Consider the following 56,646-nt stretch of genomic DNA (forward strand, 5'->3'; position numbering starts at 1 on the left):
ATATTCAGCAATGGCATTTCTACCTACTTTTCCTACGATATCTCCAATAAATAAAATTCGCATTAATGTTCATCCTCTCACAATATAGTGTAATTGAAATAACTATATAATTAAAGGTAGAGTTTCATATTTTTTAAAATTACACAGTCTTAACTTTAGCATGCATACAGCATATGTTATTATAATATTATAAAAATTTAGGAGTTGTATAATTAGATGTCAATTAATATCGATCCAGAAAAATTTGCAGAACTAGTTGTAAAAGCAAACCCATCAAAATCAGAAGATGCAGAAGATATGGCTAAAGAAAGCTTAGAATTATATATTAACGCATACCGTTTAGCAGAAAGATATTCTAATATTGCTACAAATTGTTATGATACAGCTGAAATTCTTTCTGAAATCAAAAAAACAGATTTACAACTTAAATAATGAAAAAACCTGAGACATTTTAAATATGTCTCAGGTTTTTTAGTAATCAGTGAGTCCCTATTTAATTTTAAAAATTACTTCGCATACTCTACTGCTCTAGTCTCTCTAACAACTGTCACTTTAATATGTCCTGGATATTGTAATTCTTCTTCAATTTGATTTTTTATATCTCTAGCTAATCGGTAAGATTTTAAATCATCTATTTCTTCAGGAGAAACAATAACTCTAATCTCTCTACCAGCTTGAATTGCGAACGCTTTTTCAACACCTTCATAACTTTCTGAAAGAGTTTCTAAGCGTTCTAATCTACGAATATAATTTTCAAGTGTTTCTTTACGTGCTCCTGGACGTGCGGCCGATAATGCATCTGCAGCTGCTACTAGAATTGAAATAATAGATGTTGGTTCAACATCTCCATGATGTGAATGAATCGCATTAATTACAGTTTCAACTTCACCGTATTTTTTAGCTAATTCAACACCAATTTCAACATGGCTACCTTCAACTTCATGATCAATTGCTTTACCTACATCATGTAGTAATCCAGCTCTTTTTGCTAAACTAACATCCTCGCCTAATTCAGCAGCTAACATTCCAGAAAGATGTGCGACTTCCATAGAATGTTTTAAGACATTTTGGCCGTAACTTGTTCTATAGTTTAAACGACCTAAAATTTTCACTAAATCTGGATGCATATTGTGAACATTGATTTCAAATGTTGCTTGTTCACCTGCATCCCTAATGATGTCATCTACTTCTTTTCTAGCTTTGTCTACCATTTCTTCGATACGACCTGGATGAATTCTTCCATCAGAGACTAAATTCACTAATGCAGTCCTAGCGATTTCACGTCTAATAGGATCAAATCCTGATAAAATCACTGCTTCAGGAGTATCATCAATAATCAAGTCGATACCTGTTAACGTTTCTAAAGTACGAATATTTCTACCTTCTCTACCAATAATTCGACCTTTCATCTCATCATTTGGTAAATTAACTACTGAAACAGTAGATTCCGTTGTATGATCAGCAGCTAATCTTTGTACAGTAGTAGCTAACAATTCTTTTGCTGTTTTGTTAACTTTTTCTTTTGCTTCTCTTTCCTTTTCCTTAACAAGTACTGCAATATCTTGTGACAGTTCTTCTTCCACTCTATGAAGTTGTTCATTAACTGCTTCCTCTTGAGTGAGACCGGAGATGCGTTCTAATTCTTGTTCATGCTTCATTATTAACGTCTGAACACTACTCTCTTTTGCATCTACTTGTTGTTGTCTTTCTTCAATTTTGGATTCTTTTTGATCTAAAATCTCATCTTTTTTATCCAATAATTCTGATTTACGATCTAAATTTTCCTCTTTTTGAAGATTTCGGGCTTCTTGTCTTTGAAGCTCACTACGTCTTTCACGTAGCTCTGTTTCAACTTGTTCTCTAATAATTTGATTTTCTTCTTTTGCCTCTAATAATTTCTCTTTTTTGATATTATCTGCTTCTTTTTGTCCTTGTTTGATAATATCATTAGCAGTTTGTCTAGCTTGAATTTGCTTTTGATGTAATATATTTCGGGCTAAAAAATACCCTACAACAACCCCTAGAATAATCCCCAGCAAAATGAGTAGGAGGTCTAATAAATTCACATAAACACCTCCTTTTTCTAGGTATTTGCTTGTATATTAAAATCTCTATGATTTTTTATAAATTGTATAAATAATATACATATTAATTGTACGTTTAGGTACTCAGTAGTGTCAAGATATGAAATTTCACTACACCTACTTATAAAAGAAAGAGAGTGACATTGAATTCATTTCGAACTCATTATTCACTCTCACACAAAATAATTTTAATATTTTTAAATATATATTAAAAGTATATTCTATTTAAAGCATTAAAAATTCAACATTATTCTTCATCGAATAATGTTTGTGATGATTTATCTTCATTTTCTTCAACATCACCATCGAAAATGCCTAATTTTTCACGTAATTTGCGATCGATTTCATCTTTAATTTGAGGGTTTTCTTTAAGATATGTTTTAACATTTTCCTTACCTTGACCCATTCTCTCACCATTATATGAGTACCAAGCGCCAGATTTATCGACAATATCATTTTCTACACCTAAGTCAATTAATTCTCCCTCTTTTGAAATACCTTGACCATACATGATATCTACTTCAGCAATTCTAAATGGTGGTGCTACTTTATTTTTAACAACTTTAATTTTAGTTCTGTTACCTACAATGTCTTGACCTTGTTTTAATTGTTCTGCACGACGCACTTCTAAACGTACTGAACTATAGAATTTTAAGGCTCTACCACCTGGTGTAGTTTCTGGGTTACCAAACATTACTCCAACTTTTTCACGAATTTGGTTAATAAATATAGCAGTAGTATTTGATTTTGAAATTGCACCTGAAAGTTTACGTAAAGCCTGAGACATTAAACGTGCTTGAAGACCAACATGTGTATCTCCCATTTCACCTTCAATTTCAGCTTTAGGAGTCAAAGCAGCAACTGAGTCTACAACAACAATGTCAACAGCTCCACTTCTTACGAAAGCTTCTGCTATCTCTAAACCTTGCTCACCATGGTCAGGTTGAGAAAGATATAAATTATCTATATCAACACCTAATGCTTCAGCATATACTGGATCAAGTGCATGTTCAGCATCGATAAACGCAGCAACGCCTCCATTTTTTTGCACTTCGGCAATAGCATGAAGTGCTACTGTTGTTTTACCGGAACTTTCAGGACCATATATTTCAATAATTCTTCCTTTAGGATAACCACCTACACCTAGTGCATTATCTAAAGTAACTGAACCACTTGATACACTAGATACACGACGACCTTTATTATCGCCTAATTTCATTACTGCACCTTTACCAAAGGATTTTTCCATATTTTTTATAACTGTATCTAAAGCTTTTTGACGATCATTATCCAAAGCGAAACCTCCTATATGAGATAGTTATCTATTTAATATTATATATATATTATACTCTTAACTATATTCAAACACAAGCATTTTGCGAATATTTGTTCGCATAAAAAGAGAACGCTATCCGAAAAATCGAACAAATGTGCCCTGAAATTATAACTATTTTTTAATTTAAGTACATTTTAGTGCCAATTTAATAATCTTATTAATACATAATTTTGACTTCTGTTGGGCAGTATATTTCTTGATTGCGTTATCTTAAATGTAGTCATTTTAAAATCATCTTTTGTATTAATTGCTAGATAAACATTCTCTTTCTCATGTAATATTGCTATACCCATTTCAGTTTTATATAAATCTTTTACATATGATGCAGCGTCTCTTAATTGCATTTCAATACTTGAATGATGATTTAAAAATATGTCATTATCTGGTAATATTCCTTTTAATATATTTTGTTTATCAAAGCGTTTTAAACGAGTATAAATCGCTCCATCAGTTACTCCGTCATATATACTTACTGTAGAATTCATTTGTTCCATTACAGATTGTTCTAACAATGTGTCATCTGAACCATAATAAAATTGACCAATTCGTTCTAGAATTTCTTCTTTTATAGGTTGAATCAATGTTTTACATTCGCTTTGTGTAGAAGCATTTGCTGTTAATCTAATATATACTTCATGTTTCCCTGCTAACGGAGCTATCGTAGGATTCGTTTGTTTTTCAATTAAATCCATAAGTTCTGTTTCAACTTTCGATTCTCCAATTCCTGCAAATCTAAGTTGCTCTGAAAAAATAGTATTGTCATTATCTATAAGTAATGGAAGCAACTCATTTTTAGCCATAGGTTGCATTTCACTCGGAGGACCAGGTAACAGAATTACTTTTTTATCATTCATTTCAATAAACATGCCTGGAGCCATACCATAATGATTTTTTAACACTTTCGCTCCCTCTATCACAAGTGCTTGTTGTTTATTATTAGGTGTCATTTCTTGCCCTTGTTCTTTGAAAAAACCTTCAATATAATTTAATGCTTCTTCATTAGTCACTAAGTTTTTATTTAATACTTTTGCTACTGTTTGTTTAGTTAAATCGTCTTTAGTTGGACCCAATCCACCCGTGAGCACTAGTGTGTCAAATCTTTTTAGTCCTTCTCTAATAATAAATTCTAAACGATCAGGATTATCACCAATAACTGTATGTTCAACTATATTCTTTCCAATTTGATTGAAAAGTTTTGATAAATATTGGCCATTTGTATTTGCTATTTGGCCTAATAATAATTCTGAACCTACTGCTATGATAGATGTATTCATATGCCCCTCTCCCTTATTTAGTCTTAATTCATATTTTATACTTAATCTATTATATAATCTAAAAAATAACTCAAAAAAATGAGAGTCATTTTATGCGACTCTCATTACATTTCACTTTATTTGATTATACTTTTTATTGCTTAAACACATCTCTACCTTTATAGAAATATTCAATTCCTGATAATATTGTAAAGAATACGCCAATATATAATAATACTTGTCCTAATTGAAATCCAATCCAATTTGAGAATAAATCACCAAGTAAAATCCAAATAATTGCTACCATTGTAACAGCTGTTTTAATTTTACCTAATTGGCCTGCTGCACTCACAAACCCTTGTTCAATTTGAAGTAAACGTAAACCTGTAACCGCAAACTCACGAGCAATGATAATTATTGCTACAACTGAATTAGTTAGCCCTAATTGAACCATAACAATAAGAGCACTAGAAACTAATAATTTATCCGCTAATGGATCTAAAAACTTACCCATATTTGTCACAAGTTGCCATTTTCTTGCTAAATAACCATCTAAAAAATCACTTAAAGAAGCTACAATAAAAATAATAGCAGCAATAAGTTGCTCTATTCTTATGTCATAGCCACCTAATACAGATACATTTCCAAAACCAAAGTTTACTAGAGCAAATAATATAAATACTGGAATCAAAATCACTCTAAAAACTGTAATCTGGTTAGGTATATTCATTTTAATACCTCATTTCTTAATTTATATGTAAATTATATTAATAATACTGCTAACACCCATATAATTAAAGTAATAATTATAACAATACTAATCATAATCAATAATTGAATAGGTTCTTTATTTTTAGTACGATATTCGGGCACTTCGTTGTGTCGATAATGATGTAAAAGTGTATCGAGTTGATTGTGGTGATTAGGAATTTCTTCATGATGCACTTTAATGAGTTGATTTACATCCATATTAACTACACTTGCATAACGTCTAATAAATCCTTCAGCGTAATCCACTTTGGCAAGTTGATCAAATTTATTCTCTTCAATATATTTTAACGTTTCTCGCTTTAATTGTGTACGTTGTTCTAATTCTGTTAATGTCATTCCTAATCTTTCTCTTCTACCTTTTAAGGTTTCACCAATTGTTTTCACGTTTGACGCCTCCACCCTTATTACTCAAAAAAACCGAAGCCACCGCCAAACACATCTTCTCCAAAATCTAATGTGTTTTTGCTTTTAATTGCTTGTTGTTTAACTTGTTGTTTCATATGATCATATTCAATTTTTTGATTCTCATGTTCACGTAGCTCGATAATATAATCAAAATCATCGATGCTATATTGATTTGTTTCTATAAATAAATCTGGATGCTCAACTACTTTTATTGATGGTAAAGTCATCACTTCTTCCACTAACTGTTGATGTTTAGGATTTGTTTCTCTAGCAGTTACTGCACCATCAATAATATAAACATGATTAGCATCATATTCACCTTTTATAAGAGAACTACGAACTGTCTGTTTAATTAATGTTGAACTTATAAATAGCCATCGTTTATGCGCACAGACACTACCTGCAACAATCGATTCTGTTTTTCCAACACGAGGCATCCCTCTAATACCTATTAATTTATGACCATCTTCTTTAAATAACTCTGCTAAAAAGTCGACAAGTAAACCTAAATCTTCACGTTCAAAACGAAATGTTTTTTTGTCACCTGCATCTTGTTCAATATAGCGACCATGACGCACTGCTAAACGATCACGTAACTCTGGAATTCTTAACTTTGTTATTTCTATTTCTTTCAATTCATGAATAATATTTTCAAAACGTGTGACTTTTTCAAGACTATCTGTCTTAATAAGTAATCCACGACGCCCTTGATCAACACCATTTATAGTAATAATACTAATTCCTAACATACCAAGTAAACTCGATACGTCTCCTAAAAGTCCAGCTCGATTAACAATTATCTCGTATTCTAAATACCATTCCTTTTTTTTAGCGACAGTCATCTAACCACCCCTTGTTTAAATACAATTTGAAATATTCCCCTTATATAATTAAATTTATTATATCATTGATTATAAAGAACGAATCGTCAAATCTGCATTTAAAATTTAGGATACTTTTTAAATATACCAACCACCATTAACCTTTTGGACTGTTCCTGTAATACTCTTAGCATTAGGATGGCATAAATAAGCGCACACGTGTGCTACTTCTTGTGGAGCTATCATTCTTTGTTGTGGTAGTTCAGATAAGATAACTGCTTTGTCTTCATCACTGAATGCTTTAGCCATACGTCCTGAAACAAAACCAGGTGCTATAGCATTCACAGTGACATTCGTCAATGCTAGCTCTTGACTGAGGGCCTTTACAAATCCAATTTGAGCACTTTTCATTGCTGAATAAATAGTTTCCATACTTGCTCCCGTCTCGCCCCAAATTGATGAGATAACAATAATTCTACCATTTGTACTTTTTCTCAATATGTCTATGAAATATCGACAGCATCGAATTAACTGTTTAACATGAATATGATAACATTCATCTATCTCTTTATCTTTCATATCTTGTAACATCCCATATAATGATGTACCACTACTATAAATTAAACAGTCTAAATGTTTTATATGACTAAATATATCATTAAAATCAATATCATGAGTCAAATCCATTTGAATAAATTCTACGGCTTCACCTTTATACTTTTTTTCTAAGGATGAGATATCAGATTGATAATATTGAAGTATTACTTCATATCCATCTTTTAATAAACGATCTACAATCGCACTACCAATACTACCTGAACCACCAAATACTAATGCTTTCATATTTAATCTATCTCCAAACGGCTATCAACAAGACGGTCAATATTTAGATATTGTTTGGCAGTTTCATTAATACTATCTAAAGTGATATTCTCTACAATATCTAACATATCAAATACACTTACGCCCTCAAAATACAATTTTGCATATTGATTTGCAATATATTCTGGGGAATTCAAACTAGAGATAAATTCACCAATAAACTGCTTCTTCAATAATTCAAACGCTTCTGAATCTTTTAAGTTTCCTCTATATTTCTTTAATTCAGTAAGTAATCTATCCTTTAATTGATCTGGTTTATGAGTAGCACTTGTAATAATTGAGAAACTATAAGTAGGTTCAAGAACAAATTGATATCCAAATGAATCATCAATTAAATCATCATTAAGAAGAGATTGATAGAAATCTGTTTCTTCACCGAATACGAGTTCAAAAAATAAAGTCATTTCTAAATCTTTTTGAACATATTTCTCAGGTGCTTCATTCAAAGGTTCATTTTTAAATCCTAACATTAAACGTGGAGACTGTAATTTCATTTTTTCAGATACAAATGATTGAACTACTTCATTTGGTTCTTTTATTGCTCCTCTTTGGATAGAAGGTTGATTTGTTTTATGACGACGATTTTCATGTTCTTCAATAACATTACAAATACGTTTAGGGTCCACATCTCCTACGACAAATAACACCATATTAGATGGATGATAAAACGTTTCATAACATAAGTATAAATCATCTTTAGTAATACTATAAATACTCTCAACACTACCTGCAATATCTACTTTAATTGGATGATGATGATACATTGCGCGTAATGTATTGAACATAATTTTATATCCTGGTTGTTCTTGATACATTTTAATTTCTTCAGCAATAATTCCTTTTTCTTTATCTACTGTTTCTTTTGAAAAATAGGGTGTTTCTACCATATCAAGTAAACGTAGAATATTACGTTCAACTTGATCAGTTGCACTAAACAAATAACTCGTACGATCAAAACTTGTAAATGCATTGACTTGAGCATTATCATTGGCAAATGCAGTAAATAAATCTTTATCATCGTCTTTTTCAAATAACTTATGCTCTAAAAAATGTGCTACTCCATCTGGTACAGTCACATATTGATCTTTATGATGAGGTTTAAATGTATTATCCAACGAACCAAATTGAGTTGTATAGGTCACATATGTTTTTTGAAATCCTTTTTTAGGAATTACAAATAAGCGTAATCCATTATTTAGTTCATGTTTATAGACGCGTTCATCAATTAATTCATAATATTGTTCTTGCACTATGATTGACCTCCTTTCGTTAATACATATATCGTATCTAAATAGGCTTGGTTTGCCATTTTAACGACATCTTCTTTAGTCACTTTATTAATTAACTCCATGTATTCTTTATCTGATTGAGGCTGATTCAAAAGTAGTTGATTTTGCATAACTTCAATAATACCTTTAGGTCTATCTGCAATTTCTTGTCGTTGTGAAATGATAATTTTTTTAGCTAATGCTAATTTTTCTTCAGAGAATTCCCCTACTTTAAACTTCTCGAATTCTTCAATAATTGTGTTTTTTGCAGTATCGTATTTTTCAACAGATACACCACTTAATACAAATAAATAGCCATTTTTTCCATCTAATTGTGAATGAATAGAATAAGCTAGACTTTGTTTTTCACGTACTTCATTAAATAGTACTGAAGAAGGATCACCGCCAAACATAGTATTTAATACGACAAGTGCATAGTAATCTTCATTCCCATAATGAGTTGGAAAACGATAACCTAAATTTAATTTAGCTTGGTCGACGGTATCTTTTTCAATGATTGTTTCAGTAGATTGGGCGTTACAGTCAGTATTTACATTATGATTAAAGTCAAACGTAGTTGAGCTAAGACTAAATGAATTTTCTATAAGTGATGTAACTTCTTTTTTATTTACATTTCCCACTACATAAACTGAACACATGTCATTATTTATCATAGATTTATATGTATCATACAAACTTTCATTTGTAATACGCGCAATATTTTCTATTTGACCTATAGCCAAATAACGATAAGCTTCACTTTTGAACATATATTTTAATAAATTAATAAATGAATATTGCGCTTTATTGTCAATCATCGCTTCTATTTTTTTATGTAATAATGATTTTTCTTGAGTAACAAATGTAGAGTTGAATGAATTGTTCTCAACAAGTGGATTCATGATGACTTCTTTTAATAAATTTAAACCTTTTTCAAATAATGGTGTAGTATCTTTAAGATAACGTTCATTTACAATTTCTAAAGAAATAGTAATGACATGTTTATCTTTAAATTTAGAAACAAAGCTATTAATATAAGCCCCATAAAGCTCTGATAATTGTTGATTAAATGATCTATCTGTTGGCCATTTTTTTGTGGCACGAACCAATACTTTACTTAGTAATGAACGAGCAGTAATTGTTTCGTAATCAAGTGGTGCCATAAATTTAAATGTGATCATCGTTGTTTTAAATTTCTCAGTCGGAAGAATATCAATATGTATTTGATGATTAGTATGTTGTTTCAAAATAATCAATCACTCCTTTACCTGTTATTAAATTTTTGTGCGTGTTAATTTAAACTTCACTAGGCTACTTTTTATATAATTTAATGAATATAAAATAGGTTTACCCATTTCATCATAATGTACAACCTTTAATAACATTAATCCCTCATGTGGTTCAGCATTCAATATGCTAGAAATATGAGGTTCATAACTGATTGCTTCAATTTCAGTTTCAGCAGAAGCTACCTTATGACCAGTATTAAGTTCAATTGCATTAAGCATCGAACCATCACTTTCTTGATATTCGGTACAAGTTAAATGATGCTCAGCAATCTTATCTAAACAATAAATAACTGGTTGATGATTCGCAGTACGTAGTCTTTCAATAATTGTTATAGGTTGTTTATCTTCAATATCTAACATTTTTGCATCCAATAAAGAAGCGGGTTGTTGCTCTAAACTTAAATATTCTGTACTTGCTTCATATCCCGCTTTTTTAATCATTTCACTAATACTAAATAATTTATTTAAAGGATAATAAAAGGGACGTAGAGCCTTTATACTTGTTCCTTCCTCAAAATTATCAGTTAAAACTTGTTCAATAATAAGTTCTCCAATCGCTTCATAGACATCATCTGTTTTAACGTTAACTTCTCTAGCAATAGATAAATTGCTAGGAAGTTTATCACCAGGTTTCAAAGAATGATTTTTTATTTTTTTAAAAATATATTCTTTTACTTTAAAAACCGAGTTTAATTCAGTCATACTCACACCTCTTCATTCTCAAAATCTATTAAAACTTGTCTTGGTTTACTGCCTTTTTGTGGACCAATAACATTATTTCTCTCTAAATCGTCCATTAATCTTGAAGCACGATTATATCCAATTCTGAATTGTCTTTGTAAAAGCGACGTACTTGCTTTTTGTTTCTCAATTACAAAAGCGTATGCGTCATCATATAGTGTATCTTCACTTTTCATTTCTGATTTTTCTACAGGGGCGTCAGGTTCCATTTCTTTTACGTAATTTGCTTTTTGTTGTTCAACTACATAATTTACAACTTCTTGTACTTCTTGATCACTTAAAAATGCACCTTGAACACGTGTCTGTGTAGATTCACCATTACCAACATAAAGCATGTCACCTTTACCTAATAATTTCTCTGCTCCTCCAGAGCCTATGATTGTTCTAGAATCTGTTTGTGAACTTACAGCAAATGCAATCCTTGAAGGAATATTATTTTTAATAATACCCGTGATAACATCTACAGAAGGACGTTGTGTTGCTACAATTAAATGTATGCCCGCTGCACGAGCCATTTGTGTAATACGCTGTATTGCATTTTCAACTTCTTTTCCTGCTACCATCATTAAATCTGCTAATTCATCAACAATGACAACGATATAAGGAAGTTCTGATTGCTTTTCATCAAGTTCTTCATTTTGACGTCTTATAAATTGATTGTATCCTTCAATGTTTCTAGTAGACGAATGTTGAAATAAATCGTAACGACGTTCCATTTCAGCAACAATTTTCTCTAATGCCTGTGATGCTTTATGAGGATTTGTTACTACAGGTATTAATAAATGTGGAACACCATTATATACATTTAATTCTACCATTTTAGGATCAATTAACATTAATTTTACCTCGTGTGGCTTAGCATTTAATAAAATGCTCGTAATAATACCGTTAATACATACTGACTTACCACTACCTGTAGAACCAGCCACTAATAAGTGAGGTGTTTCATTCAATTCAATAGTCATTGGTTCTCCGGAAATGTCTCGTCCTAAACCGACTTCTAATTTATTTTTTGCTGGAAACTTAGATTCTAAAACTTCTTTTAGCGTAACTAAAGAAATTTTATCATTTGGAACCTCAATACCTACAGCTGAACGTCCAGGTATAGGCGCTTCAATACGAATGTCTTTCGCAGCAAGTGCTAAAGCTATATCATTATGTAAATTAACGATTTTATTTACTTTAACACCTTGAGCGGGTTGAACTTCATATTGAGTGACAGCCGGTCCAATTTTAATTTGAGTCACTTTAGCATTAACTCCAAAATTTTTCATGGTTGATTCTAATATTTGACCTTTACGTTGTACTTCAGCTCTTGAAGTTGTCGTTTGTTTTGTTGGCTGTTTAAGTAATGATAAAGGAGGAATGTGATAGGCTACATTGCCAACTTCTCCCGCTTCTATGATTGAACTATTATTCGTATCGTTATCATTAGAGACGTGTTTTATTTTATCTTTTTTCATAGAATTTGATGAAGATACATGAGTAGGTTCTTTATCTTGATGGTCTATGTCAAATTGACGTTTTTTACGTTTAGGTCGTACTTTTTCTTCTTCCGTTGCTGCATGATGACTATATATAGGAATATCTTTATGTTGTTGTTTCACTTCTGGGAAATCACTCACATCTTTAATGACTTCATCTTTCCTTTGTTGTTCTTCTAATTCTCTTTGATGTGCCAATGCTTGACGCTGTTCTTCTTTTTCACGTAATCGTTCTTCTCTTCTAATTTTATTTGCTTCTCTTTTTTCTTTTAGAGTAGATGAAGCACTCTGAGTAGAACGTTTAAAATAATCAATTGTGCTTCTCGCCACATCTCTATGATGTAATTTTAGTAATAGGATAAAACTTGATATCAGTAAAATCAAAGCCACAATGATAATCCCAGCAATAGAGATTAAAGGTACAAATAATTTTAATAAATAAAAACCTATAATACCTCCACCGAAATTTGGAAAATGAGTATGTTCATAAGATTTATAGACGTAAGACAATACCGGTTCTCTTTTCGCAACTTCTCCTTTAGAAAAATAATAAATGAGTTGAGAAACAATCAGTAATACAAATTGTAATAAAATGAGACCGAACGTACGACGAGTTTTTGGAAAATGTCTTTGCATTGCAATATAAATCGTAATTAAACTTACTAAAATATATGTAAGGTAACGACTTGCGCCAAATAAATAATTGAAAAAGCTATCAATCATTCTACCAACAAGCCCTAATTGAAATATTCCTAAAATAGATATAATCACAATTATAATAGTAATAATATACCTTATAGAACTATCTGTTTTTTGTTGCTTTTTCTTTTTAGATTGGCGTGCTTTCGTTTTCGTCTTTGAATTGGTTTTTCTAGTCGTTGTTTTTTTCTTAGTTCGTGGCAAATGTTACACCTTCTTTTATTTTTAATTATAATAATGACATTTTCAAAAATATAAAAAAATGTAAGTTATGTTTTAGAGTTAAAAGTATGAAAGAGGTTGAGACAATATATATCACATAGACTCTTAAGCCCATTTTAAAATCATTAAAAATAAATGAGTCAAATCATCTTTTAAATTTATAGAGTTCACTATAAAAGTTAGGGTAAATGTCTTATCTTTTATATACTTTCAATTTAATACATCAATGAATCTATAAATAAGAATGATAAACGTTTATATTTTTAATTATTTTATAAAAGTGATATTGTCCCGACCTCTTTATTAAATGTATGTCTCTTAAATTTCAGAAATAACTGGAATAATCATTGGGCGACGTTTTGTACTTTCAAATAAAAGCTTGCTAATTTGGTCGCGCATATTTTGTTTAATTTCAGACCACTCAATGCGTTTTTCTTGTAGTCCAGCTTCCACAATTTCTCGAACTTTATCTTCCGCTTCTTTCATTAATTCTTCACTTTCACGTACGTAAACGAATCCGCGTGATTGAATTTCAGGTCCAGCAGCTATACGTCTATTTTTAGGGTCTAATGTTACTACTGCAATAAAGATACCATCTTCTGCAAGAAGATGACGATCTCTTAACACAATATTTCCAACGTCTCCTACACCTATACCATCGATAAGAATATTACCTGAATTTACTTTTTCATTTAATACCATGTGTGAGCCATCAAAATGAATCACATCACCTTTTTCGACAAGGAAAATCTTTTCAGGTGCAACACCTGCTTCATTTGCTAATTTTGCATGAGCAATTTGCATTTTAAATTCACCTTGAACAGGAATAAAGTATTCAGGTTTCATAATATTAATCATCATTTTTAATTCTTCCATACAACCATGACTAGAGGCATGAATTTTTTTATTATTTGGAATAATATGTGCACCTGCTCGAACAAGTTCATTTAACGTATTGGCTATAATAACTTCCATATTTGCTGAAGCAGTGATGGCTAAGTAAACTGAATCGCCCTCTTCAATATTTAAAATTTTATGTTTATGTTGGGCCATTTGACTTAACGCTTCAATAGGTTCGCCTTCCATACCTGTTGCTATAATAACGACTTCATTTTTAGGATAATTTTCAACTTCATTGATTGGAAGCAATAAATCTTTAGGAATATCAAAATATCCCATTTTTCGTGCAGTATTAAATGAACTTTCAAGAGATTTTCCTAAGAAAGATACTTTACGATTTAATTTACTAGCAACATTTAATACTTGTTGAATTCTAATAAAATTCGATGCATAGCATGAAACAATTAAGCGTCCTTTTACTTTAGCAAATGCATCATAAATATGCGATTCTATGACATTTTCTGGAGTATTATAACCAGGTTTTTCTGCTTCAGTTGAATCACTAATCAAAGCAAAAACACCTTCTTCTCCGATTTCAGCCATGCGTTTCATATCAGGAGCATAATGCCCTTGTAAACTTTGGTCAAATTTAAATTCACCTGTATATACAATTGAACCGTATGAAGTATGAATACAGATACCTAAACTATCTGGAATACTATGTGATGTATTAAAGAAAGTAATATTGACGTTTTTAAATCTCATCACTGAATCATGATTCACAGTATAATATCGTACTTTTTTCTTTATATTTCTTTTTTTGATACTTTCTTTAACTAAAGCTAAAGTAAGTTTTGATCCATAAATTGGTGCATCAACTTGCTCTAAAATATAACTCACTGCACCAATTGCATGTTCATGGCCATGGCTTAAAAATATCCCTTTTAATTTATCTTTGTTTTCTACTACATATTGGATGTCAGGAATAACAATATCTACTCCTAACATCTCATCTTCAGGGAACATTAATCCCGCATCTAACATAAACATCTCATCGTCTACTTCGACGATATACATATTTTTAGCGATTTCGCCTACGCCCCCAAGTGGAATAATGCGAATATCGTCATTCTTTTTCTTTACTAAACTCAAAATGTTACCTCCTATAATTAATTCCCGTCCATATAAACTCATAATTTATTATAATTTAATTTACGAAGGATGTACACTATTAAAGTGTGTTGTAACTAAGGAGTAAAAGACCTTTAATAAAAAATATATACTTTCATAAAACCATTCTTTATATATATAAAGAAGGTTAGGACTTCATTTTGTCCTAACCTTAACTTCATCCATTTATTCATCTAAAACTTTATGAGACGCATTTACACGGCCTTGTTTATCAATTTCTGTAATTTTAACTTCAATCGTATCACCGATTTTTAAAACGTCTTCAACTTTATTTATTCTATCTTTAGAAATTTGAGAAATGTGTAATAAAGCATCTTTACCTGGGAATAATTCTACAAAAGCACCATATTTTTCAATACGCTTAACTTTTGCATGATATACTTGACCCACTTCAGCTTCGCGTGTAATTTCATTAATAATTTCTCGAGCTCTATTTATCATTTCTTGATCAACAGCGCCAATAAAGATAGTACCATCTTGTTCAATATCTAACTTAACGCCAGTTTCGTCAATAATTTCATTAATTTTTTTACCACCCGGACCAATGACATCACGAATTTTTTCAGGTTTGATATGCATAATTTCTACCTTAGGTGCATATGCACTTAATTCACTACGTGGTTGATCGATTGTTTGTAACATATGATCCATAATAGCTAAACGACCTTGACGAGCTTGTTCAAGAGCTTCTTCAATCACTTCACGTGTTAAACCATCAATTTTGATATCCATTTGAATCGCAGTAATACCCTCTTTAGTTCCAGCAACTTTGAAGTCCATATCACCTAAGGCATCTTCCATACCTTGAATATCAGTTAAAATTGTATAACTGTCTTCACGAGTGACAAGACCCATAGCAATACCGGCTACTGGAGCTTTAATAGGTACACCAGCATCCATTAACGCTAATGTTGATCCACAAATTGAAGCTTGTGAAGATGAGCCATTTGACTCTAATACTTCACTCACAATACGAATTGTGTATGGAAACTCTGTAGTGTCAGGAATGATATATCTAAGCGCTCTTTCACCTAGTGCACCGTGACCAATTTCACGACGACCTGGCGCTCTTACTGGACCCGTTTCACCTACTGAGAAATTAGGAAAATTATAGTGGTGCATAAAACGTTTTTCAATTTCAGGTCCTAATCCATCAATAAGTTGATAGTCTCCTAATGCTCCTAAAGTAAGTACAGATAATGCTTGAGTTTGTCCACGGGTAAACAATCCAGAACCATGTGCACGTGGTAATAAACCAACTTCTGATTCAAGCGGACGAATTTCATCTGGTTTACGTCCATCAGGTCTAATTTTTTCATCTGCAATTAATCGACGAACTTCTTCTTTTACTAAATCATTTAAGATTGCATATACTTCATCGATAAGCAACTCATTTTCTGGGTCCGCTTCGTCTACAAATTCAGTAGCGATTTCTGCTTTAAGTGCATCTAAATTTTCATCACGTTGTTGTTTGTCAAATGTTAGTACAGTTTCTTTTAATCCTTTTTCTTCCGTTAAAGATTTTACTCGTTGTACTAATTCTTCATCACGTTCAACGGGAATAAATTCTTTTTTTACAGGTTGAATATGCTCAACAACTTCTTCTTGGAAAGCAACTAAGCGTTTTATCTCTTCATGACCAAAGAAAATCGCTTCAAGCATTTCTTGTTCTGTAATTTCACTCGCACCTGCTTCAACCATATTTACAGCATCTTTATGACCAGCAACTTCTAAATCTAAACGAGATACTTCTTTTTGTTCAAGTGTTGGATTAATCACGTATGTTCCATCAATATATCCTACATTAACACCGGCAATTGGTCCTTGGAATGGAATATCAGACACGCTCAATGCCATTGACGATCCAATCATTGCTGCCATTTCTGGGGAGCAGTCTGGGTCCGCACTTAATACAGTATTCATAATTTGAACGTCATGTCGATAACCTTTAGGGAATAATGGTCTAATTGGTCTATCAATTAAACGTGCAGTAAGTGTCGCTTCATCTCCAGGACGACCTTCGCGTTTTTTAAATCCACCTGGAATTTTACCAGCCGCATACATTTTTTCTTCATAGTTAACTGTTAAGGGGAAAAAATCACCATCACGTGGCTCTTTAGAAGCAACTGCTGTAGATAATACAACAGTATCACCATAACGTACTAAAACTGCACCATTAGCTTGTTTCGCTAATTGACCTGTCTCAATCGTTAACGATCTTCCAGCCCATTCGGTTTTGAACACTTTCTTTTCTTGAGACATTATGAATCTCCTCTCTGAAATCTAATACTTACATCATATCATTTATTTATATATTTTTATATTAGTGTTTATGATAAAAATACAAAAAAGGAAAGTACCAATCTAAATGGTGCTTTCCCTTCAATATATTTAAAATTAACGACGAATACCTAATGATTTAATTAATTCACGGTAACGTTGAATATCTTTACTACGTAAGTAGTTTAATAAATGTCTACGACGACCAACCATTTTTAATAATCCACGGCGTGAATGGTGATCTTTTTTGTGTTCACGTAAGTGTTCATTTAATGCAGTGATTTCTGCAGTTAAAACAGCGATTTGTACTTCTGGTGAACCAGTATCTGTTTCGTGTACACGATATTCTTTAATAATTTCATTTTTACGTTCTTGAGTAATAGCCATAATTAAATTCCTCCTAATTTTTGTTTACACCTTAATCTGAGCAAGGCGTCGGAGTTTCAACCTGCCAAGATAAAGGATTCAATAGTAATAAGTTTTTTAAAAACTCAACTTTAAATATTATACGATACATCATCACCAAAATCAACTGCTAAAAGATATTTTGCACGTTCTTTATCATCATTCATTTGACTGACTAAAGCATCTATACCATCAAATTTTACCTCTGGTCTTAAATAATGGTGCCAATATACGATTACACGTTCTCCATAAATATTTTCTTCAAAATCAAAAATATTCACCTCTATCACCACTTCTGCTTTAGATGGATCGTGGAATGTCGGCTTAACACCTACGTTAGCTACCCCACGATATATTTTGTGTTCGGCACCTATTTCAATACTTACCGCATATACCCCTTTTTTAGGAAGTACATAATCATCGCTAGGTTGGACATTAGCTGTTGGAAAACCGATTGTTCGACCTCTTTTTTCTCCTTGAACAACTGTACCTTTAATTCGATATAAATAACCTAATTCATCATTAGCTTTTTGTAGATTGCCTTCATGTAACGCTTGTCTAATTGATGTTGTTGAAATTTTTTCAGAATCTAAATCTAATTTACCGACTATTGTAGTATTAAATTCATCTATTTCATTTAACACGGCCATATTTCCTTTACCAAATTTACCAAATGTAAAATCAAATCCTGCAACAACTTCTTTAACATGATTATTAATAATATAGTCTTTGATAAACTCTTCAGCTGTGACGTTAGCAAAACGTGATGAGAAATTGATAACAATACAATAATCAATATCATGCTGTTCTATCATTTCTAATTTATCAGATAGTGGCGTTAAGTAATCTGTACGTTTACGTTCAGGATTTAATACTACTGATGGATGCGGATCAAATGTTGTTACTGCCTTTTTTAAATTTTTTTCTTTTGCACGTATATCTAATGCTTCAAATACTTTACTGTGACCACGATGCATACCGTCAAAAAAACCAAATGCCATTGCAACATCTTCTTTTATGAGTTGTTCATTTTGTATTGGATGTGTTATTTCTATCACTTTCATATCAATCAAAGGCTCCTTTAATTAAATACTTTTTTAGGCTTTATTTCGTTAATTTTGTCAGGATGATGTTCATAAATGGCTAATGCTTTTTCACTTATCTTATCAATAAACACAAATTGCTTTTCTAATGATAGAGTAAAATCTTTTTTTAGGAGTTTTTGACCATTTAAGATTCTATACTTTAAAGTGTCATCATCAATGACTACATGTTGTAAACTTTTCAAACCATATTCTATAGGAAATAGATAATGTTGTAATGTTTCATGCTCATGTAATTCAGAAATTTTTTCAAGTGATAAACTCTCATTTATATTAAATCCACCCGAATTTATACGAGTTAACAACGACATATGAGCAGGATAACCTAAAGCTTTGCCAATATCTGTTGCTAACGTTCTGATATAGGTACCTTTTCCACACGTTACTTTTATATCAAAATGACATGTTTGTTCTATAAATGTTAAATCAGATATTCGTTCAATTTCATCAATTTTAACTTGTCGTTTTGGCCGTTCAATAGTTTCTCCTTTTCTAGCATATTCATATAATTTTTTTCCATTTACTTTTACAGAGGAATACATTGGAGGAAGCTGCTCTATTACTCCTTTAAATTCTTCTAAAACACGATCAACTTCTATAGAAGTAATCGTATTCGCCGCTATATTTACTTTTTCTATTACTTCTCCAGTTTGATCTTCAGTTGTCGTACTTTCACCTAATGTAATGGTTGCTTGATAAGATTTCCCCATATCCATGACATAGTCGCTCACTCTTGTTGCTGTCCCTATACAGATAGGTAGTACACCTGAAACTTCAGGATCTAATGTTCCAGTATGACCTATCTTTTTAGTTTTTAAGATTTTTCTAAGTTTAAATACAACATCATGACTGGTTAAACCACGCTCTTTATACACTGGTAATATACCGTTGTACATTTTTTCACACCCTTTAGTTTATTATGTCTCACTATGTATTATTAAATCATCTAATGTCTTATCAATGTTTTACCAGTATTAATCATATAAAAAGGAGTAGGACTGAATTCATGTAAATGTTATCGTCCTACCCCCATTATATGTTACATCTAAATTTCTTTTTCTGAAGTTATTTGATTGAATGTCACTGATTAATAACAATGATAAAGTATTATTTATCTTGTTTGTGTAAATCTTGAATCATTTTTTCAATTTTATTACCGTATTCAATTGATTCATCATATTCAAAGAATAACTCTGGTACTATACGTAATCTCATTCTTGAACCTAGCTCAGATTTAATGAATCCTTTTGCTTTATCTAAAGCTTTAAACGTATCATTAACTTCCTTTTTATTGCCAAGCACTGTTAAAAAAACTTTGGCTTGTGATAAATCATTTGTTAATTCAACGTCAGTAATAGTAATAAATCCTACTCTTGGATCTTTAACTTTATTATTAATGATATCCATAACTTCTTTTTTCATTTGTTCGCCAACACGTTCAGCTCTCATATTACTCATAGATATGTCACCTCTTTATTATTTAACATATATTTAGAAAAGAAGGCTAAAGTGGCTACCTATATCATATACACTTCAGCTCTTTACAAATGAGTTATCTTTCAATTTCTACCATTTCGAATGCTTCAATAATGTCACCTTCTTTAATGTCATTAAAGTTTGCAATTGTAATACCACATTCGTAACCTTGTGATACTTCTTTAGCGTCATCTTTAAAACGTTTTAACGTATCAAGTTCACCTTCGAATTGAACGATACCATCACGAATGACACGTACGCCTGCGTTACGAGTGATTTTACCTTCAGTTACGTAACTACCGGCAATTGTTCCAACTTTTGAAACTTTGAATGTTTGACGTACTTCAGCTTGTCCGATAACTTGTTCTTCAAATTCAGGATCTAATAAACCTTTCATCGCTGATTCAATTTCTTCTATAACATTATAGATGACTCTATGAAGACGCATATCAACATTTTCAGCTTCTGCTGCACGTTTCGCACCTGCATCAGGACGTACGTTAAATCCAACAATAATACCATTTGAGGCATTAGCTAATGTAACATCTGATTCATTGATTGCCCCTACAGCTGTATGAATAATACGAACATTTACGCCTTCAACATCAATTTTCATAAGAGATGCAGCTAAAGCTTCTACAGAACCTTGTACATCGCCTTTAATAATGACATTAAGATCTTTCATTTCGCCTTGTTTCATTTGTTCGAATAAATTGTCTAATGAAACATTTTTGCTTTCTTGACGTTGTTGAATCACATTTGCTTCATGACGAGCTTCACCAATACGACGCGCTTGTTTTTCATCTTTGAAAATAACGAAGCGGTCACCTGCTTGAGGTACATCGTTAATACCAGTAATTTCAACCGGTGTAGAAGGCCCAGCTGTTTTGATTCTTTGACCCAAATCATTTACCATAGCTCTTACGCGACCATACGTATTACCAACTACAATTGAATCACCTACATGCAACGTACCATTTTGAACTAATAATGACGCAGCTGGTCCACGTGATTTATCTAATTCTGCTTCAATAACAGTACCTACTGCTTGCTTATCAGGATTAGCTTTTAATTCTTGTACTTCGGCAACTAAACCAATCATTTCTAATAAGTCATCAATACCATCACCATTTAATGCTGAAAGTGGTACAAAGATTGTGTCGCCACCCCAATCTTCTGGAATTAAACCATATTCAGTTAACTCTTGCATCACTCGGTCTGGATTTGCAGTTGGTTTATCAACTTTGTTGACCGCAACAATTGTTGGTACATCCGCTTCTTTAGCATGGTTAATTGCTTCAATTGTTTGAGGCATAACGCCATCATCTGCTGCTACTACTAAAATAGTGATATCTGTTACTTGAGCACCACGTGCACGCATTGTTGTGAAAGCTGCATGTCCAGGTGTATCTAAGAAAGTAATTTTTTTACCATTATTTTCAATTTGATATGCGCCAATGTGTTGTGTGATACCGCCTGCTTCTCCTGCTGTTACTTTAGTATTTCTAATTGAGTCTAGTAATGTTGTTTTACCATGGTCAACGTGTCCCATAATTGTTACAACTGCTGGTCGTTCAATTGCATCTGGGTCGTCTTCTTCATCATCAAAATAAGTTGTTAGGTCTTCTTCATTAACAACAACTTCTTTTTCAATTTCAACACCATAATCATCTGCGATAAGTTCTAATGTTTCTTCATCTAATGATTGGTTAATGTTAGCAACAATACCTAATAAAAATAATTTTTTAATAATGTCAGATGATTCGATATTTAATTTATCAGCAAGTTCTCCTACTGTAATACCTTCCTCGTACGTGATTTTTGAAGGCATTTCTTTGGGTTCAGCAGCAGGTTTGTTATTCTTACCTTTTTTATTATTTTTGTTGTTTTTATTGTTTTTGCTATTTTTATTGTTTTTTTTCTTTGAATTAGATTTGTTTTGATTATTATCTTTTTTATTTTGCTGTTTTTGGTGATTATTTTGAGTGTTTTGTTTTTTATTTTCTTCATTTTTTGATGATTTGAACTTTTTATTAAGCATCTTAATTTGGTCATCTTCTAATGCTTGCATGTGATTGGATACTTCAACGTCCATTTTCTTTAACTCATCTATAATCTCTTTACTTTTAACATTTACTTCTTTCGCATATTCGTAAATTCTCTTTTTACTCATATAATCACTCCTTACAATATTCATCAATCATCGACATAAGTTTTTTGGCAAAACCTGAATCTGTTACGCCAACATTTACACGTTCTTCTTTGCCTAATGATTGTCCTAATTCTACTCTCGTACCGAAAACTCTAAATGGAACATGATATGTGTCACATTTATTCTTTATATTCTTTTTAGCGTTATCTGAAGCATCAGTAGATAAAATCACAAGCTTAATATTACGTTTTTTTATTTCTGATATGAGTACTGATTCTCCAACTTTAACTTTTCTAGCTCTCATCGCTAAGCCTAAAAAATTAAATATCTGTTCTTTTGTCATTTAGGAATCTCTTCTCTATAAATTAATCGAATTACTTCTTTATATACAGGATCTAATTTTTCAGGACTTTCATTAAAATATTTCTCGAGTACACCATTTTTTTGAGCATCTTCTACGCTTTTAACATCTTTTGAAACATATGCACCTCTACCTTGTTGTTTTCCAGTACCATCAGCGAAAATTTCGCCTTCTTTATTAATTACTACTCGAATCATGTCTTTTTTAGGACGCATTTCATTCGTGATGATGCATTTGCGCATTGGAATTTTCTTCTTCTTCATTTACTACTCACCCCACATGCTTAAACGTATTAATGTTCTTCTTTATTATCTGAAGCGTCTTGTGCTTCATTTGAAGTTTCATCAACTTCCGCTGATAATTCAGCTGTTGTTAAGTTTGTTTCTTCTAAATTGATGTCATCAATTTCAATATCTTTATCTTCAGAAAATACTATTTCATCAGCTTTTTCTTCAGATTCAATTATAGGATAAATTCCTGCTTCGCGAGCATCTGTTTCAGATTTAATATCAATTTTCCATCCTGTCAGTTTGGCAGCTAAGCGCGCATTTTGTCCTCGTTTACCAATAGCTAATGATAATTGATAATCAGGTACTACCACTACAGTAGATTGGTTATCTTCATCAACAATAACTTCTAAAACTTGTGATGGGCTTAAAGCATTACGTACAAAAACGTTTGGATCTTCATCCCATTGAACAATATCGATTTTTTCCCCACCTAATTCTTCAACAACCGCTTCAACACGTGAACCTTTTGCACCTACACAAGCTCCCACTGCATCTATATCTGGATTTTCAGAGTATACACTAATTTTAGAACGATCTCCTGCTTCACGTGCAACTGATTTCACAATAACAGTTCCATCATAAATTTCTGGGACTTCTTGTTCAAATAAACGTTTTAATAAACCCGGATGACTTCTTGACACATAAATTTGTGGACCTTTTGTTGTTGGCTCTACTTTATTAACATAGACTTTAATTCTTTCATTTGGAACGTATGTCTCATTAGGACTTCTTTCAGCTTCAGATAAAACCGCTTCGATTCTACCTAAATTAACATACACATATCGATGATCAACACGATCAATCACACCTGTTAAAATATCTTCTTCTTTATCAATAAACTCAGAGTATAAAATTTCTCTTTCAGCATCTCTTAGACGTTGCATTACTGCTTGTTTAGCAGCCTGTGCACCAACACGACCAAAGTCTTTAGGTGTGACATCTTCTTCGTAAATATCACCTATTTCATAAGCAGGATTTTTAACTAAAGCAGTGCTTAAATCAACTTCTTCACGATCATCAAATACTTCTTCTACAACTTCTTTACGTGCGATGACTTTAAATGTGCCTTCATCCATATTTAATTCTACACGAACGTTTCTAGCACTATCATAATTTTTCTTATATGCAGTAATTAAAGCTGCTTCAATTGCATCAATCAAAACTTCTTTTGGAATTTTCTTTTCCTTTTCTAAGTATTCAGTTGCTAATAATAATTCATTACTTGCCACAATTATTCCTCCTCATCACGTTAAATCATTACAGCGTGACGTGCTTTTGCAATTTTATTTCTTGGTAACTCAATTGTTTTTTTCTTTGATTTTTCTTTAACTTCCATAGTTATTGTGTCATCATCGACAGACTTCAGAATACCTAACCATTCTTTATCACCTTCAATTGGCGCATAAAGAGATACAAATACAGGTTGCTCTATCGCATTTTGATAATCTTTTTCTTTTTTTAGTGGACGTTCAGCTCCAGGTGAAGCTACATCAAGATAATACATTTCAGGAATAGGATCATTTTGATCCATTGCTTCACTTATTTTTTCAGAAGCAAGCGTACAATCATTTAAATCTACGCCACCTTCTTTATCAATAGAGATTCTCAAAAAACGATCTTTGCCTTCTTTTGCATATTCAACATCAACTAATTCAAAGTTTAAATCATCTAAAATGGGAGTAATGATAGTTTCTACTTCTTCAGTAATTTTACTCATACAGGCCTCCTTTTTTGGCAAATAGAAAAGAGCGGGTATATGCCCACTCTTTCTGCCTGAGTCTAAATTTTTACACAAATTAATTATAACATACTTTATATGCTTAAACAAATGAAGCTACTATTAATACATCTAAGTTCTCCATTTACATATCAAAAATGGACAACTGTGCTTTATCTGGTAAATCTGGTAATGAACCTAAATCATCAAGGTATTCAATAATTTTTTGAGATAAACCTGCTTTTTTATTAAGGTCTTCTTTGGATAAAAACGGCCCGTCTTCACGTGCCTCAACAATACGTTTAGCTACATTTTCCCCTAATCCTGGCACAGCAATAAATGGTGGGATCAATGTATCATCTTCAATAATAAAATCAAAAGCTTGACTTTTTTCTAAGCTAATCGGCTGCATTTTAAACCCACGATGTGCCATTTCATTCATTATTTCTAATACTGTTAATACATCTTTTTCTTTTTTTCCTAAATCCATATAACGAGAATACATATCTTTAACTGTGTTCTTAATACTTTCTTTATCTTTAATCATTGTAATTAAATCAAAGTCTGATGCACGAATTGTAAAATATGCTGCATAATAGTATAACGGATGATGCACTTTAAAGTATGCAATACGTACAGCCATAAGTACGTAAGCAGCTGCGTGAGCTTTAGGGAACATGTATTTAATTTTTAAGCATGAATCTAAATACCAATCAGGTACATCATTCGCTTTCATCGCATTTATCATTTCATCCGTAAGTCCTTTACCTTTACGCACAGACTCCATTGTTTTGAAAGCCATTGAAGGTTCAAGTCCAGCATACATAAGATATACCATAATATCGTCACGACAACCAATTACACTGGATAAATCGCAGATGCCTGAGCGAATTAACTCTTGCGCATTACCAAGCCACACATCGGTACCATGTGATAATCCTGAAATTTGTACAAGTTCAGAAAATGTTGTTGGCTTAGTATCTTCTAACATTTGACGAACAAAACCTGTACCAAATTCAGGTACACCAAATGTGCCTGTCTTACATAAAATATCCTCTTCTGTTACACCTAAAGAGGCCGGACTACTAAATATTTGCATTGTCTCCTTATCATCAACAGGAATCGTTTTAGGATCGATACCCGATAAATCTTGTAACATACGTATCATTGTAGGATCATCGTGTCCAAGTATATCAAGTTTTAACACATTATCATGAATCGAGTGGAAATCAAAGTGTGTTGTCATCCAAGGTGCACTTTGATCATCTGCTGGATATTGTATCGGTGTAAAATCGTAAATATCCATATAATCAGGAACTACAATAATTCCTCCTGGATGCTGTCCAGTTGTACGTTTAACACCTGTACATCCTTTGACAAGTCTATCGATTTCCGCACCACGTTTATGAATACCTTGGTCATTTAGATATCCTTTAACGAAACCAAATGCCGTTTTTTCAGCCACTGTACCAATTGTACCTGCTCGGAATACTTTATCTTCTCCAAAAAGTACTTTCGTATAGTTATGGGCATGCGGTTGATATTCACCACTAAAGTTCAAGTCAATATCTGGCACTTTATCTCCTTTAAATCCTAAGAAAGTCTCAAATGGAATATCTTGACCTTCTTTAATTAATTCGCCACCACATGTTTCACACGTTTTATCAGGTAAGTCGAAGCCAGAACCTACCGATCCATCATCAAAAAATTCACTCGTCTTACAATGTGGACATATATAGTGTGGAGGGAGCGGATTTACTTCTGTAATCTCTGTCATTGTTGCAACAAAGCTCGAACCTACAGAACCACGTGACCCTACCAAATATCCATCATCTAATGATTTTTTAACTAACCGTTGTGATATGAGATAGATAACTGAAAAGCCATTGCCAATAATACTATCTAATTCTTTTTCGAGACGATCAATTACAATTTGCGGTAAGTCATCACCATACAATTTTTTTGCATTTGTATAGCTTAATTCACGTATTTCTTCATTAGCGCCCTCCATACGTGGTGTAAATAATTGATCTTTAATTGGAATTACTTTCTCAATTCGGTCTGCTAATTCATTCGTATTTTTAACAACAATATCATAGGCTTTATCTTCTCCTAAGAAATGAAATTCATCTAACATTTCATCTGTTGTTCTAAAATGTGCTTCTGGAAGTGTGGAACGATTTAATGGATTACCTGGTTGTGATGCAATTAAAATTTTACGAGCAATAGCATCATGCTCAAATAGGTAATGAGCATTACCAGTAGCTATCACAGGTATTCCTGTACTTTCTCCCGCTTTTAAAATACGATCATATATTTCATACAATGTTTCAGTATCACGAATTAATTCACGATCGATTAAATCTTGATAAAGTTTAGGTGGTTGTACTTCTATAAAATCATAATACTTTGCTATTTTTTCAACTTCAGATTGATCACGTTGCATCACAGCTGTAAATAATTCCCCTTCATCACAAGCTGTACCAACTAAAATGCCTTCTCGATATTCATTTAATAATGATCGTGGAATTCTAGGTGTTCTATAATAATATTTTACTAAAGAAGCACTTACGATTTTAAATAAATTCTTAAGTCCATCTTGATTTTGAACTATGAGTGTGACATGGGTTGGTCGTGCACGTTTATAGGCATCTTCATTTGATAATTTTTTATTAATATCTTTATGATTAGCCACACCTAATTCTTTCATTTGTTGAACCATTTTAATGAAAATATAAGCTGTTGTTTCAGTATCATAAATCGCTCTATGGTGTTGAGTGAGTTCAACGCCATATTTTTTAGCTAAGAAATTTAACCCATGTTTACCATATTCAGTGTTAATAGTACGTGATAATTCAAGGGTATCAATCACTCCATTAGTTGATGGACCAAAACCTAATCGTTCGTACCCTGTATCAATAAAGCCCATATCGAATGAAGCATTATGCGCTACAAAAATCGCATCTCCTACCCATTCCTTAAATTCTGTTAGTACTTCTTCAATTTCTGGTGCATCCACTAGCATGTCATCTGTAATGTGTGTCAGATTAATTATTGTTTCTGATAATTTTTCATGTGGATTACTAAATCTTTCAAATTTATCTATAATTTCGCCATCTTTAACTTTGACAGCAGCAAGTTCAATAATTTGATCATATTGATTAGATAAACCTGTTGTTTCGACGTCAAACACTACATATGTCGCATCTTTTAAATTTCTATCGGTAGGTTTATAGGCAATAGGCACGCCATCGTCGACTAACATGCCTTCCATCCCGTAAATCATTTTAATTCCATTTTTTTCCGCTGCACTATGAGCATCAGGAAAAGCTTGAACCACATTATGATCAGTAACAGCTATTGCTTTATGTCCCCATGCTGCAGCCTGATTAACATATGCGCTGATGTTTGGAATACCATCCATTTGACTCATTGATGAATGTAAATGAAATTCGACACGTTTCTCTTCTGCTTTATCTTGTTTAGGTGTCTTTTTGATTTCTTCAATATCTGACATCATCATGACTAAATCACGGACAAATGTATCTTCTTCTATACGACCTTGTGCACGCACCCATTTACCTACACTTAAGGCTTTAAAGTGATTTAAATCATCCTTATTTTTTCTAGTAAACATTTTTAATACTAAAGAATCTGTATAGTCTGTCACTTTAAGTTCAACGATGTGACGTCCACTTTTTAGTTCTTTAATATTAATATCAAAGATAACTCCTTCAATGGCTACTTTAAATTCTTCTTCAATAATTGTTTCAATAGGTTTAATATTTTCAACGTGAATTGGCTTTCCTATTTGACATTTTTCAACACTACTACCGTTATTATCTTGTTGTTTTGCTTTTTCAGCTTTTATTTTTTCAATTTTTTCTGTAGCTTCTTTAGCACTTTGTTGATCTTCTTCTTGAATATGTGCCTCTAATGAAGCAAGATCTTCATCTCTATTCGAATCGTCAGTTTCAAATATTACTTTATCTATATCAAAGCCACATTTTTGAAATGCTTTTACTAAACTACCATTACATACTTTATCAAAATGATTTCTTTCAATATCATTTGAAGTCATTATTTTTAAAACATTGCCTGACATAATTAAACGTTTTTGTTTAAGTTGACCCTTCACTTTTGGTGATAAAGCTGTGTGTTCAATACAATGTCCAAAATATTTAATCACATGTTCATCTTGATTCGATGTATTTTGAATTGTAAAATGCCAGTCCACATGTGCAATATCTTTAAACTCTTCTTTAATTGCATGAGTAAAGATTAAATAATCTTCATTTGAAAGAAAATAAGGTAACGTAATCTGAAATTCCCAACTTCTATTTTTATTTGATACATCTATTCGTGTGAGTTCACCTTTTTCAAGTATTTCTTTATCCAATTGATTTGAAATCTTAATTTGATCGGCAAGTACTCTAAATTTTTCCTGACTTGTCATTGCCACAAAGAATAACCACCTTATTTCGAACTTATCATTTACTTTAAAAAACTTGATTTATATTATACTACTTTCACATTTATTTTTCATGATTACAGTTTAACTAATAAAAACAATAAAAGAGGTTGGAAACAACAAAATGTTCCAACCATTTTTATTCATGTGTACCTATAGTTTTTCATAGAGTGAAGCAATGTGATTGTCTAATTCATTAATATGAACTTCTTCACTTTCACCCGTTTGACGCACTTTAACTTCAACAATGCCTTCACTTGCATTTTTACCTACAACAATTCTTATCGGTAAACCAATTAAATCAGCATCATTAAATTTAACGCCTGCACGTTCTTTACGATCATCATAAAGTACATCATATTTAGATTGCAATTCTGAGTATAATTTATCTCCTAATTCAAGTTGTTCTTCTTTTTTAGGATTGATTGTAATTAAATGTAAATCAAATGGAGTGACTGACTTTGGCCAAATAATACCATTTTCATCATTATTTTGCTCAACAATCGCACTTAATGTTCTAGACACTCCGATACCATAGCAACCCATAATTAAAGGTTGAGCTTTACCTTGATTGTCTAAAAATTTAGCATTCATTGCTTCAGAATATTTCGTTCCAAGTTTAAATACTTGTCCAACTTCAATACCTTCTGCAAATTTTGCATTTCCAGAACCATCACTTAATGGTTCACCTTCTAAAATAAATCTAAAATCTCCGTATTCATCGATATTAAAATCACGCTCAACATTTGCATTAATATAGTGATAGCCATCTTCATTAGCACCTATCACTATGTTATTTAAATCTTTAACAAAATTATCAGCAATAATTTTAATGTCTTTATTATGAATAGGTCCTAATGAACCAGGATTTGCTCCAAGTAAATTTACAATTTCATCTTGAGTCGCCATTTCCACACTATCAGTTTCAAAGTATGCTTTCACCTTCACATCATTGAGCTCATGATGACCTCTTACTAAGAACATCATGAATTCACCATCCACTTTGAAAATCATTGTTTTTACAATTTCATCAATTGGACGATTTAAAAAGTCAGCTAATTCTTGAGCTGTTTTAATATTTGGTGTTTCTATTTTCTCTAGTGATTTAATGTCTGTATGTTTCTCATTGGGATAATACTTAACTTCAGCTTTTTCAATGTTTGCTGCATAATCACTATTTTCACTATACACAATCGTATCTTCACCAATTTCACTTAAAGCCATAAATTCATGTGTATGATGACCACCAATAGCACCAGAATCAGCTACTACTGGACGCGCGTTAATTCCAACACGTTTGAAAATACGACTATAAGCATTATACATATCTTGATACGTTTGATCTAATGATGCTTCATCAGCATGGAAAGAATAAGCATCTTTCATGATGAATTCTCTTCCACGTAATAAACCAAAACGTGGACGTTTTTCATCACGGAACTTAGATTGAATTTGGAATAATGTTAATGGTAATTGTTTATAAGACTTTAATTCGTCTCTAACGATAGAAGTCACTACTTCTTCATGAGTAGGTCCTAAAGCAAATTCTCTTCCATTACGGTCTTTTAATCGCATTAATTCAGGACCATAAGCCCCCCAACGTCCTGACTCTTCCCAAAGTTCTGCTTGCTGTAATGCTGGCATTAAAATCTCAACTGCATCAATATTTTCCATTTCTTCACGAATGATTCTAGAAATATGATTTAGTACACGTGTTGCTAATGGTAAATAACTATAAATACCACTTGTGCTTTGTTTAATTAAACCTGCTTTTAATAACAACTGATGACTTAAAGCCTCAGCTTCAGAAGGGACTTCTCTCATTGTTGGTATAAAGACTTTCGATTGTTTCATTTTTTATCCTCCTAAATTATAAGAAATAACGTTGTATATCATTCCAAGTGACTAAGACCATAATAATCACTACAAATATAGCTCCAACAGCAATAATTGCAGTTTCAGCTCTTTTATTTACTGGTCTTCTAAATATCGCTTCATAAATAACAAATAAAATTCTACCACCATCTAAAGCTGGAATAGGTAATAAGTTCATAATCCCTAAGTTAACACTCAACAATGCCGTATAGTATGTTAATGCAATAATACCTTGTTTTACTACAGAATCTACATTGTGATAAATACCAACTGGACCATTTAACATGTCAAAAGTAAAGCCACCTGTAAAAATACTTCCAATCATTGTTCCAACTGCTTTAAAAATAAGTACACTTGCATCAAAAAATTGTTGTACGCCTAATGCTAATGGCTTAAATAGTGAATGTTCATTCGCAGGTTGAAAACCTAATACATAAGAAGTTTTAGAATTTAATTTTGTTTGTTTAATCACTTGTTTTTTAGGTGTAACATCTAGTGATTTGGTGTGACCATCTCGTACAATTTTAATTGTTGTTTGATGGTCTTTCGTTTTATTAAGTGCATTTTGAATATCGCTAAAATCGTTAATTTTATAGTGTCCAACTTGAACAATTTTATCTCCAGGTTTTAATCCAGCTTCTTGTGCTGGATAATGGTCTGCTAATTGTTTTACCGTAGGGGTAGGCGTACCTTGATAATAAGCTAAGCCAATAAACAGTACGAGAGCTAAAATAAAGTTAAATAATGGGCCCGCAAATAAAGTTAAAAACTTAGGTAATGGTTTTTTATGTGTAAATTGACGATGCCTTGGTGCAATTTGAATTAAACTACCATTTTCAACAAAATAAGCTTTTTTAGCAATATTAAAATGATGTCTTTCATTATCATATGCTGTAATACCTTCAATATATAAATCATCTTTAAAATCACATCGTTTAACTTCAATCGCTTCAATTTTTTGGAATTTATGTTGATCATCTAAAATAATATGTGTAATTTCATCTTGTTCATTTAGTTTTATTTTAACATTCATTCCTGGCTGAATTGGTGGTTCTTCTAACCCATCTCCTGCCATTCTTACATATCCACCAACTGGAAGTAAACGTATTGTATATAACGTTTCATCTTTACGAAAACTGAAAATTTTGGGTCCCATTCCAATCGCAAATTCTGGACACATAATACCTGCACGTTTTGCAAAAAACATATGTCCATATTCATGTACTGTAACGAGTACACCAAATACGATAATAAATGAGACGATTGTGATTAAGTAACTCACTTACAACACCTCAATTAATTTTAATATTTAAATTATCTAGATTATAAGATTTTAAATTTTATAATAATTCCTAGTATAAAAAAACAGTTTTAAAAAAAGAGCTATAAAGTACACGATTGTATAATATTAATCAAATGTGAACTCAATAACTCCTCAATTATATCATTATATGCTTTTCATAAATAAATAAAACATTAATTTTTTATTACATTTGTAGTAATAGAATGTTTAACAGTGGTAAAACAAACATAAAGCTGTCAAATCTATCTAAAATACCACCATGTCCTGGCAAGATTCTGCCTGAATCTTTAACACCAAAATGACGTTTAAAACCAGATTCTACTAAGTCACCTAATTGACCAAATACACTTAAAATAATTGTAATTAATAATAACAGCCAAATATTCAGATGAAAATCTACAAAAAACATCATTACAAGTGGAACAATTAAACTACAAATGAGTCCTCCAATAAAACCTTCAATCGTTTTATTTGGACTAATCACTGGCCATAATTTGTGTTTTCCCATTAATCGTCCAAATATATATGCGCCAGTATCTGTTAACCATACGATCAAGAATGCAAAAAGTATATAATGTAAACCATAAGAACGTGTAGCGTAAAAATACATAAATCCTATTCCAACGTATGCTACAGACATTAAACAAAATGCAGCGTCCATAAAGCTAAATCTGTTTTTCGAAAGTACAGTATAACTTAATAGTATGAAGCTCATTGCAATTAAACTTTTTAATTGAACATCACTCACCCAATCTCCGGCAGACTGAGGAAGCATAATAATGATAAGCGCTAAAGCACTAAAACTACCTGGAATTGATAAAAATGTAATCATATTCATATTTAACAATTCTTTTAAAGCAATTAGCGCCAGCAAATAAGCAAAAAGCATTAAAACAGTTCCACCTTTTAATAATATAGGTAGAAAAATAAGCAATGCTATAATCGCGGTCAATGTTCTTACTTTCATAATTTACTCCTCACTTAATCCTCCAAAACGTCTTTGGCGAGATTGATATATTTTTATACATTGTTTTAATTCTTCACCATCAAAGTCTGGCCATAACTTCTCATTAAAAATAAATTCACTATACGAAGCTTGCCAAATTAAGAAGTTACTAAGGCGTTGTTCTCCAGATGTACGTATTAATAAATCTGGATCTGGATATGGATGGGTCATTAAATGTTTGGAAATCATCAATTCATCAATATCATCACTGTTTTGACCATTACGTTGAAGTTCATCATAAATTGATTTCATACTTTGAACAAGTTCAGCTCGTCCACCATAATTAATGGCAAATACTAATTTCAATCCTGTATTATTTTTGGTTTTTTCTTTAGCATAATTAATTGCCTCAATTGTTGATTGAGGTACTGCATCTAAAAAACCAATAGTTTCTATCTTAACATTTTTCTCTATAAGTTCTGGTAGAAATGTTTTTAAAAAATTCACAGGTAAATTCATGATATAATTAACTTCACTTTCAGGTCTTGACCAATTTTCCGTTGAAAAAGCGTATAAAGTTAAATATTTAATACCTAAATGACTTGCTTGACGTGTCACTTTTTTTATGGTTTGCATACCTTCATAGTGACCTTTAATTCTAGGCATTTTACGCTTTTTTGCCCAACGACCATTTCCGTCCATGATAATTGCTATATGTTCAGGTAAATTATGTATATCTAAATCATCATTTTGATTGATTTTAGTCTTATTTCTTTTTATTAGCTTTCTAAACATGGTCTTTCCTCCGAGCCTGATCATTTCTGTTATATTATATAGGTTATTTAAGAAATCATCTATCATTTTATCATACTAAATAATGGCATTGAATAAGCAAATTAAAAAACTGTACCAAAGTCTGACTTGGCACAGTTTAGACTAAAACAATTTATAATCTTGTCATAGAAGAGTATGATGAAATATTAAACAGACATAATATCTTTTTCTTTTTCATCAACTAAATTATCAATTTCTTTAATTGAATTGTCTGTTACTTTTTGAACATCTTCTGTTTGGCTTCTTAAATCATCTTCAGTAATGTCTCCATTTTTTTCGTCTTTTTTCAATTGATCATTGATATCACGACGAATATTACGGATTGAAACTTTTGAATCTTCACCGATTTTTTTAACATTTTTAACTAATTCTTTACGGCGTTCTTCAGTTAAAGCAGGAACAGTGATACGAATAACTTCACCGTCACTAGTAGGGTTCACACCTAGATTAGCAGCAATAATCGCTTTTTCAATATCAGCTACAGATGTTTTATCATATGGAGAAATGACAAGTAAGCGTGCTTCAGGCACGTTTATACTCGCTAACTGTTGAACTGGTGTTGGCGCACCATAATAATCAACATTTACTCCATTTAATAAATTAGAATTCGCTCTACCCGCACTAATATTAGCTAATTCACGTGATAAATTTTCAATTGATTTTTTCATTCTAGATTTTGTATCTTGAATTATCTCACTCATACATTTACACCTCTAATTATTTAGTAATTAATGTACCAATTTTTTCGCCCATAACGGCACGTTTAATATTGCCTTCTTCCATAATAGAGAATACATTTAATGGAATGTTATTATCCATACAGAATGAAGAAGCAGTTGAATCCATAACTTGCAGGCCTTCTTGTAACATTTGAATATGTGTTAGATGATCATATTTCACAGCATTTTTATCAATTTTTGGATCGGCAGAATACACACCATCAACATTATTTTTACCCATTAAAATGACATCGGCCTCTACTTCAGCTGCACGTAGTGCTGCAGTTGTGTCAGTAGAGAAGTATGGATTACCAATACCAGCTGCAAAAATAACTACGCGTTTTTTCTCTAAATGTCTAATTGCACGACGACGAATATAAGGCTCAGCAACCTGTTTCATTTCAATTGAAGTTAATACTCGTGTATCACAATCTAATTGCTCTAAACTATCTTGTAATGCCAATGCATTCATTACAGTAGCAAGCATGCCCATATAATCAGCTGTACCACGGTCCATGCCTAAATCGCTACCTGTTTTACCTCTCCAAATATTACCGCCACCAACGATAACCGCTATTTCACAATTCATTTTAGCTACTTCAGCGACTTGTTTTGCTACACTTTTAATGATGATAGGATTGATACCAAAACCTTTTTCACCTGCAAGTGCTTCACCACTAAGTTTCAGTACTACACGTTTATATTTAGAAGTATGCGCCATTATTTTTTCCTCTCTATGATTAATGATATGTAATATATACAAGTAAAGAAGACACTAATGGTCTTCTATAATAAAAGAATTTTATTATATAGAATCCTTAAAGGTGTCTTCTTTCTTGTTAGAATAATGTGAACAAATTATTTCATTTGACCTTTAACTTCATCAGCAAAGTTTTCTTCGCGTTTTTCCATACCTTCGCCTACTTCATAACGTACGAAGTCAGCTAATTTACCGCCTTTAGATTTTAAGAAAGCTTCAACTGTTTGATCTGGATCTTTAACAAAGTTTTGATCAACTGCACAAATTTCTTGAAGATATTTACGTAAACGACCTTCAACCATTTTTTCAACGATTTTTTCAGGTTTACCTTCATTTAACGCTTGTTGTTTTAATACTTCTCTTTCGTGATTAATTTCTTCATCACTTACTTGATCTGAAGAAACATATTTAGGGTTAATTGCAGCGATATGCATTGCTACATCTTTAGCAGCTTCTTCATCAGTAGATCCTTCAACTACAGTTAATACACCGATACGTCCACCCATGTGTAAGTATGCACCAAAAGCATCGTTATCAGTTTTAGTTCTAATTGCAAAACGACGAATGCTTAATTTTTCACCGATAGTTGAGATAGCTTCTTTCATTCTTTCATCAACTGTTTGACCACTTGATAATTTAGTTTCTAATAAAGCTTCTACTGTTTCAGCTTTACTTTCAAGGATTTGATTAGCAATTTCTTTAACTAATTCTTGGAATCCTTCGTTTCGAGCAACGAAATCAGTTTCAGAGTTAATTTCAACGATTGCTGCTTCATTACCTTTTACTTCTACATGTACTAAACCTTCAGCAGCGATTCGATCAGCTTTTTTAGCTGCTTTAGCGATACCTTTTTCACGTAAGTAGTCGATTGCTTTGTCGATATCTCCATCAGTTTCAGTTAGCGCTTTTTTACAATCCATCATACCTGCGCCAGTTCTTTCACGTAATTCTTTAACAAGTTTTGCTGAAATTGCCATTAATTATTCCTCCAATATGTCTAATTGTAATAATAGATGATATTTAAATATTACCATTAAAGGTACTATTATTTCCAATACTCTATTACAATTTATTAATAATTTTTTTAATTAAGGTTATTTTAAAAATAAAATACGATTTAAAAGCATAATTGAATATTTATCCTTTATATTTATACCCAATTTACTATCCGTTTTAAATAAATATTTTAAAAAAAGGGCGATAAGCATTACATCTTATCACCCATTTAAACTATATCTTAGTTTGATTCAACAGTAGTATTTTCTTCAGTTGATTCTGCTTTTTGAGTTTCTTCACTTTCATCTAAATCGATGTTTTGTTCTGCAGCTACTTCATCGTTTGAAATACCTTGTTGACCTTCTAAGACAGCGTCAGCCATTTTACCAGTTAATAATTTAACGGCACGAATAGCATCATCATTCGCTGGGATAACATAGTCGATTTCATCAGGATCACAGTTAGTGTCAACGATACCAACGATAGGGATATTTAATTTACGTGCTTCAGCAATCGCATTGCGCTCTTTACGAGGGTCAACTACGAATAATGCTTGAGGCATAGATTTCATATCACGAATACCGCCTAAGAATTTGATTAAACGGTCATATTCTTTTTTAAGTTCAACAACTTCTTTTTTAGGTAAAACGTCAAATAAACCGTCTTCTTCCATTTTTTCAATTTCAGAAATACGTTTAATACGTTTTGAGATTGTTTTATAATTAGTTAAGATTCCACCTAACCATCTTTGGTTAACGTAGAATTGACCAGCACGTTCTGCTTCAGCTTTAACTGATTCTTGTGCTTGTTTTTTAGTACCTACGAATAAGACTTTACCGCCATCTTCAGATACTTGTTTTAAGAAGTTATAAGCTTCTTCAACTTTTTTTACTGTTTTTTGTAAGTCAATGATATAAATACCATTTCTTTCAGTAAAGATATATTTTTTCATTTTTGGGTTCCAACGGCGTGTTTGGTGACCGAAGTGAACACCGGCTTCTAGTAATTGTTTCATTGAAATTACTGCCATGTTAAATTCCTCCTATTGGTTAATTACCTCCATAGTAAACTAATATAAAGACAATACTTAAGACTGCACCCTTTATATTTACATTCACTACGTGTGTATTGGCTTTATAGCCGTCAATAATGATATCATATATAGAATCATTACGCAACATTTTTTGACTGCGTAAAATAAAAAAACTACTATCTTAATTTTAATAGATAGTAGTTTTAAAAATAATTTATTCACTTCGATTAAGTTCATCTAAGAATTTTTCTTTTTTAACTTTGATAAATGTACCTTTCATGCCAAGCGATCGTGATTCTATTACACCAGCACTTTCTAATTTACGTAACGCATTTACAATTACAGAACGTGTAATACCTACTCTATCTGCTACTTTAGATGCAATTAATAGACCTTCATTGCCACCAAGTTCCTCAAAAATATGTTCAATCGCTTCTTTTTCAGAATAAGATAATGAATTGATTGCCATTGTAATAGCAGCTTTATCACGGGCTTCTTTCTCAACTTCATTATGTTTCTCACGTAATATTTCCATACCAATAACAGTTGCAGCGTATTCGCCAAGCACTAAATCATTTTCATTAAAGTCATCTTTAACTCGTCCTAGAATCAGTGTACCTAAGCGTTCGCCTCCCCCTAAAATCGGGAAGATAGTTGTTCTACTATTAATAAATACTTCTCTGTGTTCTGGAGGGAATACTGTCAAGTCTGAATCAATATCAATATTCGCTTTAGTTTGTTGAACTTGCATAAGTAGTTCAGTGTATTCACTTGGAATATGTTTACTTTCAGTCAACATATTACTAATTCGTTCACTCTTTAAAAGTTCATTTAAACTTGACCCTAAAATTTTACCTCTACGAGAAACGATGAAGACATTTGTAACAGTTACATTACTAATAGTCTGAGCAACATCTTTAAAGTCTACCGCAATGCCTTTATGTTTTTGTAATAATGTATTTAATTCTCTAGTTTTAGATAATAAGCTCATAAAATTTCTCCTTTATTTATATTATAAAATAAATGCACTTAAATCTTTGTTTGTTGAAATAGATTTCAACTTATCATCAACATACTGTGGTGTTATATCTACTACTGCATTTGGCATATTTGGTGCTTCAAAAGATAAATCTTCTAACATTTTTTCTAAAATAGTGTGTAATCGACGTGCACCAATATTGTCTGTATCTTGATTCACTTGATATGCCATTTCAGCTAATCGTGTTATCGCTTCGTCAGAGAAGTTGACAGTAACTTCTTCAGTTTTTAACAGTGCTTCATACTGCTTTATAAGAGATAACTTAGGTTCAGTCAATATTCTATAGAAATCATTAACTGTTAAGCTTTCAAGTTCAACTCGAATTGGAAAACGCCCTTGTAACTCAGGAATCAAGTCACTTGGTTTAGAAACATGGAAAGCGCCAGCACCAATAAATAGCATGTGCTCAGTATTTACAGTACCATACTTAGTTTGAATCATGCTACCTTCAAGGATTGGTAATATATCTCTTTGAACACCTTGTCTTGATACATCTTGACCACTATTAGAATTGTTTGTAGCGACTTTATCAATCTCATCGATAAAGATAATTCCCATTTGTTCTGCTATTTCTAAAGCTTCTTGATTAGCAGTTTCTTGATCAATTAATTCATCTGCAAAATCATCAGTAAGAATTTTACGTGCTATTTTTACTGGCACTTCTCTTTCTACTTTTCGTTTAGGCATCAATTGATTCATCATATCTTGCATTTGTTGATTTTGACTCGTGCCTAACATTCCTAATGCACCAGGGTCTTGTTCAACTTTGATTCTAACTTTTTCTTCTTCTAGCTTGCCTGCTAAAAGTTGTTGTCTTATTTCTGAACGTTTTGTTTTGATTTCTTCTGTAGGTGCTTCTTCTTCCTCGTCATTCTGATTAAAATTAGGAATAGCACCACCTAAAAGAGATTCAAGTGGATTATTATTTTGAGCTGCTTTTTTCTTCATACTAGGAACAAGTAATTTTACTAATTTTTCATTAGCTTTTTGTGTTGCTTCATCTTTAACTAATGATTTCTTTTGCTCTTTTACGAGTCTTACAGACACGTCCACCAAGTCTCTAACCATACTTTCTACATCACGTCCAACATATCCAACTTCAGTGAATTTTGTAGCTTCCACTTTAATGAATGGTGCACCTACGATTTTTGCCATACGACGTGCAATTTCTGTTTTACCTACACCAGTTGGGCCAATCATTAAAATATTTTTGGGCGCAATTTCTTGCTTAGTTTCTTCGCCAAGAAGACTTCTTCTGTATCTATTTCTTAACGCGATTGCTACTTTACGTTTTGCATCTTCTTGACCTACAATATATTCGTCCAATTTAGATACGATATCTTTAGGTGTTAATTTTATACCGTTTGTATCCATTTACTATTACCTCCACCTTAATGTATGTCCATATCAATTCATTTCCGTTTTGTTTATATATGTTATTTATAAAGTCTCAACAATAATATTATCATTTGTAAATACACAAATATCTGAAGCGACTTTTAAGCTTTCATATGCCATTTCTTTCGCAGTCATATGTGAAGCATGACGTTTAAGCGCTCTTCCTGCACTTAATGCGTAGTTTCCTCCTGAACCAATAGCGATTAAATCATCGTCAGGCGCAATGACTTCACCTGTACCACTTACCACTAAAATACCATCTTTATCCATTACGATAAGCATGGCTTCCAGTTGACGTAATTGCTTATCTCCACGCCATTCTTGAGCAAGTTCTACAGCAGCGCGTTCTAAATTACCGCTAAATTGTTGTAATTTAGTTTCAAATTTTTCAAATAATGTAAATGCATCGGCTACGCTTCCTGCAAATCCTGCTAACACTTTACCTTCGTATAAGCGTCTTACTTTTCTAGCTGTTTGCTTCATAATTACTTGTTCACCAAGTGTAACTTGGCCGTCTCCAGCCATTGCCGCTTCTCCATTGTGTCTTACAGCATATATCGTTGTAGCATGTAATGATGTCTTACTCATTTATTTACTCTCCTTTTTTGCTCGAGGGTGTGCACTTAAATACACTTTGCGCAATTGTTGATTAGATACATGTGTATACTTACCAGTTGTAGAAAGGTTAACGTGTCCTAATAAAGATTGAACTGTTCTTAGGTCTGCACCTTGATTCAATAAATGTGTAGCAAATGTATGTCTTAATTTATGAGGATGAATTTCTGTTACCCCCGCTGTACGTTCAACTACATCATTGAGAAGATATCTAACACCTCTCTCAGTAATAGGATCACCTTTCATATTAACAATTAAATAAGGATGACTTTTACTTTTAAGTGGTTTGAATTTTTCTAAATATTGTTCAATACTTTGTCTACAAAACTCTCCAAAAGGCACAAATCGTTCTTTATTTCCTTTACCCAATACCTTTACCCCTGGAAGATTCATATCTAAATCCATAACCTTTATATTCACAAGTTCTGAAACACGAATGCCTGTTGCATATAATAATTCAATTACTACTCTATCTCTTAATCCTTTTTTTGCATCGTTTGAAACAGTATTAAATAATGCTTCCATCTCTTCTTCATAAAAAAATTGAGGAAGATATTGCTCTTTCTTAGGATGTACAAGTTGTATAAAAGGATTATTTACTGATGTATCTTGAGTCATCCAAAACTCATAAAATGTTCTTAATGTTGATATTTTTCTTGATACAGTAGTACGTTTCAAATTATTGGAATATAAATAACTTAGATAATTTCTTGCATCTTTATATTCAAACGTTCTTAAATTTAACAGTTCTTGTTCTAAAAACTGATTAAATTGAGCTAAATCGTCATGATACGCTTTTAATGTATGGTCGGAGAAATTTCTTTCAACTTTAAGCATATTCAAAAATTTCTTTTGGATTTCTTCCACTAAAAATCCCCTCCATCATATGCATTGTAGCATATAAACTGAGGGGGACTAAAATAATTAGCTATAGAATTCAAAATCTTTTGAGAATTTATGAATAATTTAAATCTATAACGTTTTTTTGAAATTTTCTAGATAGTCTAGAGCACGATATGCTTGTGCTTCATAACGTTCTTTTTTATCTTTAATGCGGCGATCAAGTGATGGCAATAAACCAAAGTTAGCATTCATCGGTTGGAAGTTTTTTTCATTTTTAGCATGAGAAATATAATAAGCCATACTCCCTATCATTGTTTCTCTTGGGAAAATCACTTCTCCTTTCCCAAGTAACTTATGCGCTAAATTGATACCTGCTACAAGGCCACTTGCTGCACTTTCAACATATCCTTCCACACCTGTCATTTGTCCTGCAAATTGAATTCTATCATTATTAATTAATTCATATTTTTCATTTAAAACATCAGGTGAATTGATGAAGGTATTTCTATGCATCACACCATATCTCACAATATCAACATTTTCTAAACCTGGAATTAATTGAATGACTTCTTTTTGAGCGCCCCATTTTAAATGTGTTTGGAATCCGACAATATTATAAAGCGTACCAGCCGCGTCATCTTGACGTAATTGCACTACTGCATATGGACGTTTACCAGTTTTAGGGTCTTCTAATCCTACAGGTTTCATTGGACCAAATAGTAATGTTTTACGACCTCTACCAGCCATCACTTCAAATGGCATACATCCTTCAAAATATTTTTCTTTTTCAAATTCATTTACCGGTGCAACTTCAGCTTCTAATACCGCATCATAAAAACGATTGAATTCTTCTTCAGTCATAGGGCAGTTTAAATATGCTGCTTCACCTTTATCATAGCGTGATTTCAAATAGACTTTATCCATATCAATTGAATCTTTTTCAATGATTGGAGCTGCTGCATCGTAAAAATATAGTTGATCTTTACCTGTAATTTCTACAATTTCTTTAGCTAAATTTTCAGTTGTTAACGGTCCTGTTGCAATGATTGTATGTCCTTCTGGAATACTGTGAATTTCTTTATTCAAAACAGTTACATTAGGATGATTTTTCAATGTATCTGTAATATAACCAGCAAAGTCATGTCTATCTACTGCTAATGCACCACCAGCTGGAACTCTAGCTTTATCAGCTGCTGCGATGATTAATGAATCTAAACGTCGCATTTCTTCTTTAAGCACACCTACACCATTTGTTAATGCGTTACCACGTAGTGAATTAGAACATACTAACTCAGCAAATTTATCTGTATGATGGGCAGGCGTTTGTTTAACAGGACGCATTTCGATTAAATTCACTTTAATACCACGTTCTGCTAATTGATAAGCTGCTTCTGAACCAGCTAATCCTGCGCCTATAACATTAACAGTTTGACTCATATACATTCTCCTTTAATAAAAATTCTATTTTTGTACTTCTTCTTTATAATCACAATTAGAACAAATCACTTGAGAACTACGTCCTTTTTTATGTTCCATCAAGTAATGATTACATTTTGGACAATCTCTTCCTATTGGTTTATCCCAAGAAATAAAGTCACACTCTGGATAATTCGAACAACCATAAAATAGTCTATTTTTCTTGGATTTTCTCTCAACTACATCGCCATCTTTGCATTTTGGACAAGTGACACCAATAGTTTTAACAATAGCTTTTGTATTTCGACAATCTGGGAAATTCGAGCACGCCATAAATTTACCATAACGTCCCATTTTTATTACCATAGGGGCTCCACATACTTCGCAATCTTCGCCGGCTGGTTCATCTTTAATTTCAACTTTTTCCATTTCTTCCTCTGCGCGCGCAACATCTAATTTAAAACTACCATAGAAATTATCGATAACTTTTCTCCAACCGATATCACCTTCTGCAATTTTATCGAGCAAGGTTTCCATATTAACTGTAAATTCAACATCAATAATTTCTGGGAAGTAATCCTTCACTTGCTCATACACGATTTCTCCTAGTTCAGTTGGTACAAAACGTTTACTTTCAAGTTTAACATAATTACGTTTTTGAATTGTGTCAATCGTTGGAGCATATGTTGAAGGTCTACCAATTTTTAATTCTTCTAATGTCTTAACTAATCGTGCCTCTGTGTATCTTGGAGGTGGTTGAGTGAAATGTTGTGCCGGTTCAATTTGTGTTGCAGTTACTTTATCACCTTGATTTAATTTTGGCAATTTATTTTCTTTATCATTATCTTTGTCATCTTTTGCTTCAACATATAATGTCATAAAGCCTTTAAATTTGATTGTTTGTCCATTTGCTCTAAATTTAATGTCATTTTGTGTTACATCTAAAGCCACAGTATCTAAAATTGCAGGAGCCATTTGACTTGCTACAAAACGTTCCCAAATTAATTTATACAAGCGATGTTGATCACGTGTTAAATAAGCTTTCATTTCATCTGGTGTACGTAATGTACTTGTTGGACGAATAGCTTCATGGGCATCTTGATCCCCTTGTTTACCTTTTGTTTTACGGTTTGAAGTATACTCAGTACCATACTTCTCTTCAATATATGATTTTGCTTCATCTTTAGCAGTTTGTGAGATTCGTGTTGAATCTGTTCTCATATATGTGATTAATCCAACTGTGCCTTGTCGTTTCAAATCGATACCTTCATATAATTGCTGTGCTAACATCATAGTCTTACGTGCTTTAAAATTAAGTTTACGTGCTGCTTCTTGTTGTAACGTAGACGTTGTAAATGGATTTGCCGGGTATCTTGTTTTTTCTTTTTTATTTACATTAGTGATTTCAAATGCATCATCATTTAATTCGGATGTAATTTTTTCAACATCTTTTTTTGTTTTTAATTTATATGGTTTGTTTTTATAATGTAAGAATTTAGCAGTGAACTTCGATTTTTTATATCTAAATTCTCCTTCAATTGACCAATATTCTTCTGGTTTAAAATTACGGATTTCATTTTCACGGTCAATAACTAATCTTAAAGCAACTGATTGTACTCGACCAGCTGACAATCCTTTTTTTACTTTCTTCCACAGTACTGGAGAAATATTATAACCTACAAGTCTATCTAAAATACGACGCGCTTGTTGTGCATCAACTAAATTCATTTCGATACCACGAGGATGTTTAAAACTTTCTTTTACTGCATCCTTAGTGATTTCATTAAATACTACTCTGTTTTCTTTTGATTCTTCAAGTTCTAAAATTTTTGATAAATGCCAAGCAATCGCTTCACCTTCGCGGTCAGGGTCACTAGCTAAGAAAATTTTTTTAGCTTTTTTCGCATATTTTTTTAAATCTTTAACAACGGGACCTTTCCCTCGAATAGTTATATATTTTGGTTCATAGTTATCTTCTACGTCTACACCCATTTGACTTCTTGGTAAATCACGTACGTGTCCCATAGAAGCAATAACTTTATATCGTTTACCTAAATATTTTTCAATGGTTTTCGCTTTTGCAGGCGACTCAACGATGACTAAATTATCTGCCAAAGTGAATTCCCCCTTGCTTTTTCAATTACTAAAGATAAATGATAAACGGTTAATTTTGTTTTTGTCAATATTTTAATCCAATATAGATATTTTTTTATGAACTATCCTTTGAATTTTCACAATTAAATATATATATTTAATCGTTTAAAAAACAATAATCATATAATATATCTTCTGCTTCTGAAACAATCATTGCCCCTTCTTGAGCACGTAATAAATTTCCTTTTGTCAAAGGGTTAAACATTGATCCAGGTAATACATAAACATTTCTATTTTGATCTAAAGCACAATCTATTGTAATTTGACTACCACTTTTAATTTTAGCTTCAGTAATTAATACACCACGAGACAACCCGCTTATCAGACGATTTCTTTCAGGGAATTGATATTTGTTTATTTTTGTTAAAGGAGGATATTCACTTATGACTAAACCAGTTTCTTCAATTATATTACGTAACTTTCGGGTTTCCTTTGGATAGTGATTTAAATGACCAAAACCTAGAACTGCAATAGTTGGGAGATGATGTTTTAATGCGAATTGATGAGCTATGCTATCAGCACCTTTCGCTAAACCGGATACAATCGTTAGTGGAATATTTATAAAGTGAGGAAATAGATAATCTAGTGCACACTTAGAATAATGTGTGGCCTCACGTGAACCTACAACACCTAAAGTATATGTAGATGATAATAAATGTATATTTCCACGATAAAATAATATAAAAGGATAGTCGTAAATAGTTTTAAGCAATGGAGGATATTGAGAAGAAAATGAAGTAACATAGTTAACCTGAGATCTAGAAAGTTGAGTTTGAATGTAATCGTAAGAAATCTCTTCTAATTGAGTAAAACGCTTCTTTTTTAAATATAGAGATTCCCATTCATTAATCATTTCAAATTGAACATGTTCATTAACATTGAAAAATTTTGGAAATACATTGAGTAAATGATGAATATGTTGGGTCGTATACCCTATCCATCTCATTTTTAATAAAATAAAATCATTCATGAAATAAATGTCTCCTTTTAATTTATTATACCGTGAATAATTAATAGTAAAATTTCATTTATAAGACAAATTTGAAATATAAATGTAAGGAGTAATAATATTAAAAGATTATGTATACTTTTTGATTTCATAACATAAAAAAATAGAGCGTTCAGTCATTTATAATATATTGGTAGTCTACGATATATATAAGAAAAACTGCCAACAAATTTCAGTAATTGTTGACAGTTTGAATTCAATTATTCATTACATCATTGCTACTTCACTGTTAATAATTCTTCATAAATGCCTGCTTCTTTTGCCGCTTCAATTAGTGTTGTACCAATTTCTGATGGTGTATCTGCTGTTTTAACGCCACATTCATTAAGCGTTTTAATTTTTTCTGCAGCAGTTCCTTTACCACCTGAGATGATTGCACCTGCATGGCCCATACGTTTTCCTGGAGGTGCTGTTTGTCCACCAACAAAACCAACAACTGGTTTAGTCATGTTTGCTTTGACCCATTCAGCTGCTTCTTCTTCAGCAGTACCACCGATTTCACCAATCATAACAACAGCTTTTGTTTCTTCATCTTCATTAAATGCTTTAAGTACATCGATAAAATTTGTACCGTTAACTGGGTCCCCACCGATACCTACTGCTGTGGTTTGACCAATACCTTCTTCAGTTAGTTGATGTACTGCTTCATATGTTAAAGTACCTGAACGAGAGACAACGCCTACATGTCCCTTTTTATGAATATAACCTGGCATGATACCAATTTTACATTCATCTGCTGTAATTACACCAGGACAGTTTGGTCCAACTAAACGTGTTTTTCTATCCTCTAAATAACGTTTCACTTTAATCATATCAACAACTGGAATATGTTCAGTAATACAGATCACCATATCTAATTCTGCATCAGCTGCTTCTAAAATTGAATCTGCAGCAAATGGTGCTGGTACGTAAACTACTGATACGTTAGCACCTGTTTCTTTTTTAGCTTCAGCTACTGTATTATACACTGGCACGCCTTCAACCACTTGTCCACCTTTACCTGGTGTTACCCCTGCGACAATTTGTGTGCCATAATCAAGCATTTGTTTTGTATGGAAAAGGGCAGTAGACCCTGTAATACCTTGCACCATTACCTTAGTATTCTTATCTATAAATACACCCATTTTAGTGTTCCCATCCTTTCCTTACGCTTCTTTAACAAGTTTAACAATTTGTTGTGCACCTTCAGCCATTGTTGCTGCTGGTTCAATTGCTAGACCAGATTCATTTAAAATCTCTTTACCACGTTTAACATTTGTACCTTCTAAACGAACAACTAAAGGTAAAGTTAATTCGACTTCTTTAACTGCTGCTACAATACCTTCTGCAATCACATCACATTTCATAATTCCACCGAAGATATTTACAAAAATACCTTTTACATTATCATCACCCAAGATGATTTTGAATGCTTCAGTTACTTTTTCTTTTGTAGCACCGCCACCAACGTCTAGGAAGTTAGCTGGATTACCACCGAAATGATTAATTGTATCCATTGTAGCCATGGCTAATCCGGCACCATTAACCATACAACCAATGTCACCATCTAAGGCAATATATGATAAATCATATTTAGATGCTTGAATTTCTTTTGGATCTTCTTCTTCTAAATCACGTAACTCTAAAATATCTTTATGTCTGAATAATGCATTATCATCAAAATTTAATTTTGCATCTAAAGCTAAAACATCACCATCACCAGTTGTTACAAGTGGATTAATTTCAACAATAGAACAATCTTTTTCAACAAAAACATTATATAAAGAAAGTAAGAATTTTGCTGCTTTATTTACAGATTCTTTTGGAATATTAATATTGAATGCAATACGACGTGCTTGGAATGGTGATAACCCTATCACTGGATCGATTGTTTCTTTAAAGATTTTTTCTGGCGTTTTAGCTGCAACTTCTTCAATTTCAGTTCCACCTTCTTCAGAAGCCATCAATGTAATACGATCAGTAGCACGATCAATGACAAAGCCTACATAATATTCTTTTTGAATATCACAACCTTCTTCGATATATAAGCGTTTAACTTCTTTACCTTCAGGTCCAGTTTGATGCGTTACTAATTGCTTGCCTAATAATTCATTAGCATAAGTTTCAACTTCAGACAGTGATTTAGCAATTTTAACTCCACCTGCTTTACCTCTACCCCCAGCGTGAATTTGTGCTTTCACTACATAAACATCTGAATTTAATTCTTTTGCCTTTTCCACCGCTTCTTCAGCAGTAAATGCTACACGTCCTTCTGGAACGGCTACACCCATAGCACGAAATATTTCTTTACCTTGATACTCGTGGATATTCATCTTCCATCCTCCTGTTTCTTAGGTTAAGTTCACTTTAATTATAGAAAATGTAAGCGCTTTTGTAAACTGAAAGTGTTATACTTTTTGCAATAGTTTTTAAATTCAAATAATTTTAATTTTATTTTAATTATATCATTGATTTAACAGGCTCAAACGTTTTACGATGATATGGCGTTATGCCTAATTGTTTTAATCCTTGAAGGTGTGATTTAGTGCCATATCCTACATTTTTTTCAAAATCATAACCAGGATATTTCAGTGCTACTTCCGCCATTAAACCATCCCTATATTCTTTTGCCATGATACTAGCAGCAGCAATAGAAACACTTTTAGCATCTCCTTTAATAATAGAAGTTTGAGGCATTGCATTATCCAATGTCATAGCATCAATAAGTAAATGATTAGGTTGTTGTTTTAATTGATTAATAGCACGTTCCATAGCTAATTTGGTTGCGTTGTAAATATTGAACTCATCAATTTCTTCAGCGCTTGCTATCCCGTAAGCATAGTCATAAACACCTTCTTTCAATTGTTCGTTAAGTATTTTTCGCTTTGTTGCTGAAACTTTCTTCGAGTCATCTAATCCTAAATATTGATGTTCTTTATTTAAAATGACTGCACAAGCTACAACAGGCCCAGCAAGTGGACCACGACCTACTTCATCAATCCCACATATTAAAGCATTAGGATTGTCCTTTAATATTTTATTTTCATATTTATTCATTTGTTGATAATGTTCTTGTGTTTCTTGATCTTTTAAAAGCTGTTTACGACGTCGTACTATATTTTGCTGTACCCCTTTTCTTGTATCACTCATTAATTCATGTTGTTCAAGTGCTTCAATTGAATCAATTGTGTCTAATAATGCTTTAATCTCTTTAATTGTTTGAGGCATAATCTAAGTCCTCTTTCATTTCTGAATAAATATCAAAACAATAAGTTCCAATTTTAGCATTACGCACATCATTAATAATCAATTCGATGACAGCCTCGTAATCGACTTCATTTCCTTTTTGTAATAACCCACGTCGACGTCCAATAGCATCAAACCATTCTAAAATTTCTGCATCAGTTTCTACATCAATATTGTAATGATTCTTCAATCCTTCAACATCATGTTTAATTAAGAATTGTAAACCGTATATTGCTACTTCATCTAAGTGCACGATACTATCTTTAATGGCACCAGTAAGGCTTAGTTTTTTACCTACAGTTTCATCTTCAAATTTAGGCCATAAAATACCTGGCGTATCTAGCAGTTGTAATGCTTTACCTACTTTAATCCATTGTTGTTGTTTCGTTACTCCCGGCTTATTTCCTGTTTGAGCAATGTTTTTTTTAGCTAACTTATTAATTAATGTAGATTTTCCCACATTAGGTATACCAACAATCATGGCACGTATAGCTCTAGGTTTAAGTCCTTTCGCTTTCTCTTTCTCAAACTTTTCTTTAGTCGCTTCAATTGCAGCATTTTCTACGCCTTTTAAATTTTTGCCGTGTTTCGCATCAACTGCTACAGGATAAAAACCTTTATCAGTAAAGAAATGTTCCCACTTTTGCATTTCATTTAAATTCGACATATCTTTTTTATTTAAAATAACTACGCGTGGTTTTTGTTTAATGACATCATCAATCATTGGATTTCTTGAACTATACGGTATACGTGCATCAACAAGTTCAAATACCACATCTACTTTCTTAAGTTGTTCTGTCACTTCTCTTTTGGCTTTTGCCATATGCCCTGGATACCATTGAATCACCATGACATTCACCCTACTTTCGTTAAATTTATTTCAACTGTTCGATTATAATCAATATTTAAAATCTTCACTACTATTATCAATTCTATTATATTTTAACATGCTATTTCATATTCATTAAATCGCTACTATTAAAAACAAATTTCTAATTTTTTATAAAACATATAAATACTTTTATTAGGAAGTTTAATACACTACAATTTAGTATGTAGTCATTTTTTAATTATTAATAGGACATTCTAACTACAGAGGTTTAATATGAAAAAATTTTTTACTTATCTAGGAATTTTTATAGCACTGTCCATCATAGGCCATAGTTATGTCATTTATCGTTTTATTCACGATGGCATTTTATTTACAGGTCCAAATGATGGAATGGAACAAATGGTTCCAATTCAAATGTATTTATTTGATAAATGGAGTAGTGGCAATTTGTTTTATTCCACCGATTTTGGATTAGGTGGAGATTTCTTTACAGATCTTAGTTACTACTTCTCCACAAATATTTTATTTATAATAAATGTAGTATTTATTGCACTTATTAAAATTTTTATTCCTTTACATACGCATGATATATTATTTTGGATGATTAATGCCCTTGTTATGTCCATGATTAAAGCAACGATTGCTATGTATTGCACTTACTTATATAGTAAATACATTTCAAATAACAAACGGTTAAGCTTAGTTGTAGCGTTTTTATTTGTTATGTCACCCTTATATTATCGCTTTACAGTGTATTGGCCCTTCTTTAGTGATGTGTTTGTTTGGATGCCGTTATTACTACTCTCTATTGAAAGAGTCTTGCAAAAACAGAAGTTTGGACTATTCATTGTTACTGTTTCTTTAATACTAATTAATAACTTTTATTTTGCATATTATCTTTGTTTAATAGGTGGGGGTTATATACTGATTCGTGTAATATTTAGACACCCAAAAGATATTCTCTCAAGAAGTAAAGCATTTTTAACTTTAATCATTAGTGCCCTGTTAGGTTTAGGCAATAGTTTATTTATCTTTTTTCATGGTGCTCAAAGCTTTTTAAATAACCGTCGTGTGCCTTTTTCTGGAGCAGTTGATACATTTGAAAAATTAGATATTAATACAAATATTTTCTTTGATAATTATTTAATTGTATTATTATTTATTACCATTCAAGCTCTTTTAAGTTTTAAATTATATAAACATTATTATTATCGTTTATTTGCTATCCTTACCTTTGTATTTATCATATTTAGTTTTATACCTTTCATCGACCAAGTATTTAATGGTTTTTCAGCGCCTCAAAAGCGTTGGCATTTTATTTTAGCTTTTAATTCCACACTATTAATCGGATTATTTTTAAAATATTTCAAAACACTAACTACAAAATCTTATCTAATAAGTAATATTATTGCAGAATTAGTTATATTTATAAGCGCTATAATATATCATAAATTTTTAGCATGGTTCATATTAGTCCCTATTGTATCTTTAATTGGACTGATGGTTCTTATCATTAAAGATCGTACATATCGTTTTAAATTAAGTTATTTATATAATATTTCAATTATATTATTAAGTATCTTGGTCTCTATAGTATTCATTAAAAATCAAATTTACTATAAAGATCACACTGATCGTGGAAATACGTTTTATATTAATTCCAGTTTATATAGTTCCGACTTACAACGTGCGCTTGTCAAAGAAATGAATCAAAATAAGCATGAGGATGAACGTATCGATTGGAGAGTCAACGAACAAGATAATACACCGATGTATCAACATTTTAAAGGGTTAAGTTTGTATTCAAGTATTTTCCATCATAATATACTCGATTATTATTACGATGCTTTAAAAATTAATTTAGCTGAGGAGTCATTGAGTCGATATCAATCAACGAATGGACGACAAAATATCGCGAGTCTATTTTCAGTGCGTTATATGATGCTAAAAAATTATCAAAATAACTTACCTTCCTACTTCAAAAAAATAAAATCAAGCGGGCAATATGGTATTTATGAAAATACACTTAACTTACCCTCTGTTAAAGTAACTGATTCTATATACAATAGTAAAAAATTAACAACTGCAATTGATAGAGAACATGCAATGTTAAAAGGTGTTATTTTAAACAATGAAGGCACAAGTTATAAAGATAAAGCTCCTAATTTATTAACTCAATCATCATTGAGTTATAAAAATCTAAAACATTTAAATGGTAATGTCTATAAAGTAATTGGAGATAAAGGTGGAACATTAACAATACACTTACCTCAATCATTACGCCAAAAGTATGATGATTTTTACGTTACGATGAAAATAAAGCGTGGTCATCCCGATAGTAATTACACAGTCTCTGTGAATAATTATGCAAATCACCGATTATTTAATAATTCTACTTATCGTACTGGTATTGATACACAACTTTATCGAACACAACCTGATAATAAAGGAAACATCAATATCACTTTATCTCCTAAAGGAACATTTTATTTAAATCTTCAACAATTAAATGGTGAAAACTATAAAATATTAAAACAAATGCATGAAAAAGCTGATTTTAATAACAAATATAAAGATATTAAAAATGGCGTCGAAGTCAACTTAGCTAAACATGATAAAGGGATTGCTTCAATTAATATTCCTTATAGAGAAGGTATGCAAGCGTATGTTGATGGACACCGTATTAAACCTATGAAAGTTAATTACATGATGACAGGCGTTCCTGTTAATTCATCTGCCAAAAAAATAATTATTAAATATCAACCACCTTATTGGAATACTATGATTTTAATTTCACTAATCAGTATAATAATAAGTGTTGTATTTGTTAGATTTGTTAATACCAAAAAGAGAAAGATGAGGAAAAACATTGATCAATAAAATTCGGTCCAATCGATTATTGACCTTTTTATCTATATTTATAATTGCTAATATCATTTCTTTGGCAGTTTATTATCCATTTATTCGAGATTATGTCAAAGAAGGATTTGTATTTAGTGGTTCCGGAGATGGTTTTAGACAAATGATGCCATTTCAAATGTACTTATATGAACATTATAGTAAGTTCAAAGGAGCCTATGATCAATCATTTGGATTAGGTGGAGATTACATTAAGGGGTTAGCCTATTATTATTCTTTATCTCCGATAATGTGGATTAATTTTTTTATAATCTGGGTAAGTCACTTTTTATTTCATTGGCAAACGAGTCACATCGCCTTTTGGGCAACTAACCAATTAATAATCGCTTACGCTAGAACGATTATTACAATTATTGTTGTATTTTACTACTTAAAATGGCTAAAGTTGAAAACGGCGCCATTGCTTATCGCTACTATTTTATATGGTGCATCCACTCTTGTTCTTTACTATAACTATACATGGTCATTTTATGGAGACTTATTGATTTTATTACCTTTATCTTTATGGGGAATGGAACGTTTCTTCCAAAAAAGAAGAATAGGGCTATTTATCTTTTCAGTTGCGCTGACCTTATTTTCTAATTTTTATTTCAGTTACTACCAAGCTATTGTATTAGGGATTTATTTCATATTAAGAATCATTTTTAAATATCGTTATGATATCGTATCAAGATGGGAAAAATTTTATTTACTCGTTATTGGTGCAATACTTGCGCTTTTATCTAGTATTTTAGGATTCTATACAGGTGTATCTTCATTCCTAAATAATGATAGAGCCCAAAATAATGACTTTAATATTACATTGTTTACAGATTTAACACAAAATAAATATCATATTTTTTCTGATGGTTTTTATATCACAGTTTCGATTATTGCATTGATGGCGTTATTTACGTTTAAGTTATATCGTCACTACTATTATAAAATTTTTGCTATTATCACTTGGTTTTTACTTATTGGATCTTTATCACAATACTTTGATAGTGCATTTAATGGCTTTTCACTGCCACAACGTCGATGGGTATACTTTTTATCTATTTCAACTAGTATCTTAATTGCATTATATATTCAATATTTATCTGAACTTACATTAAAACAATATTTACTTGTAGCAATTCCGGTATTTATATTTGGTTTATATCACTATATATTTACAAGTACTTATGTCAATTGGATGATTGTACCATTATTTTTAATCATCGTTTTAACCTTTGTAGTATGGAAAAAACAATGGTTATATCAACCCTATATACTAATAGCTATTGTGTTACTATTCTTTGTACAACAAATTATGATGACACACGATTCACGAGCTCGTACTATTGATCCGTATGCAACAACTACAAAAACATTAACAGATTCAAGTTATTATAACCATAAACTTGCTAAAAGAATTAATAATATTAAGAAACAAAAAGATAATAAAAATCCTTTCCATCGTATCGATTATATGTCAGCCTATGCACTCAATTCACCATTTATTTACCATTATAATGGCATTTCACTTTATTCAAGTATTTTTGATGGTGATATATTAAAATACTATGATAAAGAAATGCAAATTAATATGCCTGTTGATAAGAATAGTACATATCGATACTTAGGGAACCGAGCAAATTTAGAAGCCATGTGGGATGTTCAAAATCGGTTCCGACATCCTAACGATCTGAATATGCCTTATGGTTTTAAAAAGGTAGATACTATCAATAATGGTTCAGATAAATTAATTCATTCAGAAAATACTATTAATTATCCAGCCACTCATATTACTAATAAGATTTTTAATAAACATGATCTCAAATCGCCATTAGATCGTGAGCAAGCGATGCTACAAGGTGTAGTATTAGATGATGATTCAATAAAAGCGAATACTTCTTTCACTCAAAATAAAAACCTATTAAGTAAAGCATATCAATCTACACATAATGCTACTTGGAAAGATAAAACTCATTTAAACGTAGAAAAAAATAATGGTGGTATCACATTGACATTACCTAAAACTTTAGCTAATCAATATAAAGATATGTATGTCGAAATGGATGTAGAATTGTTAGCTCCCGATATTGAGCATTCTATAGGAGTAAATGAATATGCTCAAAATCGTAATATGCTAAGTTATAAATATCGACGTTTTGTAACTCCTGTAACAATGAGAGTAAAAGCGTCGGATCAATTAAAGATTCGTCTTACTAAAGGACATTATCGACTATCTATTAAAGGTATCTATGGAGAAGATTATCATACATTAAAACAAGCTTCTAAATCACTTAAACCTGTGACTATTTCACAATTTAGAAGTGGCTATACATTCACTAAACCTAAAGGAACTTCTGGATACTTAGTGGTCCCAATCGTCTATACTAACGGTATGCACGCAAGTGTTAATGGACACGATGTAGATGTAAAACAAGCTAACGGTATTATGACAGCTATTCCAGTCAAGAAAAATGATACTCATATTGAATTATCTTATACACCACCACATTTTTATAAACTATTAATTTTGAGCATTATCGGAATAATAAGCAGTATAATATTTAGCAGATATTTAAAAAGAAAAAATCAATTAAAATAAAAAGAGGCTGGGACATCATTTCTAGCAAAATAGCCAGTAAATGAGTTCATTATAAATTCATTTACTGGCTTCTTTATTTACAAATACTACGTATTGTTGACTCACTTTCTTAGGGGACAGGTTTAGCCTGTAGTCTTCAGTTTGTCCTGTTCTCTCAAGAATCTTGCCAAAATACTTTGTTATATGTAATTTTACATTGAAATATTTAAAAAAAATAAGGTTCTTTCCTATAATTTAATAAACTTCACTAAACTAAATTAACGAGGTGTCTTATGTATAAAGATGATAACATGACACAATTTACTCTACCAATGGAAACTTCAGTTCTCATTCCCATAAACGATATTGTAAAAACAATTACTAAGACTGAATTCGATAAATTCATTTGTCCAAACAATACCAAAAACAAAAACCATCTACAATCTACAGTCAAAGAAAAATCGATGTAGAGCCTGTTTTTGCATTTATGAAGGCGATTTTGTTTCCCTCGAATATCCATTAGAGAAATAAATAAAGCTAAAAGAGAACTAGAATTTGTGCTAATAGCACTTAATATGAGAAAAGTAATAGCTCGATGAGTTGAAAATAATCAAAAAAATTATAAAAAAGACAAT

General features: G+C 31.8%; 47 protein-coding genes and 1 pseudogene (1 of these 48 running past the window's edge). 5 read left to right on the forward strand and 43 right to left on the reverse strand.

Annotated features, from left to right (window positions below; all coding sequences use genetic code 11):
• Positions 1-63, reverse strand: partial view of a TIGR00282 family metallophosphoesterase gene (locus HMPREF2881_RS06585; RefSeq protein ID WP_002448851.1) — the 5' end (the start) only. Its footprint begins 732 nt before the window's first position; only the first 63 of its 795 coding nucleotides appear in the window; it begins with the start codon at positions 61-63; its stop codon lies off the left edge, out of view.
• A 153-nt stretch (positions 64-216) separates the two neighbouring features.
• Here HMPREF2881_RS06585 and HMPREF2881_RS06590 point away from each other — a divergent pair, with 153 nt between their 5' ends.
• Positions 217-432, forward strand: a complete 216-nt coding sequence (locus HMPREF2881_RS06590) for a hypothetical protein (RefSeq protein ID WP_002448781.1) — start codon at positions 217-219, stop codon at positions 430-432.
• Between the two features lie 74 nt (positions 433-506).
• On the opposite strand, the gene rny is transcribed toward HMPREF2881_RS06590, so the two are convergent.
• The 42 genes from rny to ylqF form a co-directional block, all read right to left on the reverse strand.
• On the reverse strand, positions 507-2,066 hold the full coding sequence (rny, locus tag HMPREF2881_RS06595) for a ribonuclease Y (RefSeq protein WP_002448856.1): 1,560 nt from the start codon (positions 2,064-2,066) through the stop codon (positions 507-509).
• A 265-nt stretch (positions 2,067-2,331) separates the two neighbouring features.
• Positions 2,332-3,378, reverse strand: coding sequence for a recombinase RecA (gene recA / locus HMPREF2881_RS06600; RefSeq protein ID WP_002448773.1), 1,047 nt, complete (start codon positions 3,376-3,378; stop codon positions 2,332-2,334).
• A 176-nt stretch (positions 3,379-3,554) separates the two neighbouring features.
• Positions 3,555-4,694 carry a CinA family nicotinamide mononucleotide deamidase-related protein gene (locus tag HMPREF2881_RS06605; protein WP_002448803.1) on the reverse strand — a complete coding sequence of 380 codons (1,140 nt, stop codon included), beginning with the start codon at positions 4,692-4,694 and terminating at the stop codon, positions 3,555-3,557.
• A gap of 133 nt (positions 4,695-4,827) precedes the next feature.
• A complete protein-coding gene (pgsA, locus tag HMPREF2881_RS06610) occupies positions 4,828-5,403 on the reverse strand; it encodes a CDP-diacylglycerol--glycerol-3-phosphate 3-phosphatidyltransferase (RefSeq protein WP_002448865.1) in 576 nt (191 codons plus the stop codon).
• Positions 5,404-5,435: 32 nt separating this feature from the next.
• On the reverse strand, positions 5,436-5,828 hold the full coding sequence (locus HMPREF2881_RS06615; RefSeq protein ID WP_002448763.1) for a helix-turn-helix domain-containing protein: 393 nt from the start codon (positions 5,826-5,828) through the stop codon (positions 5,436-5,438).
• A 20-nt stretch (positions 5,829-5,848) separates the two neighbouring features.
• A complete protein-coding gene (locus HMPREF2881_RS06620) occupies positions 5,849-6,691 on the reverse strand; it encodes a DUF3388 domain-containing protein (RefSeq protein WP_002448864.1) in 843 nt (280 codons plus the stop codon).
• Between the two features lie 117 nt (positions 6,692-6,808).
• Positions 6,809-7,513 carry an elongation factor P 5-aminopentanone reductase gene (gene ymfI / locus HMPREF2881_RS06625; RefSeq protein ID WP_002488706.1) on the reverse strand — a complete coding sequence of 235 codons (705 nt, stop codon included), beginning with the start codon at positions 7,511-7,513 and terminating at the stop codon, positions 6,809-6,811.
• A gap of 2 nt (positions 7,514-7,515) precedes the next feature.
• Entirely contained in the window at positions 7,516-8,802 is a 1,287-nt protein-coding gene (gene yfmH / locus HMPREF2881_RS06630; protein WP_002448796.1) for an EF-P 5-aminopentanol modification-associated protein YfmH, read from the reverse strand.
• Complete coding sequence (gene yfmF, locus HMPREF2881_RS06635; RefSeq protein WP_369962956.1) at positions 8,802-10,001, reverse strand: EF-P 5-aminopentanol modification-associated protein YfmF; 1,200 nt, start codon at positions 9,999-10,001, stop codon at positions 8,802-8,804. The genes yfmH and yfmF overlap by 1 nt, the downstream gene beginning before the upstream one ends.
• Before the next feature lie 93 nt (positions 10,002-10,094).
• Positions 10,095-10,811, reverse strand: a complete 717-nt coding sequence (locus HMPREF2881_RS06640) for a GntR family transcriptional regulator (RefSeq protein WP_002448813.1) — start codon at positions 10,809-10,811, stop codon at positions 10,095-10,097.
• Positions 10,812-10,813: 2 nt separating this feature from the next.
• Positions 10,814-13,132 carry a DNA translocase FtsK gene (locus HMPREF2881_RS06645; protein ID WP_371094488.1) on the reverse strand — a complete coding sequence of 773 codons (2,319 nt, stop codon included), beginning with the start codon at positions 13,130-13,132 and terminating at the stop codon, positions 10,814-10,816.
• 441 nt (positions 13,133-13,573) lie between these two features.
• Positions 13,574-15,247, reverse strand: a complete 1,674-nt coding sequence (gene rnjB, locus HMPREF2881_RS06650) for a ribonuclease J2 (protein ID WP_002488688.1) — start codon at positions 15,245-15,247, stop codon at positions 13,574-13,576.
• Between the two features lie 204 nt (positions 15,248-15,451).
• On the reverse strand, positions 15,452-17,548 hold the full coding sequence (gene pnp / locus HMPREF2881_RS06655; protein ID WP_002448862.1) for a polyribonucleotide nucleotidyltransferase: 2,097 nt from the start codon (positions 17,546-17,548) through the stop codon (positions 15,452-15,454).
• Positions 17,549-17,683: 135 nt separating this feature from the next.
• Positions 17,684-17,953, reverse strand: a complete 270-nt coding sequence (rpsO, locus tag HMPREF2881_RS06660; RefSeq protein ID WP_002448819.1) for a 30S ribosomal protein S15 — start codon at positions 17,951-17,953, stop codon at positions 17,684-17,686.
• 110 nt (positions 17,954-18,063) lie between these two features.
• A complete protein-coding gene (gene ribF, locus HMPREF2881_RS06665) occupies positions 18,064-19,035 on the reverse strand; it encodes a riboflavin biosynthesis protein RibF (RefSeq protein ID WP_002448787.1) in 972 nt (323 codons plus the stop codon).
• A gap of 17 nt (positions 19,036-19,052) precedes the next feature.
• Positions 19,053-19,970, reverse strand: coding sequence for a tRNA pseudouridine(55) synthase TruB (gene truB / locus HMPREF2881_RS06670; protein ID WP_002488654.1), 918 nt, complete (start codon positions 19,968-19,970; stop codon positions 19,053-19,055).
• A gap of 211 nt (positions 19,971-20,181) precedes the next feature.
• Positions 20,182-20,532, reverse strand: a complete 351-nt coding sequence (gene rbfA, locus HMPREF2881_RS06675; RefSeq protein ID WP_002448740.1) for a 30S ribosome-binding factor RbfA — start codon at positions 20,530-20,532, stop codon at positions 20,182-20,184.
• A 94-nt stretch (positions 20,533-20,626) separates the two neighbouring features.
• The gene (gene infB, locus HMPREF2881_RS06680; protein ID WP_002488708.1) at positions 20,627-22,723 is read right to left on the reverse strand and encodes a translation initiation factor IF-2; all 2,097 of its coding nucleotides are present in this window, start codon (positions 22,721-22,723) and stop codon (positions 20,627-20,629) included.
• Between the two features lie 4 nt (positions 22,724-22,727).
• On the reverse strand, positions 22,728-23,045 hold the full coding sequence (locus HMPREF2881_RS06685; RefSeq protein WP_002448860.1) for a YlxQ family RNA-binding protein: 318 nt from the start codon (positions 23,043-23,045) through the stop codon (positions 22,728-22,730).
• Positions 23,042-23,326, reverse strand: a complete 285-nt coding sequence (gene rnpM / locus HMPREF2881_RS06690) for an RNase P modulator RnpM (protein WP_002448835.1) — start codon at positions 23,324-23,326, stop codon at positions 23,042-23,044. The genes HMPREF2881_RS06685 and rnpM overlap by 4 nt, the downstream gene beginning before the upstream one ends.
• Positions 23,327-23,355: 29 nt before the next feature.
• Entirely contained in the window at positions 23,356-24,582 is a 1,227-nt protein-coding gene (gene nusA / locus HMPREF2881_RS06695; protein WP_002488679.1) for a transcription termination factor NusA, read from the reverse strand.
• Positions 24,583-24,602: 20 nt separating this feature from the next.
• Complete coding sequence (gene rimP, locus HMPREF2881_RS06700; protein ID WP_002488707.1) at positions 24,603-25,070, reverse strand: ribosome maturation factor RimP; 468 nt, start codon at positions 25,068-25,070, stop codon at positions 24,603-24,605.
• 145 nt (positions 25,071-25,215) lie between these two features.
• Positions 25,216-29,526, reverse strand: a complete 4,311-nt coding sequence (locus HMPREF2881_RS06705; protein WP_100217436.1) for a PolC-type DNA polymerase III — start codon at positions 29,524-29,526, stop codon at positions 25,216-25,218.
• A gap of 168 nt (positions 29,527-29,694) precedes the next feature.
• Complete coding sequence (locus tag HMPREF2881_RS06710) at positions 29,695-31,395, reverse strand: proline--tRNA ligase (RefSeq protein ID WP_002488658.1); 1,701 nt, start codon at positions 31,393-31,395, stop codon at positions 29,695-29,697.
• Between the two features lie 16 nt (positions 31,396-31,411).
• Positions 31,412-32,698: an RIP metalloprotease RseP gene (gene rseP, locus HMPREF2881_RS06715; protein ID WP_002488698.1), complete on the reverse strand. Its 1,287-nt coding sequence runs from the start codon at positions 32,696-32,698 to the stop codon at positions 31,412-31,414.
• A gap of 205 nt (positions 32,699-32,903) precedes the next feature.
• A complete protein-coding gene (locus HMPREF2881_RS06720) occupies positions 32,904-33,686 on the reverse strand; it encodes a phosphatidate cytidylyltransferase (RefSeq protein WP_002448762.1) in 783 nt (260 codons plus the stop codon).
• Between the two features lie 3 nt (positions 33,687-33,689).
• Positions 33,690-34,460 carry an isoprenyl transferase gene (locus HMPREF2881_RS06725; protein WP_002448749.1) on the reverse strand — a complete coding sequence of 257 codons (771 nt, stop codon included), beginning with the start codon at positions 34,458-34,460 and terminating at the stop codon, positions 33,690-33,692.
• Positions 34,461-34,645: 185 nt separating this feature from the next.
• The gene (frr, locus tag HMPREF2881_RS06730) at positions 34,646-35,200 is read right to left on the reverse strand and encodes a ribosome recycling factor (protein WP_002448791.1); all 555 of its coding nucleotides are present in this window, start codon (positions 35,198-35,200) and stop codon (positions 34,646-34,648) included.
• Positions 35,201-35,216: 16 nt separating this feature from the next.
• On the reverse strand, positions 35,217-35,939 hold the full coding sequence (pyrH, locus tag HMPREF2881_RS06735; protein ID WP_002448742.1) for a UMP kinase: 723 nt from the start codon (positions 35,937-35,939) through the stop codon (positions 35,217-35,219).
• Between the two features lie 137 nt (positions 35,940-36,076).
• A complete protein-coding gene (gene tsf / locus HMPREF2881_RS06740; RefSeq protein WP_002448836.1) occupies positions 36,077-36,955 on the reverse strand; it encodes a translation elongation factor Ts in 879 nt (292 codons plus the stop codon).
• Positions 36,956-37,215: 260 nt separating this feature from the next.
• Positions 37,216-38,004 (reverse strand): 30S ribosomal protein S2, encoded by a 789-nt coding sequence (rpsB, locus tag HMPREF2881_RS06745; protein WP_002448842.1) that lies wholly within the window; start codon positions 38,002-38,004, stop codon positions 37,216-37,218.
• Between the two features lie 217 nt (positions 38,005-38,221).
• Positions 38,222-38,998, reverse strand: coding sequence for a GTP-sensing pleiotropic transcriptional regulator CodY (gene codY / locus HMPREF2881_RS06750; protein WP_002448767.1), 777 nt, complete (start codon positions 38,996-38,998; stop codon positions 38,222-38,224).
• A gap of 21 nt (positions 38,999-39,019) precedes the next feature.
• Positions 39,020-40,420, reverse strand: a complete 1,401-nt coding sequence (hslU, locus tag HMPREF2881_RS06755; RefSeq protein ID WP_002455418.1) for an ATP-dependent protease ATPase subunit HslU — start codon at positions 40,418-40,420, stop codon at positions 39,020-39,022.
• A 66-nt stretch (positions 40,421-40,486) separates the two neighbouring features.
• Complete coding sequence (gene hslV / locus HMPREF2881_RS06760; protein WP_002448739.1) at positions 40,487-41,032, reverse strand: ATP-dependent protease subunit HslV; 546 nt, start codon at positions 41,030-41,032, stop codon at positions 40,487-40,489.
• Positions 41,033-41,926, reverse strand: coding sequence for a tyrosine recombinase XerC (gene xerC / locus HMPREF2881_RS06765; protein ID WP_002448815.1), 894 nt, complete (start codon positions 41,924-41,926; stop codon positions 41,033-41,035).
• A gap of 105 nt (positions 41,927-42,031) precedes the next feature.
• Positions 42,032-43,339, reverse strand: a complete 1,308-nt coding sequence (gene trmFO / locus HMPREF2881_RS06770) for an FADH(2)-oxidizing methylenetetrahydrofolate--tRNA-(uracil(54)-C(5))-methyltransferase TrmFO (protein WP_002448834.1) — start codon at positions 43,337-43,339, stop codon at positions 42,032-42,034.
• Between the two features lie 24 nt (positions 43,340-43,363).
• Complete coding sequence (gene topA, locus HMPREF2881_RS06775) at positions 43,364-45,433, reverse strand: type I DNA topoisomerase (RefSeq protein WP_002448837.1); 2,070 nt, start codon at positions 45,431-45,433, stop codon at positions 43,364-43,366.
• Positions 45,434-45,569: 136 nt separating this feature from the next.
• The gene (gene dprA / locus HMPREF2881_RS06780; RefSeq protein ID WP_002448769.1) at positions 45,570-46,442 is read right to left on the reverse strand and encodes a DNA-processing protein DprA; all 873 of its coding nucleotides are present in this window, start codon (positions 46,440-46,442) and stop codon (positions 45,570-45,572) included.
• A 257-nt stretch (positions 46,443-46,699) separates the two neighbouring features.
• Entirely contained in the window at positions 46,700-47,605 is a 906-nt protein-coding gene (sucD, locus tag HMPREF2881_RS06785) for a succinate--CoA ligase subunit alpha (RefSeq protein ID WP_002448725.1), read from the reverse strand.
• A gap of 21 nt (positions 47,606-47,626) precedes the next feature.
• Positions 47,627-48,793 (reverse strand): ADP-forming succinate--CoA ligase subunit beta, encoded by a 1,167-nt coding sequence (sucC, locus tag HMPREF2881_RS06790; RefSeq protein ID WP_002448800.1) that lies wholly within the window; start codon positions 48,791-48,793, stop codon positions 47,627-47,629.
• Between the two features lie 127 nt (positions 48,794-48,920).
• Positions 48,921-49,688: a ribonuclease HII gene (locus HMPREF2881_RS06795; RefSeq protein WP_002455424.1), complete on the reverse strand. Its 768-nt coding sequence runs from the start codon at positions 49,686-49,688 to the stop codon at positions 48,921-48,923.
• Positions 49,672-50,556: a ribosome biogenesis GTPase YlqF gene (gene ylqF, locus HMPREF2881_RS06800; RefSeq protein WP_002448797.1), complete on the reverse strand. Its 885-nt coding sequence runs from the start codon at positions 50,554-50,556 to the stop codon at positions 49,672-49,674. The genes HMPREF2881_RS06795 and ylqF overlap by 17 nt, the downstream gene beginning before the upstream one ends.
• Before the next feature lie 255 nt (positions 50,557-50,811).
• Between ylqF and HMPREF2881_RS06805 the strand changes: the two genes are divergently transcribed.
• The 4 genes and pseudogenes from HMPREF2881_RS06805 to HMPREF2881_RS12050 form a co-directional block, all read left to right on the forward strand.
• Positions 50,812-53,418 carry a YfhO family protein gene (locus tag HMPREF2881_RS06805; protein WP_002488702.1) on the forward strand — a complete coding sequence of 869 codons (2,607 nt, stop codon included), beginning with the start codon at positions 50,812-50,814 and terminating at the stop codon, positions 53,416-53,418.
• A complete protein-coding gene (locus HMPREF2881_RS06810) occupies positions 53,408-56,032 on the forward strand; it encodes a YfhO family protein (RefSeq protein WP_002448840.1) in 2,625 nt (874 codons plus the stop codon). Before HMPREF2881_RS06805 ends, HMPREF2881_RS06810 begins: the two co-directional genes overlap by 11 nt.
• Before the next feature lie 272 nt (positions 56,033-56,304).
• On the forward strand, positions 56,305-56,481 hold the full coding sequence (locus tag HMPREF2881_RS11815) for a hypothetical protein (protein ID WP_166667411.1): 177 nt from the start codon (positions 56,305-56,307) through the stop codon (positions 56,479-56,481).
• A pseudogene (locus HMPREF2881_RS12050) lies at positions 56,451-56,610 on the forward strand (transposase); the annotation flags it as partial. The gene HMPREF2881_RS11815 and the pseudogene HMPREF2881_RS12050, both read left to right, overlap by 31 nt.
• Positions 56,611-56,646 lie beyond the last annotated feature (36 nt).

It is taken from the genome of Staphylococcus sp. HMSC057A08 (assembly GCF_001812925.1).
In the GTDB taxonomy this organism is placed as follows: domain Bacteria; phylum Bacillota; class Bacilli; order Staphylococcales; family Staphylococcaceae; genus Staphylococcus; species Staphylococcus hominis.

Bases quoted from the DNA above. Each gene is read 5' to 3' on its own strand.
- HMPREF2881_RS06590 (WP_002448781.1), top strand. From the start codon at position 217: ATGTCAATTAATATCGATCCAGAAAAATTTGCAGAACTAGTTGTAAAA.
- HMPREF2881_RS06605 (WP_002448803.1), bottom strand. From the start codon at position 4,694: ATGAATACATCTATCATAGCAGTAGGTTCAGAATTATTATTAGGCCAA.
- pgsA (WP_002448865.1), bottom strand. From the start codon at position 5,403: ATGAATATACCTAACCAGATTACAGTTTTTAGAGTGATTTTGATTCCA.
- HMPREF2881_RS06620 (WP_002448864.1), bottom strand. From the start codon at position 6,691: ATGACTGTCGCTAAAAAAAAGGAATGGTATTTAGAATACGAGATAATT.
- ymfI (WP_002488706.1), bottom strand. From the start codon at position 7,513: ATGAAAGCATTAGTATTTGGTGGTTCAGGTAGTATTGGTAGTGCGATT.
- yfmF (WP_369962956.1), bottom strand. From the start codon at position 10,001: ATGATCACATTTAAATTTATGGCACCACTTGATTACGAAACAATTACT.
- HMPREF2881_RS06640 (WP_002448813.1), bottom strand. From the start codon at position 10,811: ATGACTGAATTAAACTCGGTTTTTAAAGTAAAAGAATATATTTTTAAA.
- pnp (WP_002448862.1), bottom strand. From the start codon at position 17,548: ATGTCTCAAGAAAAGAAAGTGTTCAAAACCGAATGGGCTGGAAGATCG.
- rpsO (WP_002448819.1), bottom strand. From the start codon at position 17,953: ATGGCTATTACTCAAGAACGTAAAAATGAAATTATTAAAGAATATCGT.
- ribF (WP_002448787.1), bottom strand. From the start codon at position 19,035: ATGAAAGTGATAGAAATAACACATCCAATACAAAATGAACAACTCATA.
- truB (WP_002488654.1), bottom strand. From the start codon at position 19,970: ATGTACAACGGTATATTACCAGTGTATAAAGAGCGTGGTTTAACCAGT.
- rbfA (WP_002448740.1), bottom strand. From the start codon at position 20,532: ATGAGTAATATGAGAGCTGAACGTGTTGGCGAACAAATGAAAAAAGAA.
- infB (WP_002488708.1), bottom strand. From the start codon at position 22,723: ATGAGTAAAAAGAGAATTTACGAATATGCGAAAGAAGTAAATGTTAAA.
- HMPREF2881_RS06685 (WP_002448860.1), bottom strand. From the start codon at position 23,045: ATGACAAAAGAACAGATATTTAATTTTTTAGGCTTAGCGATGAGAGCT.
- rnpM (WP_002448835.1), bottom strand. From the start codon at position 23,326: ATGAAGAAGAAGAAAATTCCAATGCGCAAATGCATCATCACGAATGAA.
- rimP (WP_002488707.1), bottom strand. From the start codon at position 25,070: ATGAGTAAAATTACTGAAGAAGTAGAAACTATCATTACTCCCATTTTA.
- HMPREF2881_RS06705 (WP_100217436.1), bottom strand. From the start codon at position 29,526: ATGACAAGTCAGGAAAAATTTAGAGTACTTGCCGATCAAATTAAGATT.
- HMPREF2881_RS06710 (WP_002488658.1), bottom strand. From the start codon at position 31,395: ATGAAACAATCGAAAGTCTTTATACCAACAATGAGAGAAGTCCCTTCT.
- HMPREF2881_RS06720 (WP_002448762.1), bottom strand. From the start codon at position 33,686: ATGAAAGTAAGAACATTGACCGCGATTATAGCATTGCTTATTTTTCTA.
- HMPREF2881_RS06725 (WP_002448749.1), bottom strand. From the start codon at position 34,460: ATGTTTAGAAAGCTAATAAAAAGAAATAAGACTAAAATCAATCAAAAT.
- frr (WP_002448791.1), bottom strand. From the start codon at position 35,200: ATGAGTGAGATAATTCAAGATACAAAATCTAGAATGAAAAAATCAATT.
- pyrH (WP_002448742.1), bottom strand. From the start codon at position 35,939: ATGGCGCATACTTCTAAATATAAACGTGTAGTACTGAAACTTAGTGGT.
- tsf (WP_002448836.1), bottom strand. From the start codon at position 36,955: ATGGCAATTTCAGCAAAACTTGTTAAAGAATTACGTGAAAGAACTGGC.
- rpsB (WP_002448842.1), bottom strand. From the start codon at position 38,004: ATGGCAGTAATTTCAATGAAACAATTACTAGAAGCCGGTGTTCACTTC.
- codY (WP_002448767.1), bottom strand. From the start codon at position 38,998: ATGAGCTTATTATCTAAAACTAGAGAATTAAATACATTATTACAAAAA.
- hslU (WP_002455418.1), bottom strand. From the start codon at position 40,420: ATGGATACAAACGGTATAAAATTAACACCTAAAGATATCGTATCTAAA.
- hslV (WP_002448739.1), bottom strand. From the start codon at position 41,032: ATGAGTAAGACATCATTACATGCTACAACGATATATGCTGTAAGACAC.
- trmFO (WP_002448834.1), bottom strand. From the start codon at position 43,339: ATGAGTCAAACTGTTAATGTTATAGGCGCAGGATTAGCTGGTTCAGAA.
- dprA (WP_002448769.1), bottom strand. From the start codon at position 46,442: ATGAATGATTTTATTTTATTAAAAATGAGATGGATAGGGTATACGACC.
- sucD (WP_002448725.1), bottom strand. From the start codon at position 47,605: ATGGGTGTATTTATAGATAAGAATACTAAGGTAATGGTGCAAGGTATT.
- sucC (WP_002448800.1), bottom strand. From the start codon at position 48,793: ATGAATATCCACGAGTATCAAGGTAAAGAAATATTTCGTGCTATGGGT.
- HMPREF2881_RS06795 (WP_002455424.1), bottom strand. From the start codon at position 49,688: ATGCCTCAAACAATTAAAGAGATTAAAGCATTATTAGACACAATTGAT.
- ylqF (WP_002448797.1), bottom strand. From the start codon at position 50,556: ATGGTGATTCAATGGTATCCAGGGCATATGGCAAAAGCCAAAAGAGAA.
- HMPREF2881_RS06805 (WP_002488702.1), top strand. From the start codon at position 50,812: ATGAAAAAATTTTTTACTTATCTAGGAATTTTTATAGCACTGTCCATC.
- HMPREF2881_RS11815 (WP_166667411.1), top strand. From the start codon at position 56,305: ATGTATAAAGATGATAACATGACACAATTTACTCTACCAATGGAAACT.